51 protein-coding genes and 1 tRNA gene (2 of these 52 cut by a window edge) are annotated in these 57,671 nt (G+C 64.1%); 26 read left to right on the forward strand and 26 right to left on the reverse strand.

The window, feature by feature from the left end; genetic code table 11:
• From KZJ38_RS00240 to KZJ38_RS00280, 10 genes are all read right to left on the reverse strand, one after another.
• Positions 1 to 3,574, reverse strand: the 5' portion of a protein-coding gene (locus KZJ38_RS00240) for a response regulator (RefSeq protein ID WP_219798253.1). The gene continues 1,481 nt to the left of window position 1, outside the view; only the first 3,574 of its 5,055 coding nucleotides appear in the window; the start codon lies at positions 3,572 to 3,574; the stop codon falls past the left edge of the window.
• Between the two features lie 43 nt (positions 3,575 to 3,617).
• Positions 3,618 to 5,189: a response regulator gene (locus KZJ38_RS00245; protein ID WP_219798254.1), complete on the reverse strand. Its 1,572-nt coding sequence runs from the start codon at positions 5,187 to 5,189 to the stop codon at positions 3,618 to 3,620.
• Entirely contained in the window at positions 5,186 to 6,682 is a 1,497-nt protein-coding gene (locus tag KZJ38_RS00250; protein WP_219798255.1) for a sensor histidine kinase, read from the reverse strand. Before KZJ38_RS00250 ends, KZJ38_RS00245 begins: the two co-directional genes overlap by 4 nt.
• The gene (locus KZJ38_RS00255; RefSeq protein WP_219798256.1) at positions 6,648 to 7,889 is read right to left on the reverse strand and encodes an ATP-binding SpoIIE family protein phosphatase; all 1,242 of its coding nucleotides are present in this window, start codon (positions 7,887 to 7,889) and stop codon (positions 6,648 to 6,650) included. The genes KZJ38_RS00250 and KZJ38_RS00255 overlap by 35 nt, the downstream gene beginning before the upstream one ends.
• A complete protein-coding gene (locus KZJ38_RS00260; RefSeq protein ID WP_219798257.1) occupies positions 7,874 to 8,299 on the reverse strand; it encodes an anti-sigma regulatory factor in 426 nt (141 codons plus the stop codon). The genes KZJ38_RS00255 and KZJ38_RS00260 overlap by 16 nt, the downstream gene beginning before the upstream one ends.
• 19 nt (positions 8,300 to 8,318) lie before the next feature.
• A complete protein-coding gene (locus tag KZJ38_RS00265; RefSeq protein WP_219798258.1) occupies positions 8,319 to 8,675 on the reverse strand; it encodes an STAS domain-containing protein in 357 nt (118 codons plus the stop codon).
• 11 nt (positions 8,676 to 8,686) lie between these two features.
• Positions 8,687 to 9,550 carry an STAS domain-containing protein gene (locus tag KZJ38_RS00270; RefSeq protein ID WP_219798259.1) on the reverse strand — a complete coding sequence of 288 codons (864 nt, stop codon included), beginning with the start codon at positions 9,548 to 9,550 and terminating at the stop codon, positions 8,687 to 8,689.
• A gap of 299 nt (positions 9,551 to 9,849) precedes the next feature.
• Positions 9,850 to 11,493: a tannase/feruloyl esterase family alpha/beta hydrolase gene (locus KZJ38_RS00275; protein ID WP_219800042.1), complete on the reverse strand. Its 1,644-nt coding sequence runs from the start codon at positions 11,491 to 11,493 to the stop codon at positions 9,850 to 9,852.
• Between the two features lie 53 nt (positions 11,494 to 11,546).
• Complete coding sequence (locus KZJ38_RS36840; protein WP_281425800.1) at positions 11,547 to 11,678, reverse strand: hypothetical protein; 132 nt, start codon at positions 11,676 to 11,678, stop codon at positions 11,547 to 11,549.
• Between the two features lie 45 nt (positions 11,679 to 11,723).
• Positions 11,724 to 12,830 (reverse strand): OpgC domain-containing protein, encoded by a 1,107-nt coding sequence (locus KZJ38_RS00280; protein WP_219798260.1) that lies wholly within the window; start codon positions 12,828 to 12,830, stop codon positions 11,724 to 11,726.
• 409 nt (positions 12,831 to 13,239) lie between these two features.
• Between KZJ38_RS00280 and KZJ38_RS00285 the strand changes: the two genes are divergently transcribed.
• Positions 13,240 to 14,808 (forward strand): methyl-accepting chemotaxis protein, encoded by a 1,569-nt coding sequence (locus tag KZJ38_RS00285; protein ID WP_219798261.1) that lies wholly within the window; start codon positions 13,240 to 13,242, stop codon positions 14,806 to 14,808.
• Between the two features lie 53 nt (positions 14,809 to 14,861).
• Here KZJ38_RS00285 and KZJ38_RS00290 read toward each other — a convergent pair whose 3' ends face one another.
• Positions 14,862 to 16,799: a clostripain-related cysteine peptidase gene (locus KZJ38_RS00290; RefSeq protein ID WP_219798262.1), complete on the reverse strand. Its 1,938-nt coding sequence runs from the start codon at positions 16,797 to 16,799 to the stop codon at positions 14,862 to 14,864.
• A 251-nt stretch (positions 16,800 to 17,050) separates the two neighbouring features.
• On the opposite strand from KZJ38_RS00290, the gene KZJ38_RS00295 reads away from it, so the two are divergent.
• Complete coding sequence (locus KZJ38_RS00295; protein WP_219798263.1) at positions 17,051 to 18,253, forward strand: retropepsin-like aspartic protease; 1,203 nt, start codon at positions 17,051 to 17,053, stop codon at positions 18,251 to 18,253.
• Positions 18,254 to 18,439: 186 nt separating this feature from the next.
• On the opposite strand, the gene KZJ38_RS00300 is transcribed toward KZJ38_RS00295, so the two are convergent.
• The 5 genes from KZJ38_RS00300 to KZJ38_RS00320 form a co-directional block, all read right to left on the reverse strand.
• Positions 18,440 to 18,515: transfer RNA gene (locus KZJ38_RS00300), tRNA-Ala, on the reverse strand.
• A 54-nt stretch (positions 18,516 to 18,569) separates the two neighbouring features.
• Positions 18,570 to 18,956, reverse strand: a complete 387-nt coding sequence (locus KZJ38_RS00305; protein ID WP_425518274.1) for a c-type cytochrome — start codon at positions 18,954 to 18,956, stop codon at positions 18,570 to 18,572.
• Between the two features lie 23 nt (positions 18,957 to 18,979).
• Complete coding sequence (locus tag KZJ38_RS00310; protein WP_219798264.1) at positions 18,980 to 19,777, reverse strand: BON domain-containing protein; 798 nt, start codon at positions 19,775 to 19,777, stop codon at positions 18,980 to 18,982.
• Positions 19,778 to 19,805: 28 nt separating this feature from the next.
• Positions 19,806 to 20,399 (reverse strand): phosphoheptose isomerase, encoded by a 594-nt coding sequence (locus KZJ38_RS00315; protein WP_219798265.1) that lies wholly within the window; start codon positions 20,397 to 20,399, stop codon positions 19,806 to 19,808.
• 307 nt (positions 20,400 to 20,706) lie between these two features.
• Complete coding sequence (locus tag KZJ38_RS00320; protein WP_219798266.1) at positions 20,707 to 21,186, reverse strand: YraN family protein; 480 nt, start codon at positions 21,184 to 21,186, stop codon at positions 20,707 to 20,709.
• Between KZJ38_RS00320 and rsmI the strand changes: the two genes are divergently transcribed.
• A complete protein-coding gene (rsmI, locus tag KZJ38_RS00325) occupies positions 21,185 to 22,066 on the forward strand; it encodes a 16S rRNA (cytidine(1402)-2'-O)-methyltransferase (protein WP_219798267.1) in 882 nt (293 codons plus the stop codon). The genes KZJ38_RS00320 and rsmI overlap by 2 nt on opposite strands.
• Positions 22,067 to 22,138: 72 nt before the next feature.
• On the opposite strand, the gene KZJ38_RS00330 is transcribed toward rsmI, so the two are convergent.
• Entirely contained in the window at positions 22,139 to 22,756 is a 618-nt protein-coding gene (locus KZJ38_RS00330; RefSeq protein WP_219798268.1) for a septal ring lytic transglycosylase RlpA family protein, read from the reverse strand.
• 705 nt (positions 22,757 to 23,461) lie between these two features.
• On the opposite strand from KZJ38_RS00330, the gene KZJ38_RS00335 reads away from it, so the two are divergent.
• The 3 genes from KZJ38_RS00335 (at position 23,462) to KZJ38_RS00345 (ending at position 25,282) form a co-directional block, all read left to right on the forward strand.
• Positions 23,462 to 24,106, forward strand: coding sequence for an MBL fold metallo-hydrolase (locus tag KZJ38_RS00335; RefSeq protein ID WP_219798269.1), 645 nt, complete (start codon positions 23,462 to 23,464; stop codon positions 24,104 to 24,106).
• Entirely contained in the window at positions 24,103 to 24,720 is a 618-nt protein-coding gene (locus KZJ38_RS00340; RefSeq protein WP_219798270.1) for a 3'-5' exonuclease family protein, read from the forward strand. Before KZJ38_RS00335 ends, KZJ38_RS00340 begins: the two co-directional genes overlap by 4 nt.
• Before the next feature lie 103 nt (positions 24,721 to 24,823).
• The gene (locus tag KZJ38_RS00345) at positions 24,824 to 25,282 is read left to right on the forward strand and encodes an Lrp/AsnC family transcriptional regulator (RefSeq protein WP_012399541.1); all 459 of its coding nucleotides are present in this window, start codon (positions 24,824 to 24,826) and stop codon (positions 25,280 to 25,282) included.
• A 163-nt stretch (positions 25,283 to 25,445) separates the two neighbouring features.
• Here KZJ38_RS00345 and KZJ38_RS00350 read toward each other — a convergent pair whose 3' ends face one another.
• The 3 genes from KZJ38_RS00350 to KZJ38_RS00360 all read right to left on the reverse strand — a co-directional run bounded on the left by KZJ38_RS00350 (position 25,446) and on the right by KZJ38_RS00360 (position 28,370).
• Entirely contained in the window at positions 25,446 to 26,657 is a 1,212-nt protein-coding gene (locus KZJ38_RS00350; protein WP_219798271.1) for a cation diffusion facilitator family transporter, read from the reverse strand.
• A gap of 386 nt (positions 26,658 to 27,043) precedes the next feature.
• On the reverse strand, positions 27,044 to 27,346 hold the full coding sequence (locus KZJ38_RS00355) for an H-NS histone family protein (RefSeq protein WP_219798272.1): 303 nt from the start codon (positions 27,344 to 27,346) through the stop codon (positions 27,044 to 27,046).
• Between the two features lie 334 nt (positions 27,347 to 27,680).
• Positions 27,681 to 28,370 (reverse strand): HugZ family pyridoxamine 5'-phosphate oxidase, encoded by a 690-nt coding sequence (locus tag KZJ38_RS00360; RefSeq protein WP_219798273.1) that lies wholly within the window; start codon positions 28,368 to 28,370, stop codon positions 27,681 to 27,683.
• Positions 28,371 to 28,636: 266 nt separating this feature from the next.
• On the opposite strand from KZJ38_RS00360, the gene KZJ38_RS00365 reads away from it, so the two are divergent.
• Positions 28,637 to 29,848, forward strand: coding sequence for an MFS transporter (locus KZJ38_RS00365; RefSeq protein WP_219798274.1), 1,212 nt, complete (start codon positions 28,637 to 28,639; stop codon positions 29,846 to 29,848).
• 174 nt (positions 29,849 to 30,022) lie between these two features.
• On the opposite strand, the gene KZJ38_RS00370 is transcribed toward KZJ38_RS00365, so the two are convergent.
• On the reverse strand, positions 30,023 to 31,168 hold the full coding sequence (locus KZJ38_RS00370; RefSeq protein ID WP_219798275.1) for a branched-chain amino acid ABC transporter substrate-binding protein: 1,146 nt from the start codon (positions 31,166 to 31,168) through the stop codon (positions 30,023 to 30,025).
• Between the two features lie 605 nt (positions 31,169 to 31,773).
• Between KZJ38_RS00370 and KZJ38_RS00375 the strand changes: the two genes are divergently transcribed.
• On the forward strand, positions 31,774 to 32,472 hold the full coding sequence (locus tag KZJ38_RS00375) for a dienelactone hydrolase family protein (protein ID WP_219798276.1): 699 nt from the start codon (positions 31,774 to 31,776) through the stop codon (positions 32,470 to 32,472).
• A gap of 72 nt (positions 32,473 to 32,544) precedes the next feature.
• Positions 32,545 to 34,050, forward strand: a complete 1,506-nt coding sequence (locus KZJ38_RS00380; RefSeq protein WP_219798277.1) for an amidase — start codon at positions 32,545 to 32,547, stop codon at positions 34,048 to 34,050.
• A gap of 139 nt (positions 34,051 to 34,189) precedes the next feature.
• Here KZJ38_RS00380 and KZJ38_RS00385 read toward each other — a convergent pair whose 3' ends face one another.
• The 4 genes from KZJ38_RS00385 to KZJ38_RS00400 all read right to left on the reverse strand — a co-directional run bounded on the left by KZJ38_RS00385 (position 34,190) and on the right by KZJ38_RS00400 (position 38,931).
• A complete protein-coding gene (locus KZJ38_RS00385) occupies positions 34,190 to 35,482 on the reverse strand; it encodes an MFS transporter (protein WP_219798278.1) in 1,293 nt (430 codons plus the stop codon).
• Between the two features lie 200 nt (positions 35,483 to 35,682).
• Entirely contained in the window at positions 35,683 to 35,994 is a 312-nt protein-coding gene (locus tag KZJ38_RS00390) for a high-potential iron-sulfur protein (protein WP_219798279.1), read from the reverse strand.
• 272 nt (positions 35,995 to 36,266) lie between these two features.
• Positions 36,267 to 37,373: an NAD(P)/FAD-dependent oxidoreductase gene (locus tag KZJ38_RS00395; protein ID WP_219798280.1), complete on the reverse strand. Its 1,107-nt coding sequence runs from the start codon at positions 37,371 to 37,373 to the stop codon at positions 36,267 to 36,269.
• 568 nt (positions 37,374 to 37,941) lie between these two features.
• Positions 37,942 to 38,931 carry an AAA family ATPase gene (locus KZJ38_RS00400; protein WP_219798281.1) on the reverse strand — a complete coding sequence of 330 codons (990 nt, stop codon included), beginning with the start codon at positions 38,929 to 38,931 and terminating at the stop codon, positions 37,942 to 37,944.
• Between the two features lie 335 nt (positions 38,932 to 39,266).
• Between KZJ38_RS00400 and KZJ38_RS00405 the strand changes: the two genes are divergently transcribed.
• The 17 genes from KZJ38_RS00405 (at position 39,267) to KZJ38_RS00485 (ending at position 57,385) form a co-directional block, all read left to right on the forward strand.
• Positions 39,267 to 39,737: a hypothetical protein gene (locus tag KZJ38_RS00405; protein WP_425518277.1), complete on the forward strand. Its 471-nt coding sequence runs from the start codon at positions 39,267 to 39,269 to the stop codon at positions 39,735 to 39,737.
• Between the two features lie 19 nt (positions 39,738 to 39,756).
• Entirely contained in the window at positions 39,757 to 40,626 is an 870-nt protein-coding gene (locus KZJ38_RS00410) for an endonuclease/exonuclease/phosphatase family protein (protein WP_246641589.1), read from the forward strand.
• Positions 40,627 to 41,367, forward strand: coding sequence for a LysE family translocator (locus KZJ38_RS00415; protein WP_219798283.1), 741 nt, complete (start codon positions 40,627 to 40,629; stop codon positions 41,365 to 41,367). It abuts the gene before it with no gap.
• Positions 41,368 to 41,853: 486 nt separating this feature from the next.
• Entirely contained in the window at positions 41,854 to 42,624 is a 771-nt protein-coding gene (locus KZJ38_RS00420) for a ferredoxin--NADP reductase (protein ID WP_219798284.1), read from the forward strand.
• Positions 42,625 to 43,189: 565 nt separating this feature from the next.
• Positions 43,190 to 44,023 (forward strand): sensor histidine kinase, encoded by an 834-nt coding sequence (locus KZJ38_RS00425; RefSeq protein WP_219798285.1) that lies wholly within the window; start codon positions 43,190 to 43,192, stop codon positions 44,021 to 44,023.
• Positions 44,024 to 44,043: 20 nt separating this feature from the next.
• Positions 44,044 to 44,700, forward strand: a complete 657-nt coding sequence (rqpR, locus tag KZJ38_RS00430; protein ID WP_219798286.1) for a response regulator transcription factor RqpR — start codon at positions 44,044 to 44,046, stop codon at positions 44,698 to 44,700.
• Between the two features lie 186 nt (positions 44,701 to 44,886).
• Positions 44,887 to 46,290: a branched-chain amino acid transporter BcaP gene (gene bcaP, locus KZJ38_RS00435; protein ID WP_219798287.1), complete on the forward strand. Its 1,404-nt coding sequence runs from the start codon at positions 44,887 to 44,889 to the stop codon at positions 46,288 to 46,290.
• A 319-nt stretch (positions 46,291 to 46,609) separates the two neighbouring features.
• Positions 46,610 to 47,140, forward strand: coding sequence for a (2Fe-2S)-binding protein (locus KZJ38_RS00440; RefSeq protein WP_219798288.1), 531 nt, complete (start codon positions 46,610 to 46,612; stop codon positions 47,138 to 47,140).
• Positions 47,141 to 47,162: 22 nt separating this feature from the next.
• The gene (locus KZJ38_RS00445; RefSeq protein WP_219798289.1) at positions 47,163 to 49,568 is read left to right on the forward strand and encodes a xanthine dehydrogenase family protein molybdopterin-binding subunit; all 2,406 of its coding nucleotides are present in this window, start codon (positions 47,163 to 47,165) and stop codon (positions 49,566 to 49,568) included.
• A gap of 14 nt (positions 49,569 to 49,582) precedes the next feature.
• Positions 49,583 to 50,380, forward strand: coding sequence for an FAD binding domain-containing protein (locus tag KZJ38_RS00450; RefSeq protein WP_219798290.1), 798 nt, complete (start codon positions 49,583 to 49,585; stop codon positions 50,378 to 50,380).
• A 17-nt stretch (positions 50,381 to 50,397) separates the two neighbouring features.
• A complete protein-coding gene (locus tag KZJ38_RS00455; RefSeq protein ID WP_219798291.1) occupies positions 50,398 to 51,285 on the forward strand; it encodes an AAA family ATPase in 888 nt (295 codons plus the stop codon).
• 6 nt (positions 51,286 to 51,291) lie between these two features.
• Positions 51,292 to 52,650: a vWA domain-containing protein gene (locus tag KZJ38_RS00460; protein ID WP_219798292.1), complete on the forward strand. Its 1,359-nt coding sequence runs from the start codon at positions 51,292 to 51,294 to the stop codon at positions 52,648 to 52,650.
• A complete protein-coding gene (locus tag KZJ38_RS00465) occupies positions 52,641 to 53,225 on the forward strand; it encodes an SRPBCC family protein (protein WP_219798293.1) in 585 nt (194 codons plus the stop codon). Before KZJ38_RS00460 ends, KZJ38_RS00465 begins: the two co-directional genes overlap by 10 nt.
• Complete coding sequence (locus tag KZJ38_RS00470) at positions 53,198 to 54,247, forward strand: XdhC family protein (RefSeq protein ID WP_219798294.1); 1,050 nt, start codon at positions 53,198 to 53,200, stop codon at positions 54,245 to 54,247. The genes KZJ38_RS00465 and KZJ38_RS00470 overlap by 28 nt, the downstream gene beginning before the upstream one ends.
• Before the next feature lie 223 nt (positions 54,248 to 54,470).
• Positions 54,471 to 54,848: a type II toxin-antitoxin system RelE/ParE family toxin gene (locus KZJ38_RS00475; RefSeq protein WP_219798295.1), complete on the forward strand. Its 378-nt coding sequence runs from the start codon at positions 54,471 to 54,473 to the stop codon at positions 54,846 to 54,848.
• Positions 54,829 to 55,149, forward strand: a complete 321-nt coding sequence (locus KZJ38_RS00480; RefSeq protein WP_219798296.1) for a helix-turn-helix domain-containing protein — start codon at positions 54,829 to 54,831, stop codon at positions 55,147 to 55,149. Before KZJ38_RS00475 ends, KZJ38_RS00480 begins: the two co-directional genes overlap by 20 nt.
• 292 nt (positions 55,150 to 55,441) lie before the next feature.
• On the forward strand, positions 55,442 to 57,385 hold the full coding sequence (locus KZJ38_RS00485) for a DUF3857 domain-containing transglutaminase family protein (RefSeq protein ID WP_219800045.1): 1,944 nt from the start codon (positions 55,442 to 55,444) through the stop codon (positions 57,383 to 57,385).
• 87 nt (positions 57,386 to 57,472) lie between these two features.
• Here KZJ38_RS00485 and KZJ38_RS00490 read toward each other — a convergent pair whose 3' ends face one another.
• Positions 57,473 to 57,671 carry the 3' end of a serine/threonine protein kinase gene (locus tag KZJ38_RS00490; protein ID WP_219798297.1) on the reverse strand. 824 nt of this gene lie beyond the right edge of the window, so the window shows 199 of its 1,023 coding nt (coding positions 825-1,023); the start codon falls outside the window, past its right edge — the gene reads right to left on this strand; it ends in the stop codon at positions 57,473 to 57,475.

Raw genomic sequence — 57,671 nt, forward strand, 5'->3', positions numbered from 1 at the left:
CGCGCTGCGCGGGCCGCTCGGACCCGGCGACGTCTTCGGCCAGCAGTTGCAGATTGCCGCCGACCACCTGCAGCAGGTTATTGAAGTCGTGCGCGACGCCGCCCGTCAGTTTGCCGATCGCTTCCATCTTTTGCGCGAAGCGCAGCGCTTCTTCCGCGTGACGCAGCGCTTCCTGCGTTTCGCGATCGGCGGTCACGTCGCGGCCGACGCCGTGAATGCGCTCGGTATGCGGGTCGAGCGCAAGCGTCCATGCAATCCAGCACCAGCTGCCGTCGCTGCGCCGCAGCCGGTTTTCGTAGCGCATCGGCACGCCGGTCACGCGCAGGTCGTGGATGCGCGCGTTGACGAATTCCAGGTCGTCCGGATGGATCAGGTCGAAATACGACTGCGACGTCAGCGCCCATGCGGGATGGCCGAGCACGCGCGTCCACGATGGACTCACGCGTTGCAGCGAACCGTCGAGGCCGGCCACGACGAGCAGATCTTCGCTCAGCTCCCACAGGCGGTCGCGGTCCGCGACGGCTTCGGCGACGCGCGCTTCGAGCGTTTCGTTGAGATTGTGCAGCGCGGCCTGCGCTTTCGAGCGCGCGGCAATCTCGTCCTGCGCGGCGCGATAGAGCCGCGCGTTGTCGATCGCACTGGCGGCCTGCGCGGCGATGCCCGCGAGAAACCGCTCGGAGCGCGTCGTAAATACGCCGGGCTCGGGATGACCGAAGAAAAGGCCGCCGAGCACTTCGCCGGTCCGCGACACGACCGGCGCCGCGAGATAGCTCGTCACCTTCAGATGACCAGCCGGCATCCCGTGATACGGGTCGTTCCTGCCGTAACGCGGGTCCTTCGTGATGTCGTCGGAACGGACGATGCCTTCGCCGTTGAAGGTCGGGCCGAATACGGCCGTATTACGCGGCATCGGAAACTTCGAGAACGTGTCTTTCGGCACGCCCGACAGCGTGTAGAGCGTATAGCGGCCGCCGTGTTCGTCCTTCACGTTGTAGAAAAACGAGCCGAATGCGGCACCCGTCAGTTCGGTGGCCGCGTCGGTCACAACCTGCACGGCGCGGTTCAGGTCGAGTTCGGCCGCGACCGCGGTGCCGACGCGATTCAGTATTTCGAGCGTGCGCGTCTCATCGGCATAGCGCTGGCGCGTCTCGCGGCGCAACTGCGCGAGCTGCAGATTGCCGCTCACGCGCGCGAGCAGTTCGCGCGCGGAAAACGGCTTCGTCAGATAGTCGTCGGCGCCCGATTCGAGGCCGCCGACCTTCGCTTCCTCGCCCGCGCGCGCCGACAGCAGCAGCACCGGCGTTTCGCGCAGCTGAGGATCGGCGCGCAGCTGATGCAGCAGACCAAAGCCATCGAGGCGCGGCATCATCACGTCCGATACGACGAGGTCGGGCGGCGCCGCGCGGATCGCGTCGAGCGCGCTGATGCCGTCGTCGGCGACGCGCACGTCGTGCCCGGCCGCGCTCAGAATGCGGCGCATGTAGTCGCGCAGGTCCGCGTTGTCGTCGACGATCAGCACCCGCGCCGCGCGCCCGTCGGCCGGCGCCGTCGCGGTCCCGTCGAGCCCCTCGGCGGCTACGCGCCACGCGTCGTCGGCATCGATGTCGGGCTCGGCATCGGCGGGCCCCATGGCCGCGCCGTCGGGCAGCCAGCGCAGCGCGGCGTCGACGTACGATTGCGCCTGCTTGCTGGTCGAAGCTGGCTTCGGTTGCACGGCTTGCGCCGACACACCGCGCCCGGCTTGCGCCGGCTGCGCGGCGCCGGCAGCAGCAACACCGGACCCGGCACCAGCACCGGCACCGGCAGCAGCAGTACCGGCGCCGGCTCCAGCACTGCCGTCCGGCAACGCAACCGTAAAACACGATCCGACGCCGACCTTGCTGTCGACGCGAATCTCCCCGCCATGCAACCGCACGAGCTCCTGCACAAGCGCAAGACCAATCCCGCTGCCTTCGACCGAACGGCCCGCCGCGCCTTCGACACGGTGAAAGCGCTCGAACAGACGCGGCAGCTCGTGCCCCGGAATGCCGATACCGGTGTCCGACACGCACACCTCGACGCCGTCGCCGGGCGCCGGCTTCACGCTGACGGTGATCGTGCCCGACAGCGTGAACTTGAACGCATTCGACAGCAGGTTCAGCACAATCTTTTCCCACATGTCGCGGTCGATCTCGACGAGCCGCGGCGACGCCGCGCAATCGACCACCAGCGACATGCCGGCCGATTCGATAGCGGAGCGGAACAGCGACGCAAGCTCGGCCGTGAACGCGGCGACATCGGTCGGCTCGCGATGAATCTGGATGCGGCCCGCCTCGAGCCGCGAAAAATCGAGCAGCGCGTTGACGAGCTTCAGGAGCCGAAGGCTGTTGCGATGCGTGACTTCGACGAGCTCGCGCCGGTCGCCGCTGCCCGCTTCGGGATCCGCAAGCAGTTCCTCGAGCGGTCCCAGCATCAGCGTGAGCGGCGTGCGGAACTCGTGGCTGATGTTCGAGAAGAACGTGGTCTTCGCGCGATCGATTTCGGCGAGCGCTTCGGCACGCTGGCGCTCTTCTTCGTAGGCGTGCGCATAGCCGATCGCGCCGCCGATCTGGCGCGCGACGAGATTCAGGAACGCGCGGTAACCATCGTCGAACAGGCGGAACGGATTGAGCCCGACGATCAGCACGCCGCCGCGGCCGCGTTCGCCGCTCGGCTGCACCGGCAGCACGGCCGCCTGCGTCGGCGGCTGCGACCACGCGCCGCCAGGCAGCGATGGGCCGAAGCGTTCGGCAAGATCGGTCACGACCTTGACGGTCTGGCGGCGCTGCACTTCGGCGAACGGCCATAACGCGTTCTTGCCCGCATGCATCGACGCGGGCGCGGCCGGGTGGCCGGCCGCGATGCCGCACGCGCTGGTCAGCGTGACGCTGTCGCTGCCGGCTTCGCTCGAATAGAACATCGCGAACGGAATATCGCGCGGATCGTTGCCGAGCGCGCGCATGCCGAACTCGCATGCCTCGAGCCAGGTGCGCGCATCGGTGGTCGATGCGCCGATCTCGCGCAACAGCGTGAGCTGCCGCTCGCCGATCACGCGCGCGGTGTCGTCGCTGTTCGCGCAGATAATGCCGCCGGTGCCGCCCACGTCGTCCGGCACCGGACTGTACGAGAACGTGTAGTACGTTTCCTCCGGGTAACCGTTGCGCTCCATGATCAACAGCTTCTGCTCGACGTACGTGCCTTCGACGCCCGCGAGCGCCGTGTCGAGCAGCGGACCGATGTCCTGCCAGATCTCGCGCCAAACGGTCGACGTCGGTTGCCCGAGCGCGACCGGATGCTTGCCGCCAATGATCGATTTGTACGGGTCGTTGTAGAAGAACAGCAGGTCGGGGCCCCAGCCGATCCAGATCGGCTGGCGCGACGTCAGCATGATGCGGATCGCTGTCTTGAGACTTTGCGGCCAGCTATCGGGCGGACCGAGCGAGGTCGTCGACCAGTCGTAGGCGGCAATCAGCGCGCCCATCTCGCCGCCGCCGCGCAGAAATGCCGGAGCCGCGCCGGTCAGATTCACGCCCGCCATCGAGTTGTCCGCTTTCATCAACGCCTTCTCCTGACTTCCTGCGTACTCCCGGCGCAGCCGTTTATCCCGTGGCGTCCGTGCGCAATTCGACGCCCGGATTGCGCGGCTGTCCGTTCTCGCCGTCGGTCGCGATCACGCGCTCGACGTCTTCGAGCGAGGCCGGCTTGACAAGGTGATGATCGAAGCCCGCCGCGCGCGTGCGCTGCCGGTCGCTTTCCTGTCCATAACCGGTTAGCGCGATCAGCAGCGCGCCCGCGCTCTCCGGCTGCGAGCGCAATGCGCGCGCCACGTGATAGCCGTCGAGGTCCGGCAGGCCGATATCGAGAATCACCACTTCCGGCTTGAAATCAGGCGCGGCTGATATGGCCGACGCGCCGTCGTAGAGGACGCGCACTTCGTGGCCGAGCATTTCGAGCAGCACCGACATCGATTCCGCGCCGTCGACGCTATCGTCGACGATCATCACGCGCCGCTTCGACTGCGGCGCGGCGGTTGCCGATGCCTGTTTCGCGGCCGCCGCGGCCGCATATTCGGGCGTCATCGCGAGCGGCAGTTGCACGACGAATTCGCAGCCCTTGCCGATGCCTTCCGAGCGCGCTTCGATCGTGCCGCCGTGCAGCTCGGTCAGCGTGCGCGCGAGCGACAGCCCGATGCCCAGGCCGCCCTCCGAGCGCGCGAGCGAATCGGCCGACTGCATGAACAGATTGAACACGTCGGCGAGTTCTTCGGGCGGAATGCCGATGCCGTTGTCGGCCACGCTGATCGCGACCGCGCCTTCCGCCACCCGCACGCGGAGTTCGATCGAGCCGCCATCGGGCGTGTACTTCGCCGCGTTCGACAGCAGATTGCCGATCACCTGCGCCACGCGAATCGGATCGCCGCGAATCACGCACGGCAATTCGGGGATGTCCACGCTCAGCGTGTGATGCTTGCGCTCGATCGCGGGCTGATTCGTTTCGACTGCAGTGGCGACCGCCGACGCGATATCGACGGTTTCCATGCGCAGCGCGATCTTGCCATGCGTGATCCGCGACACATCGAGCAGATCGTCGACGAGCCGGCTCAGATGCTCGACCTGGCGGCGCGCGATCATCCGCGCGTCACGCACAACCGGTTCGGCCGCGTGATATTTCGGGTCCATCAGCTCGACCGCGTTGCGGATCGGCGCGAGCGGATTGCGCAGCTCGTGCGCGAGCGTCGCGAGGAACTGGTCCTTGCGGCGGTCCGCGTCGCGCAACGCTTCTTCGGCGCGGTGCAGCCGCAACAGCGCGCGCACGTTCGCGACCAGTTCGGCCGGCTCGATCGGCTCGGTCAGGTAACTATCGGCGCCGCCGTCGAGCGCGCGGACCTTGTCGAGCGACTGCACCGCAGCGGCCGAGGTCTGCAGCACGAGCGTCGAGCGCGTCTGCGGATCGCGCTTGATGCGCGAGCACACCTCGATGCCGTTGATATCGGGCAGCTTCACGTCAAGCAGCACGAGCGCGGGCCCGCGCGAACGCACCTGGTCGAGCGCGCCCTGACCGCTCGCCGCTTCGATGACCTCGAAGCCGGCATGCACGAGCACGCGCGTTTTCGCATAGCGAGCGCCGTCGTTGTCGTCGACGTTCAGAATCAGGGGGACCGGAGATGTCATGCGCGGTCTCCGCGTGCCGCGACTGCGGCATCGACGCCTGCCGCACCTGCAGCACCGGCGCCTGCACGATCGGCGCCGCTTCCCGCCGCGAGTTGCGCCGCCGCGTCGCTCGCGAGCACGAGCCGCACCGGCACCGTCGCGTAGAAAGTCGAGCCGACGCCGAACCTGCTCTCGACGCCCACATAGCCGCCAAGCAGCGCCGCGAGCTTGCGGCACAGCGGCAAGCCGAGGCCGGTGCCCTTCACGCGCTGCTGCAAATGGCTTTGCACTTGCCCGAATTCCTCGAATATCACTTGCTGGTGCTCCTCCGCTATGCCGATACCCGTATCGGCCACGGTAAACGTAATGTGCTCGCCGTCCGGTTCGATGCGCGCGCCCACACGTATCTCGCCGCGCTCGGTAAATTTGAGCGCGTTAGAGACGAAGTTACGCAGGATCTGCGTGAGCTTGGCTTCGTCGGTGAAGATCGCCGGCAGCCCTTCCGTGTTCTCGAAAATCAGCCGCACCGCAGGATCGGTCAGGAGCGGCGTCAGCATCGTGCGCAGCGCCGCAAAGAGTCCGGACGGCTTGAACGATGTCGGCAGCACATCGGTTCTGCCCGCCTCGATCTTCGCCAGATCGAGCAGATCGTTGACGATCTCGGTCAGATCTTCGGCCGATCTGCGGATCAGTAGCACTTGACGTTCCTGCTCCTCGGTCAACTCTCCGTCGAGCCGGTTCAGCAGCAGGTTCGACAGCGCGCGAATCGAGCTCAGCGGCGTGCGCAGCTCATGGCTCATGTTCGACAGGAAGCGCGTTTTCAAGGTGTCCGCGCGGCGCAGCTCGTCGGCACGCTCGTCGAGTTCCGCGTACAGCGCGACCACGCCGCGATTGGTCGCTTCGAGCTCCTGTGTAAGCCGGGTCAGTTCTTCCTGGCGGTCGCGCAGTTCGGTCAGCGTCGACAGCAGCTCGCGGTTCTGCTGCTGCACTTCGTCGAGCGATTCGTGCGAATCGTACGACCCGGCGTTCGCGCCGGTCCGCAGCGGCGCCTGCAACAAGGCCTTGACGATCGCGTCGAGCCTGGCCGGCGCGATTTCCGCGCGCTCCGGCGGCAGCATGCGCGCCATCGATACCGTCGTGCCCGTTTGCGGCGACGAATCGATCGTGCAGCGATCCATCAGCCGGCGGCTGCCCGCGATGCCGCGACCCATGCCGGTCGGCGAGCGGTAAGTGCCGTCGAGCACCGACTCGAGATCGCGAATGCCGGGCCCGCGATCGCGCACATCGATGACAAACGCCTGCGGCTTCGCATTCGTGTCGAACGCGAAAATCACTTCGCCCGCGCCGGCATACTCGAAGGCATTGCGCGCGATTTCGGATACCGCGCTTGCAATGCGCGTCTGATCGAGCGGCGAAAAACCCAAACCGTCCGCGATGGCGCGCGCCCGGCGGCGTGCGGCGACCACGTCCTCTTCGGCTTCAAGCCGGATTCGCAGTATCTGCTGGGTTGCCATGCGTGAAATGTACTCCCTGGTCCGCTTTGATCACTACGACGGTCGCATCGTCGCGCCCGCGCGCAAAGTCGCGATAGAGCACGGCTGCGATCATCACTGAAGGCTGCAGTTGCAGGCCGGGATAAGCGGACAGATCCCAGCGCGTGCCGATGCCGTCCGAGTGCAGGATCAGCATGGCATCGCGTGTCCACGGCACTTCGAATTCCTGTGCATCGCGCATCGTGTGACCGACGATGCCGTTGCGCGACGTGAGTTGCCAGCTATTGCGCCCGCTGTCGCGTTCGCTGGTTCGATCACCCTGAGCGGACGCGGCGCCGGACGGCCTATGCCCGAACTGTCCCGAGATGAGCGCCGGGCGGCTCGCACCCGACACCGCGGCGGAGATGTTGCCGGTTCCCGAAAACGACAGCACCGAGCGCGCGAGATCGATGCGCGCGATGGCGACCGCGGCGCCGCGCGTCGAGCGCAGCGCATCGTGCGCGTACTGCATCAGCGCAGCCGGCGGCCGGCCCGCGCGGCGGTGCACCGCCGCAATCGCGCCCGCCGAGGCCACGTGCGCATCGGGACCGTGCCCGAGGCCGTCGGCCACCGTCACGGTCAGGCCGTGCTGATCGGGTTCGATACCCCATGCGTCGCCGCAGACCTTTTCGCCCGGATACGGCACACACAGGCCGCCGATATCCATGCCAGAAACGGCGCGGCTCGCGCTGCCGGACGGCGTGCGCGCCTCGGCGAGGCCCGCGCCGGTTCGGGCGGCGCCCCCCGCGCGCACGATCGCGCGCACGATCGTGCCCAGACCCGGCTGCGAATAGATCGACATCTCGTCGGAGAGCCGCCGGATCGCGCCGAGACCCGTGCCGGGCGTGCCAGCCGTCGAGCGGCCGTCATCGAATGCGCGGCGTACGTCCGCGATACCCGGGCCGCGGTCGAGCGCAAGCACTTCGACGCCGCCCGAAGCAGTATGCGCGCCGCTCGCTGCACCCTGTGGCGGCAACTCGCGCACGAGCAGTTCGCCGTGCTGCGCGTGCTTCAGGATATTGGTGGTCGCTTCGGTGACGATCAGCGCAAGCCGCCCTGAATCGGTCTCGTTGAGCGCGCATTTCTGCGCGGCATCGATCGCGCCGCGGCGCGCGAACGCGACGCTGCTTGCGTCGGCGATCTCGAACGACGCATGCATCCCTCGCAAACCGCTTAACGATGTTTCCATTTCGTGATCGTGACCGTCGTGCCCTTGCCCGGTTCGGAGAGGATCTCGAACTCGTCGGACAGGCGCCGCGCGCCGCCGAGCCCGAGGCCGAGACCCGAACCGCTTGTAAAACCATCCTGCAGCGCCCGCTCGATGTCAGGGATACCGGCTCCCTTGTCGATAAAGCTGATGCGCAGTCCTTTGCGCGTGCCGTTCATGAGCACGCTCATATGCGCGTCGCCGCCGCCGCCATAGATCAGCGTATTGCGTGCCAGCTCGCTGGCGGCCGTGACGAATTTGGTCTGGTCGACGAGCGAGAAGCCTTGCGAGATCGCCTGGTCGCGCACGAGCTGCCGCAGCCGGACGATTTCCTGGTCCGAGCGCAGGCCGACCTCCATTGCCGATAACACCGTGACGCCGGTTGGATCCATAAGTGCGGTCCTTCCGTCGTCAACGTTGGCGCTGCTGCAGCAGCGCCATGCCGCGCTCGACATTGAGCGCGGTGCGCACGCCGGTCAGCGTGAGCCCAAGTTCGACGAGCGTGATCGCCACCGACGGCTGCATGCCGACGACCACCGTCTGCGCATCGAGCACGGTCGCCATCGCCGCGGTGTTGCTGATCATCCTGCCAATAAACGAATCGACGATATCGAGTGCGGAAATGTCGATCAGCACGCCCTTCGCGCGATCCTTCACGATGCGCGCAGTGAGATCGTCCTGCAGCGCGAGCGCGAGGCGGTCGTGCATGTCCACCTGAATCGCGACGATCAGGCAGTCCCCCATCCGCAGAATTGGAATACGGTCCATGGCGGGGCGCCTTAGTTCGCGCCGCGCGCCGCAATGCTCGAGCCGCTGCGCTGCAGCGCAACGACGAACGCATCGGCGAGCGTGGATTTCGTGGTGACGTTGGTCAGATCGACGCCGAGATGCACGATGGTCTGCGCGATCTGCGGGCGAATGCCGCTGATGATGCAGTCGGCGCCCATCAGCCGCGCAGCCGCGACCGTCTTCAACAGATGCTGCGCGACGAGCGTATCGACGGTCGGCACACCGGTAATGTCGATGATCGCGATCGACGCGCCGGTCTCGACGATTTTCTGCAGCATGCTTTCCATCACGACCTGCGTGCGTGCCGAATCGAGCGTGCCGATCAGCGGGAGCGCGAGGATGCCTTCCCACAGCTGCACGACCGGCGTCGACAGTTCGAGCAGCTCTTCCTGCTGACGAAGAATGATCGCTTCGCGACTGCGCTGGAATACCTCGGTGGTGTAGAGGCCAAGCGAGTCGAGTAGCAGGTTCACGGTCCAGCTCGTATCGGCGAGCTCCACCGCGTTATCGCTCAACTCGCTGCGCAGGCGCGTATAGAGCGGCTGCTTCAGCGAAAACACAAAGGTCGCGGTTTCAGCAGGCGTGAAGCCCTGCCGCGCGCGATGCGCGGAGATCTCCGCGAGAAATGCACGCACGGGCTCCCACTCGGGGCGACTCGCATCGAACGTGTCCGCGCTCGAAAGCGTATCGATGAACACGTTCAGGAAATTGCGGAACTGATCCGCCATGTCCGCTTCGGTCGTCAGGCCGCGACGCAGCGCGATGGACAGATGCTGGTTCAACCAGTCGGTCAGCAGCGAATCGCGGTGCCGCGTCAGCACTTCGATCAGTGCGGCGCCTTTCGGTTTATTCATGGACTCTCCGGTGACAACAAGTAAGTATTGCTTGATTTGCTTTCGCGCAAATCGTTTGCGCGCACTCTGCGGCGCAAACATTACCGAATCGCACACCCGCCGCAGCCTTATGCAGCAAGCGATTGCGCGAGCAACCAATATTACACAGCGAAGCGCCGCTTGAGCATGACACGGTTACGCAGTTGCGCGTGCGCGAGCACGTACAACTGCAATTGCAGGCGATGGACGATGCGTGTTTTTGCGCTGCTGCTGCTTGTGCGTGCTGGTGCGTGCTTGTACGTTTGCGGGCGAAGACGTGTTCAGGTCGACGAACAGATGAAGCTGCTCGCGCGATTCATATCGCCCTTGCCGGTGTAACGCGGAAAGAGCGGATAGCGGCATAACGGCCGCGTGCGACCGTTAGTGGCCGCGGAGATATCGGTGGCTGTCAGCGTTTCAGGTGCGACGCCATGCGTGACCCAGTCGTCGAGCGCGGTGAGCAGATCGACGGACGGCACGAACACGCCGCTGCCATGCTGATAGCCGGGCACCATATAGAGCCGCATGAACGAATCGACGCTGGCCTGCCCGAAGCGCGCGACGAGCGCATCGCGATATGCGATGGTCTGGTTCGGGCTGATCACTTCGTCGGCGAGACCTTGCAGCGTGATCACCTTGCCGCCGCGCGCGATGTAGCGCGACAGGTCGGTATTCATCGCACCGATCGTCTCCGACAGCTCGACGAGTTGCGACTGATAGCGGCCCGGATGCAGCACGTCGAAGGTCAGCGAATCGTATGCCGCGTCCTGCGTAACGAAGTAGCGCAGATAGCCGTCGCCTTGCGTGAACAGATAGCCGTTCGCCGCGAAGGTCGGCGACTGCTCGCGCGAAGCGTCGCGCCCAAGCCCGAGTCCGCCGGTCAGGCGCGTGCCCTGAAAGACGTTATAGCCATGGTAGCCAGTGACGTCCCATGCGAGGTGGTACGGCAGCGTCAAGCCGTCGCGTAGTGCGAAGAGCGTCGCGAGCTGCGTGTTGGTCAGACATTTGTCCTCCTGCTCAGTTTGGGGGGCGATTGCAGGGGAGCCGTTGGACCGGGCGGACCTGCTCGTCTTGCCGGCCCCCGCAGAAGCCGCGGACCTGCAGCGCAGCGCGTCGATGATTTCGGCTTCGCGTTTGCGGCACGCGGGCACGTCGCTGACGATGCCGTCGGCTGCGCCATCGAGCCTGTCGCAGATCGCCATCGAGCGCTCGTAGACGCGCTCAAGTAGAGTCGGCGGCACGTAGCCGCCCGGCGTCGCGTACTCGGCTTCGCCGATCTTGATGCCGACGAGCCGCACGCCGGTGAAGTTCAGCGCGGGCGAATCGGCAATCACGCCGTCGTAGTCGTCGGGATAGCGCTGCATCACCGTGTAGCCTTCGCGGCCGCCTGTCGAGCCGCCGGCGAAGTACATCTTGTCGGGCCCGCGTCCGTACGCGAGCCGGATCAGCACAAGCGCCGCATCGTGCGTCTTTTTCAGGTGCGCGTAGCCGAAGTTGATCACCGCCTCGTCGATCAGGCCGAACACCGCGAGCGACGAGTTGCCCACATGTCCCGAATCGTCGCCGAAGGTCGCATAGCCTTGCGCGAGCGGCGCGTGCTCGGGTGAAAATGGCATCGTGCCGAGGCCGCTCACCACCACGCCGTTGTATCCACCGCCGCCCAGTTGCAGCGCGCGGCCATTCCAGTTGCGCGGCAGGTTCAGATCGAAGCGGATATCGGGCGTCGCGGATTTGAGCGCCTTGATGCTGCCGGTGATGCGGCAATAGTCGCCCGCTTCGTTGCCCGCGGCGCTTGCCGGAATCAGCGTCGCGGAATCGACATGCACGCCGTTGGTCGGCAAGCCGATCGCTTTCGGTGGCAGCGTGATATTGGTCAGCGTCGAGCAGTGCAGCTTCGATGCGGGAGGAACCGAAGCCGCGGGCATCGGCGGGGCGAGCGGCTGTTGCGCCGCGCATCCTTGCACGCCGGAGATGAATATCACCAGCCATGCGAGGGCGCGAACGCAGCGATGAGCCGCGGAAATACTACCGGCGACATGAGAAACGGCAGCACGAGCGGCACGAGCTTCGGCACAAACTCCTGCACGAACTCCGGCACGAACTTCGGCACAAGCAGGCGCGCGCGCCGCCCGAAGGCTTGCCGGATGCATCCGCGTCACACGTCGGCTCCGCGCACCGCCGGGCGCCGCGAAAGACGCCCCGACCAGTCGCGCCAGATGCGCGCGAGCATCAGCACCGCAACGATCGCGACGAGATCGCCGGCGAGCGCCGCAAGGCCATGCGCGACGCCATGCAACGCGCGCGGTGTCGCCGTATCGACGACCAGCGAAATCACCGTGCCGCCAACGAAGCAGACGAGCCCCAGCTGCCCGACATTGACGATACCGGGCAAGCGCTGCGCGAGCTGCGCGATGAAACCGTTTCGGACGAGCCAGACTGCAAGCCAGGCAATCGCAATGAAATTGATCACGCGTTCAACCGATAGATTCTGTTTCAGGTGACCGGGCAGCGGCTGCGTCAGGATAAACAGCTTGACGATCGCGAAGCCGACAGCGGTTGCGAGCGCGACGCGCGTGAGCCACCGTCCCGCCCCCGATCCGACAAAGCCGTCGCTAGCGGGCCGCACACGACACAGGATACCGAGCACGAACATCAATTGCCATGCAAACGGATTGAAAGCCCAATCGCCGACATCGTCGATGCGCAGCAATGCCGCAAGTGGCCGCGCGGCAAGCCAGACGACCAGGCTCACAGCAAGTGCCGCGCCTGCCGAGCGCCGCGCGAGCGGCACCATGAACGGCACGGTCAACGGAAACAGCACATACATCGGCAGCACGCTCGACAGATACGGCTGCTGGCGCAGCACCGCGATGTCGAATGTCTCACGCAGCGGCGCCGCCGAAAACGACGGCCAGCCGGTCAACTCGACCATCGGCCGGTTCAGATGAAAGAGCGCGAGTACAGCGCCCGACAGCAAGGTGAGCAGCGCCGTCAGCAGATATGCGCGGTAAATCTCGTAGCCACGCCTGAAAAATCGCTTGCGCGCGGCGCTCCGGCCGCGTTTGTCGAGCACCGCATCGTAGGCGGCCGCGGACGCATAGCCGCCGAGGCAGACGAACACTTCGGCGGAATCGCATAACGCATAAGAGTGCAGCATTAAATGCGACAGCACGCTGCCGGGTATGTGATCCAGCACGATGACAATCAGCACGACGCCGCGAAAGAAATCCACTTCGATCGAGCGTCCTCGACGGGCAGGCATGGGAAGTCTCGGGGGGAGGGCCGCTGGTTACAGGGAAGTGCCGAGCGTACAAGTCAGGCTAAACCGATTCGCAACTGGTTGCTGGAGAGAACAATTCCGGCTGACAGAATGAAATATCCGCATGGATCCGTGCACGCGAGATGACGGGCAACGACAGGCGTTTTGAAAGCTTATGCTGCGGCGTGCGTGGAAAGACGCGGCAGAAATGGCGTACGAAGTGGTGGCCAGCCTCGCGAAGTTCGGGTTGCTTAATGACGGTATTTCGCGCGAAAGCGCTCAAGTTGGCTGCGGCGTATCCGTCAATACGGTCGTCAGGGCGGGTATCGGGTGCGGCGTCCTGAGTGATTGACGAGTGACCATTGAGTGACCGATGCGTGATACGTGCCCGCGACTGGATCGAATGCCTCCTATGACCATCGTTCGACGGCTCGTGATTACCTTGGGCGTGGCGCTCTTCGCGCTCGTGTTCGTCGGCGGCTACGGCCTCGCCCAGCTCTATGCATCGAATCAGCGCCTCGACGGCCTCGAGACGCACACGATTCCCGGGCTCAAATCGATCTCGATGGCGCTCGGCGACGTCGCCGATATGCGCCTCAATGCGTACCGGTATGTCGTGGACGGCATCGACGACGCGAGCCGCGCCGCGATCGTTGCGTTGATCGCCGATGCCGACAAGCGCTTCGATGGCGATATCGCCGCGTATGCTGCCGCCTTAGGTTCCACTTACGTTGCTGGCGACGCGCAAGCGGCAAAAATGCTCGACGCGGATCGCGCACATATCGCTGCGTACCGCAGCGCGCGTGACCAGTTCTTCGACAAGCTGCGCGCGGGCGACCGCGACGGAGCGCTCGCGATGCTGCACGACGGCGGCGCCGTGCATACGGCCGCGCTGACACTCGACAAAGGCCTGCACGATCACCTCGATTACGACATCGAGCGCAGCCAGGCGATTCGCGATGAAAACGCTGCGCAGTTCAAAACGGTGTTCGGCTGGATGATCGCCATCGTCGCGGCCGCGCTCATCGCGACCGGCGCGTTCGGCACGCATTTGTACCGGCTGATCGGCAACGGGCTCGGCCAGCTGCGCGATACGCTGCAGAAGATCAGCGAGTCGCTCGACCTGTCGCAAGAGGCGCGCGTCGAGCGCATGGATGAAATCGGGCATACGGCCACGGCACTAAACCGGTTGCTCAAGCATATGGCCGACGTGATCGCCGAAGTGCGGCGCTCGAGCGACGCGGTCGGCATTGCGTCGAAGCAGATTGCCGCGGGCAATCTCGATCTGTCGACGCGCACCGAGGAACAAGCCGTCTCGCTGCAGCAGACGGCGGCAAGCCTCGCACAACTGACGGCGACCGTGCAGCAGAACGCGGACAACGCGAAAGAGGCGAGTTCGCTTGCGCTTGGCACGTCGCGCATCTCGGATGAAGGCAGCCAGTCGGTCGAGCGCATGGTCGGCACGATGAGTGAAATCTCGTCGAGCTCCACGAAAATCGGCGAGATCACGTCGCTGATCGAAGGCATCGCGTTTCAGACCAACATCCTCGCGCTCAATGCGGCTGTCGAAGCGGCGCGCGCCGGCGAGCAGGGCCGCGGCTTCGCGGTTGTCGCATCGGAGGTGCGCAGCCTTGCGCAACGTTCGTCGGCGGCAGCGAAAGAGATCAAGGAGCTGATCGGACGCTCGGTCGCGACGATCCGCTCGGGCTCGAGCCAGGCCGAAGAAGTGGGCCGCACGACGGCGCAGGTGCAGCAGGCCATCCGGCAGGTCGCGGCGATCATCGGTGAGATTGCGAATGCGTCGGACGAGCAGGGGCGCGGCATCGAGCAGGTGAATCAGGCGGTCAGTCAGATCGATGAAGTGACGCAGCAGAACGCGTCGCTTGTTGAGCAGGCTGCGGCGGCGTCGGGGTCGCTTGATGAGCAGGCGACGCGGTTGAGCGGGTCGGTTGCGGTGTTTACGGTGGGGGCTGGCGTTTAGCTTACGCAATCCCGCGCGCCCGACACGATTCATCGGGCGGCATTGCGTGCGATCTAGAAGTCGACGCGGAGGGGGGCGGAGAGCTCGAACGAACCGACGTAGTTACCCGTGATCAGGCGCAACTCGTTCCCATTGGTGCCGATTGAAGCCGTGGTGAGCTGCAGCTCGCCGGCGGGGAATTTTTCTTCAGATACCAGCATGCCGATGAAGTCGTTTGCGTTGACGTCGTAGACATAGCTCTCAAGCGTAATGATGTCTTTCGGGTGAACGACGTTTCGTATGCGCTCCGCAAGCGGACCGTCCTTATCGTCCACCGCCGCGACAAACGAGTAGCGATCGTCGCCAACCGTCTTCTCGAAGAGAAGGCTGACACGCTTGTCGTTGATTTGCGCCGGCACGATGTAAGTCGCGACCTTCACATCCTCGCCGGACTCATTGCGGCGCGACTCCATCGAAATTTGCCGCATGTTGACGGCGTGCCCGTTAAGCACAGGCCAACCGGTGTCCAGACTCGCCGACAGACCGTAGTTGCGCTCATTGGCGTCTACGTCGAGCGGCTCGAGCATCGCAGCGCGCAACTGATGGGGCACGTCGGTGGGCATCAGGACGGCCAGCATCGCTTCCTTGACGCCGAAGTTGCTCCGGACTGCGGCATTGAGATGGGTGGCGGTGGACCGGCTCACGTCGACCACAAACACCTGAGGCACCTCCTTTGCGTATTTGACGTACGTTTTCAGCATCGACTTGTATTCGCTCGGGAAGTCGATATTCGCGTAGGTTGTGTCGAAGTTCGTCATATCGAACTGTCGCGACGGGAAATAGATGCTGAGCCCGGAGGCCGACGCGGCCAGCGGACCATTGCCTCGATAAACGACCGCCTGACGCACAGCGGCCGACACGAGCCGGCTCGCTTCCGGAAGAATGTCGTTTTCGGCGAGACCGTCGGCGAACGCGCCCAGGTCGGTAATGTCGAGGCTTGCGTTATCGGACGTCGTCTCGGCGCCGAAGCTGGCCGTCATTGCGCGTTGAACGGCCACTCGCATCCAGTTATCGGTGGACTGTCTTACGTACTGCGATAGCGCATTCGCGAACGTCCGCACTGCATCGGCCACCTCGTCCATACGCTTCAGATCCACTATGGAGAACGTGACGAACAGGTCCTCGTGCGAGTTTCCGCCCGCGGCCCGGTATGCTTCGTTATTCTCTTTCTGGAACGCGAGGTAGCTGTCCGTGATGACTCGTCCGAGTTGCATGGCGCTCATCGTCGGGTTTCTGGACAGTTCGGACAGCACGGTCTGATAGTTCCATCCGGCGCCGGGCTCGAGTTCCTCGGATCCCGCCAGATAGTCGGCGTACGGCATCAGCGCATACGCGACTTCCGCGTGCGCCATCAGGCAGGCATCGAAGCCGATCAGATCGAAGTGGACACCGGTCTTGTCACGCGCGCTTTTGAGTGCCGCCTGAATTTCCGGCAAGGTCATCGTTTGGTACCGGTCGAACAGTTCGTCCGCCCCGAAGCCGTTATAGCCGCCACCGTGGTTCCAGAAGACGAGGCGGTATTTTGCTGCAGGAAACGCCCCCTTCGCCCAAACGATAAAGTTCGCGAGCGTGCGCGAATCCACCATGTTCTGCTTGCCGATATCGGCAAGCAACTGCAGCTTCCCGTCGCGCAGCGCATACCGCCGCACGGTACGCCAGTCGGTTACAGGATCGTTTGCATCGGCTTTGTTGGAACCGCCCGTGGTAATCACCACGTTCACGTCATTCGAATGGGTCGCAGCCAGCATCTGCTTAAGGCTTGCCGTGGCCGCTCCCGAGGTCGATTCAAGATCCGATCCCAGCATGTAGATCATAAGCGTGGTGGCGGCTTGCTTCGACGGCTTCGCGTCAGTGTCCTGCGCGGTACTCCAGCTATGCCAGACCCCGTATACGGCGGGCAGGCATGCGAGCAATAGAGCGAAAAACCAGCCCGGCCATTTTTTTCGTTTCAAAGGTGCCCCCGATGAAATACGGAACCCTAATTGTTCCGAGGGGAAATTCTTATCAGCCAGTGGTGTATGTCGGGTTGGGAGTATTCCTAAATCCGAGAGCGCTCCACACATTATTTCCATTTGACCGGTTGTTTAGCACCGGCTCGGGACGTGCATCAACGCAACGTGGCTGATGAGGTTCGGACTCGTCCGATAGCCGTGGCGTGCGGGGCACATCGAAAATCGCGCCTCTTTGTTCATTAACGAAACTAATGATTCAGGTATTGAGAAAAACAACGCTGTTGATCGCCGTCACGCTGACGATTGCAGCCTGCACAGATAAATCAGATACATCGTCTTCGCCATCCACCGCGTCTTCATCGCCTCAACCGGTGCTGACTACGTCGATCTCCAAATATTCGGTGACCGTTCCGGTGACGATCGCGGGCAAAACGTATCAATTCCTGCTCGACACGGGTTCCGCCTATACGATCGTTGACAATCAGGTTGCCGCGGCAATGACCCAACGCGCCCCGGACCACGAAATTCCCGCCCGCCTTCATCAGAGTCTTGCCGAAGGCGCAAGCACGCCTGGCGGCACGCTTCACAAGGATGATGTGAAATTCTGGCGCCCTCTGCGGATCGACATCGGCGACCATGCGCTCCGAAGCGCCACGCCGTGGTTGGGGCTGGACCTGTCGCTGTTGACCAGGGCGACCGGTAGACGCATCGACGGCATACTCGGGACGGACGTCTTCCGTCAGCTGAGCTGGCAAGTGGACAACGTCAAACGGACGCTTACGGTGCTGGCGGATGTACCTTCCACTGCGGGTTACCAGCAATGCGTTCCCTATCGGGACGAGTATGGTCAGCCGCCGGAAATTCAGATCGGTCTCAAGAATGCCAATTGGGCTCCGTTCCGGATCGACACGGGGCTAACCGATTCTCTGGCGCCGCTCGACCTGCTTGACGCGCTTCACAAGAACGGCAGCAACATCGAGCAAATTGGTGAAGCCAGCATGGCGACTGCTAACGGTACGCATCATGCAAGTGAATATCTCGTCGACGGTCTCAGTATCAGCGGCATGCCCGTGGGACGCCTCCGCGTGCTCGAAAGCGCGGGTGGACTGAACAACCTGGGCATGGGTTTTTTGTCACGTTTCGACAGTTATGCACTGGTCCCCGCCGAGATGGTCTTCTGCTACAACGCGAAGAACTTTACGCGCGACGACCATCAGCCATTGCGCTATATCCCGCTGATTTACGTCGATGGACGCATCGAAATTGGTGACAGCAGCATGGGCGATGTGTCCGGGTATGGGCTGAAACCCGGTGACGTCTTGCTCGAGGTCAACGGACGAAAGGTGCTCCCCGCGGACATTGAAGAACTGCGCGAGGACGTCGGTATTGCGCCCAAAGGCAAACTGACGATCCTGATCGATCGAAGCGGCGAGAAAAAGACAATCGAGCTTTGACGGGCCGAAATCCGATGCGGAGATTCGGGCCCGCGCGTTTGGCGTTCGGTTGACCGGCGCGGGGCGGCGAGGTGCGTCCTGCAACGAAGGCTTCGCCTGTGATACCGATATCGCTATCGCAACGGCAACCCGTCGCACAAACAAAAAGGCCTCGCCGCTAGAGCGGCGAGGCCTTTCACATTCTGTTGGTGGAGCGGATGAGGATCGAACTCACGACCTTCGCATTGCGAACGCGACGCTCTCCCAGCTGAGCTACCGCCCCAACGAATCGAGCAATTCTAGCACAGGCATTTTTGGAATTGCCAAAGGCGCGGGTTCATTTCGAAGGCGCACCGGCCAGCACCCAATCGACGACCGTGCGGATATCGGCATCGCTCATCGCCGGATGCGCGGGCATCGGAATCGCGCCCCACACGCCGGAGCCGCCATCCTTCACCTTGTGTTCGAGCAGCGTTTGCGCCTGCGTGTTGCCCTTGTAGCGGCTTGCGACCTGCTGGAACGACGGCCCGACGAGCTTGCGGTCGATCGCGTGGCAGCCCAGACATGCGTTGCGCTGCGCGATCTGCAGACCGGGCGGCGTTTCGACGGCGTGCGCCCCGCTCGCCGCCATCAGCGCAGACACGGCGAGCGCCGCGAGCGCACCTGCACCTGTGCTTAAGCCTGCGGCCATCACACGATACGGCGCCTCTACGGCGCGCCGCATCTTCCCCGCACTGCTTCGACGCTTCACTTCACCGCCTGCGGGCTGCCCGGCTGCACATTCGAATTCGACACCGGCGCCGGCGGCTGCTGATCGAGCGGCTTCGACGACACCGACGCATCAGGCACCGCGCCTGTCGTCACATCGTCGGGCGCCGCTGCCGCCGCGGGCGACGACGCGCTCGGCGCCGATGCCGCCGCGGCGGCCGCAGCCACCGCTTCCGACGGCTCGATGTACTGGTACACCTTGACCACCCTGTACACGCCCGGCACGCGGCTCGCGACATTCGCGCCCTGCGCGCCTTCGTCAGGCGTCACGAGACCCATCAGATAAATCGAGCCGCCCTCGGCGACCACCTTGAAGTTGTTCGCGGACAGATCCTTCTCGGCGATCAGCGCGGTTTTCACGCGCCCTTCGAGATACGTGTCGTTCGTGCGCGAAGAGAAATCGATGGGTTGGCCAATGGTCACCTCGTTGACGATCGCGTGCACGTTGTTGATGCCGCGCACGATCGTATCCGCTTTCTGCTTCGCGGCGTCGTCGGGCACCTCGCCGGTCAGCAGCACGCGCCGGTTGAAAACCGTCACGTTGACGTGCGAGCCGGCAGGGAGGCCGTCATTGATCTGCGAAATCGCCTTCACCTGGATTTCGCGATCCTCGGTCTGCGCGCCGAGCGTGCGCCGGTCGGTCGCGACAAGCGCGCCGCCGCCTGCCGCCGCCCCGACCGCCAGCACGCAGCCCTGCAGCGTGGCGGCGAGGCCCGCCACCAGCCCCACCACGAGCGTGGTTCTCACAAGCGTACTTTTCACGCGATATGCGCTCATCAACTAGCTCTCCTTCGAAGTCACTCTTTCACTCGTCGCCCAGCAACATGGCATCGATGCCGTCGCACAGACAGTGGATGGTCAGCAGATGCACTTCCTGAATGCGCGCGGCGTCTTCGGACGGCACGCAGATTGAGATATCGATATCGGTCAGCGCGCCGTCCGCGCCGCTGTTGTCGCCGCCGTTGCCCGTCAGCGCGATCACGACCATTTCGCGCTCGTGCGCGGCATCGATCGCGGCGAGCACGTTGGCCGAATGGCCGGACGTCGAAATCGCGAGCAGCACGTCGCCGGGTTGGCCGAGTGCGCGGATCTGGCGCGCGAAAATCTCGTCGTACGCGTAATGATTGGCGAGCGCTGTCAGCACCGATGTGTCGGTTGTTAGCGCAACGGCCGGGAGGCCCGGCCGTTCGCGTTCGAAGCGGCCGATCAGTCCGGCCGCGAAATGCTGCGCGGCGGCAGCCGACCCGCCGTTGCCGCACGCGAGAATGCGATTGCCGTTCGCCAGCGCGCCGAACATCGTGTCGACCGCGGCGGCGATCGGCAGCGCGAGGGTTTCCACCGCGGCGAGTTTCACTGCCGCGCTATCGCGGAAGTGCTGTTGAATACGTTCGACTGACATCGACTCTCTATCTTGTACTACGCGTTTTGTCCTGCGTGTCTGCCGGCATCGTGCATGGCACGGTGTATCGCGCGTCCCGCGCGCGCCTGGAGCGACGCATTGCGATGGCGAATGCGGCTCGCGCGGATTGTCGTGTGCACCATGCGCTTGCGAGCATCAGACCGCTTTCGCGGCGCGGCGTTCGATGCCCGATGCGCGTGGCGCAAGTTTAACGTACTCGCGTGGCTTATCGCGCACCTAAAACGGCTTGTTACGCAGCAGATACCGTCGCCCGCGGCGCAGGTCGCTCGCGGCGCAGGGTTGCGCTTCAGCTATCGTCGGCGCGAAACGCATCGCGCAACCAGACCAGACGCCCCGCTTCGAAAGCGACCACGTCGAAACGGCACGCGGCCACTTCGTGCGGATGCGTCGCGAGGTAATACTGCGCGGCGCGCACGAGCCGCTCGCGCTTATGGCGACCGACACTCGCCGAGGCCCCGCCGTAGCGCGTCTGCGCGCGCGCCCTGACTTCGACGAAGACGAGCGTGCCGTCGGCCTCGCGCATCACGAGATCGATCTCACCGCCGCGGCACGCCACGTTACGCGCGACGAAGCGCAAGCGCTGCCGCTGCAGATAAGCGAGCGCGTGCGCTTCGAACTTCGCGCCGACGCTAGCCGTCGACGTTTTCGATCGCGCGATGTTTCCGGCGCCCGCGTGCGCGTGCCCGTGCGCGTTTGCCGCCTTCCGGCCGTCGGCGTGGTGGCACAATGTCGTGCTTCTTCCGTCAGTCTGCGTCTTCAGTCTCATGACCCCTCTCTCCGAACTCGCGCAGCAGCAGCACTATCCGCAAGGCGCGCTATACGTGGTCGCCACACCCATCGGCAACAGCGCCGACATCACGCTGCGCGCGCTCCACGTGCTCGGGCTCGCCGATCGCATCGCCGCGGAAGACACGCGCAACACCGGTCAACTGCTCGCGCGCTACGGCATTTCGAAGCCTTTGATTGCCGTGCATCAGCACAACGAACGCACGGCGGGCCTGCGCATCGTCGAGCATCTGCAAGCGGGCGAGCGCATCGCGTACGTGTCGGACGCGGGCACGCCCGGCATTTCGGACCCGGGCGCGAAGCTCGTCGACGCCGTGCGGGAAGCGAATTTGCCGGTCGTGCCGCTGCCCGGCGCAAGCGCGCTCGCAACCGCACTGAGCGCGGCCGGCGACTGGATCGCGACGTTCTCGTTTCTCGGCTTTCTGCCGTCGAAAACGAAGCAGCGCGCCACGCAGCTTCAGCAACTGGCTGCGCACCCGCATGCGATGGTGTTTTATGAAGCGCCGCATCGAATCGTCGAAACGGTCGAGGCACTTGCGCATGCATTCGGCGGCGCGCGGCGTCTGCTGATTGCACGCGAGCTGACGAAGTTACACGAGACGCTGCACGGTTGCACCCTGGCCGAAGGGCCAGCATGGCTCGCCGAAGACGCGAACCATCAACGCGGCGAATTCGTGCTGGTGGTGGAGGGCGCGGCGCCGCAGGCCGCGGCTGAAGACGAACACGACGCGCTGCTCGGCATCCTGCTCGAAGAGGTATCGGTGAGCAGCGCGGCGAAGATGGCGGCCGCCATCACGGGCGCGCCGCGCAATGCGCTCTACGCACGTGCGCTGGAGCTCAGTAAGCCCGGTAAGGACTGAAGGGCCGCAAAGCGCGGCCCTTCGTGGAACGGTGCGCTCAGCCGAGGCCTGAGCGCAAGGAAATCCGTCGCCTTACTTTTCGACGCTCGGATTGCCGTTCGCGGCGAGCATTTCCGCCTGCTCGATCTTCGCTTCATGCTGCGTCAGGCCCGCGATCTGCACACGCGCCGTACCGACGTGCTGCAAATGCAGAACCCGCGCGGCCTCATACGAGAGATCGATCACGCGGCCACGCACGTACGGTCCGCGGTCGTTGATCCGCACGACGACCGAGTCGTTCGTGGCCGGGTTCGTCACGCGCACGTACGAGCCGAGCGGCAGTGTGCGGTGCGCGGCGGTCAGCGCATTCATATTGAAGCGTTCGCCGTTCGCGGTGCGGCGGCCGTGAAACAGCTTGCCGTACCACGAGGCGCGGCCCGTCTGGCGGAAGTTCTGCACATCGGGGCCATCTTCCGTCAGCGCAGGCGCATCGGCGAGCTTGCCCTTCGGCGTGGATGCAGCGTCCGAAGCAGGCGCCGGCACATTGCTGGCGGAACCATAAGCTTGCGGGGCCGTTGCGGCGGCATTCTGCGTCGCTTTAGTGCTGAGCGGCGCACTGCCGACCTCTCCCGAGCCCGGCGGCATTGCACAGCCTGCCAGGATCGAAAAGGCAAAAAGACCCCCAATACGTCGGGTTAGCCGAGTTTTCATAAGACGAACGATGTTACAAAGGCGAGCCGCATCACGCGAATAACTGCGTGTTGTGTAGCGGCCCGGGCGGCAAGACGAACTCGCGCGCCGCGCCCGAAGGCACGGAACGGTGAAGCCCGCACACGGCCCATTCAGGCCGCTACCGCACGGTTAGCTTTCACGTCTGACACATCCTGTCCCCGCAGGCTTTGATCAGACCCCACACGCCGCCATCGAACATGGCTACACGTTCTTGCACCCGGACAGCGGTACGTAGGAACGGCGGCGTAGGCCCCATCCAGCGTCACGGCAGCAAGGCCGTAGCAGGCGCATCGCGCCTGGCTGGACAAGACGTGTGCATCGAAGGTTTCGATGCTCGGATTTGCCGTCAAACAGCGACGGCACTTACTTGAAGGCAACGTTCGTTCCGCATTCTGACGACCAAACGACGGACGTCGAACCCGGAACGGGTCAACCGGTGAAGGTGCGGTCTTCCGCACGCAATGGGCGCATTATACCCAAATCGAAATCATGGGTAGCTAAACCGCACTAATCTTTACACAATCTTTACCGTACTCGTAAGAATGCCCGACCGCGCGGGTGTGTCGCACCCATGAGAGGTCGGTCGAAGACGGCTGCCGATTCATACGAGTCGCCTCTGCACGGCGCAAAGCCCGCGCCGGTACAATCGATTTTTTGTTCCCGTACACGGCTCGCATCGCCTTCATGAAAGTCACCCTGATCCCTGTTACGCCGTTCCAGCAGAACAGTTCGCTGCTCGTTTGCGAGACGACGGGGCGCGCCGCCGTCGTCGATCCGGGCGGCGATCTCGACATCATTCAGCGTGAAGTCGCGCGCCAGAACGTGAGCGTCGAAAAGGTGTTGCTCACGCACGGCCACGTCGACCATTGCGCTGGCGCGAAAGCGCTCGCGTTGCACTACGGCGTGCCGATCGAAGGCCCGCATCCGGACGAACGCTTCTGGCTCGACCAGTTGCCCGAGCAGAGCGTGCGCTTCGGCTTCCCGGCCGCCGATGCGTTCGAGCCGGAGCGCTGGCTGCACGACGGCGACACCGCGCAGTTCGGCGCGGAAACGCTCGAGGTCTACCACTGCCCCGGGCATACGCCCGGCCACGTCGTGTTCTTTAGCCGCGCGCATCGTCTTGCGCTGGTCGGCGACGTGCTGTTCGCGGGATCGATCGGCCGTACCGATTTCCCGCGCGGCAATCACGGCGACCTCGTGAGCTCGATCCGCAGCAAGCTCTGGCCGCTCGGCGACGACGTCACGTTCGTGCCCGGCCACGGCCCGACTTCGACGTTCGGCGACGAGCGCCGCACGAATCCTTATGTGGCCGACGGAGTCGCTGTATGAATGGTGAGATCTATGTGAGCACGGACGTCGAAGCGGACGGACCGATTCCGGGACCGCATTCGATGCTGAGCTTTGCGTCGGCCGCGTACACGGCCGACAAGCAGCTGATCGCCACGTTTTCGGCGAACCTCGAATTGCTCGAAGGCTCGGCGCCGCACCCGGTTCAGGAAGCATGGTGGAAAACCCAGCCCGACGCGTGGGCGGCCTGCCGCAAGGACTTGCGCCAGCCCGCCGAGGCGCTGATCGCCTATGTCGAATGGGTCGAGGCGTTGCCCGGCAAGCCAGTGTTCGTCGCAATGCCGGCGGGCTTCGACTTCACCTTCATGTTCTGGTACATGATGCGCTTCGCGGGACGCTGCCCGTTCTCATGGTCCGCGCTCGATATCAAGACGCTCGCGTTCGCGATGACCGGCCTGCCGTATCGAAAGTGCATCAAGCCGCGGCTGCCGAAGCACTGGTTCGACGATCTGCCGCACACGCATGTCGCACTCGACGACGCGATCGAGCAGGGCGCGCTCTTCTGCAACATGCTGGCGGAGCTTCGCGCAGCGCGCCCTGTGGCGGCGCTGGACGCGAATGATGGGGACGGCTCAGGACGAAACGCCGCCGACTAACCCGCAAATTAGGCGATACGTCTCACAAACCGCCGTTTCGATTGCGTTTCGTTTTCGTGGCCTCTACCATTACGGAATACGGCGACGCCAACGGAGGCCGCAGTTGACACTCGATACGTTCTCTCAAAAGATCCTGCGCCTCTTGCAACTGGACGCCCGCCGTTCCGTGCAGGAAATCTCCGATCAGGTCGGTTTGTCCAGCACACCGTGCTGGCGCCGTATCAAGGATATGGAGCAGTCGGGCATCATCCAGCGCTATACGGCTTTGCTCGACCGGGAGAAACTCGGGCTGCACGTCTGCGCGCTCGCGCATATTCACCTGACGCGGCATACCGAAGGCGGCGTCGAACAGTTCGAACGGGAAATCGCGACGTGCCCGGAAGTCACCGAGTGCTACAGCACGACCGGCGAGTCGGACTACATCCTCAAGATCGTCGCGCCGGACATCAAGGCTTACGACACGTTTTTGCACGATCGCATTTTCAAGATTCCGGCGGTCGCGCAGGTTCGCACGAGCGTCGTGCTGCGCGAAATCAAGTTCGATACGCAATTGCCGCTTTGATTCGCGACTGAGCGCGGTGTCGCGTGGCTCGGTGGCGGCGGTGGCCGTGGCGCTTGCGATGACCGTGGCGCTTGCGATGACCGTGGCACTTGCGATGACCGTGGCACTTGCGTTGGCGCCGGCCCCGTCGGCGCCTGATCGGATCGCGTCGCGCTATCGCCTGTTATCGTCCACTTTCGCGCCGCGCATCTTCAACGGCGGCCGTGTCCGTTGCGCGCACATCGATGGCTCGGCGCGCGTCGAGCGTGCGCGCGCCGAGCCTGCGCTGCAGATCCGCGAGGTCGATGCGCGCAAGACGTTGCGCCTCGTCTTCGAATGCTTCGTCGGCTGAAGTCGCCAGTAATGTCACCTCGACGTCGAGCCCCGTACTCAGATAGTGAAGGTTCACGGCGACCGGTTTTAAACCGTGTTCGGCAAATGCCCTTTCGACTTCCGCGACCACGCGCTCGCGCGACGGCAGGCCCACGGGCGGCTGCGCGAGCGCATCGTTTTCCGGGTCGACGTGAATCAGCGCATCGAGCACACGGTTGTCGGTCAGCACACGCGTGCGCGCCGACTCCGCGATGTAGTGCCCCTCGGACACGGAAATAAACGGGTCGACGAGGATATGCGCATCGACGAGCGCGAGGTCGCCCATCTTGCGCGTACGCAGCTGATGCACGTCGCGCACGCCGGGCGTCGATAGCAGCAGCGCGCGGACGTCGGCGGTAGCCGGCTCGTCGAGCGCGCGGTCGGATAGGTCCTGCAGCGCATCCCAGCCGAACGACCAGCCCATGCGCGCAACCATAAAGCCGACGATCGCCGCCGCAATCGGATCGAGCAGACGCATGCCGAACAGGCTCCCGACAATGCCGATCGCCACCACGAGCGACGACGCCGCGTCCGAGCGCGCATGCCACGCGTTCGCGATCAACATGGCGGAGCGCACGCGTTGCGCTTCGCGCAGCATGTAGCGGAACAGCCCCTCCTTCGAAACCAGCACGACGACCGCGACCACGAGCGCGCTCACGTGCACGGGCGGAATGTCCTGGAGATTGGTGAGCCGGACACCGGCGCGCCACAGCATGCCCACACCCACCGCGATCAGCAGGCCTCCAAGAAACAGCGAGGCGACCGTTTCGTAACGGCTGTGGCCGTAATTGTGATCGGCATCCGGCTCCGCGGCGCTATGGCGGTTCGCGATCAGCACGACAAAGTCGGAAATCAGATCGGCCAGCGAATGCACACCGTCCGCGATCAACGCCTGAGAATGGGCGAACACACCAATCGCGATTTGCGCAGTCATCAATACGGTATTGAGCACGATGCTGACGAACGTGCTTTTGCGTGCTACGCGCTGTTTTTCTGCAGGATGGATGGTAGTGCTCGACGACATACGAATAAGGGCAGGATTCCACCCGTTCATTCTACGCGCCGACTCGTTTCCCGTCAGTTAAGGCGACAAGAAATATCTTTTGAATCAGGTGGTTACCAAACGCGACGCATTCGTATCGCGCGACATGCCGATCGTGACGCGCATCGCCGTTGCCGGACGCGTTGAGAATTACCCGATTTGTTTCGCTTTATAAGTGTGCGCAAACTGTCCCGTACAAACCGGACAAGCAAAGAGAGCGGACCCGGAGCGCCTGGCGAACATAAGCAACAAAGAGCCAGCAAGAAGAACCAGCGAAGAGAACAACAAAACAGAAAACCGCGCCCAGTTCCTGCAGCGCGGTTTTGCCGGCGGTACAACCAACGATTCGGTTACGCGAAGATTTGCGTTTATTTCTGGATCAGAAATTTTTCGCGATCCTGACCGGCGATCCAACGCGGCGGCTTGCCACGGCCCGACCAGGTATTGCCGCTATCCGGATCACGATACTTCGGCGCGACGCCCGTCCGCACACGTCCGACCTTCGCGTGCTTCGCGCCGCGGCCGCCGCCGAGCTCCGCGAGGGTAATGCCGTAGTCGGCCATCTTTTGCTTGATTTCGTTCAGCACTTCGGCATATTCACGCGCCTTCGCCTCTTCGATCTGCTTTTCAAGCTTCTCGCGCTGCGCGAGGAGTTCCTTGTAGGAAGACATAGGTTCCCTTGTCATTTGAAAAATGGACTGCCGGTCTTCTGCCGATTTAGTCCTTTGAAGGTGATCATGCCTCGGAATTTGCAGGCGAGATTAACACAGAAGATAAAGCCACGAATAGATGCCAGCTCAAATTAATTAATTGCCATTTCCTAAATTTTCACCGAAGTGTCGAAAGGGGGTCGGGCAACACCGCACATTCATTGTTATTTTGTCAGAAAAGTAGCATCAGCAATGAATGGATTCTCAATCGACTCTCGAATGATGAAACGTATTCGACCATGTAGTACGAAATCATTTCATTTTGTGAAAACTTGATCGGTAAAAATCGGAGCGCTTAAGTATTGCGCCGTAAATCGTCTTGCCCGCCGAACGCTGCAACAGTAGAAGTCTCAAATGCCGCATCGAGCGTTGCGGTGTCTGTCGCCGGCGACTCAAAAGCGCGGCGCCTGCGCGCCCCATTGATTCGAAAGTCCGCGCCGTAGCGGTCGATGCCGAGCAGTTCCACTTCGTTCGTGCGGCGCGGATCCGCGTCGAAGCGTTCGAGCAACGCCGTTTCTTCGTCGAATGCGAGCGGTTCGAGCGGATCGAGTTCATCGCCGTCGAGCCAGCCCATCATGCCGAAGCCGCCTATAAACCGGAGCCGCTCGAGCGACAACGTCCAGAACGCGAAGTCGCCGAGCGCGAGATAGCGCGCGGCGTCCGGCTGATAGCGCAGAAAGCGGCGCACGAAGGGCGGCGGCGCGTCGAACGGCTCGAACGTTCCAAGCAAGGTCACGCGTGGCGCATCGAGCACATTGCCGTCCGGCGCGTCGGCAACGAGGAAGCCAGCACGCGGGTCGCCTTCAAGGTTGCGCGTATGTTCGGCAAGGCGGCTCACAAGAATGGCCGGCCGATGCCGCGCGTCCGGCGCGAACGGGAGGACGGTCGGATATGGAAAACCTTGCGGCTGACGCGAATGCGTCGCAAGCGTGCCGACCGCGACACGATGCAAAAGATCGAGCGGAGCGTGAGCGGGAATCTTCAAGGCGGCCTCGGATTTTCCTCAAGCATTCGGACGCAACATTCATACGCAATTAAGGCGGACAAATAGACAGCTGATGCGCCGTCCTCGCGCGCATTCGCGGGGGCGGCGCCGCCACGGCGCGAGCGAGTCGCGCCGCGAGCGCGAAGTGATGTAGACAACCGAATGACATATTAGTGCAGCGATGTGTCAACGCGGTGCCGCCTGCTTCGCTAGAATCTGGACTTTGCTTTCACCGCGCTTTCCCTCCCGCTAAGACGAGACCGCCTGTGTCCGACCGACCGCCCGACGTTGCGATGCTTCCCGCCGCCCATCGCGATCTGCCCGTGGCCGCGCGCAACCGCGCGCGCTACGCGACGATGGCCCTGTTCTTTATCGCCGGCATGATGTACGGCACGTGGGGGATTCATGTGCCCACCGTGCGTGATCGCTTCGAGTTAAATCCGGCGCTGCTGTCGCTCGCGCTCTTCGCGGTGGCGGGCGGCTCGATTGCCGCGATGACCGCGAACGGTCCGTGGATCGCCCGCGTCGGCACGCGCCGCGCGTGCCTCGCCGGCGGCCTGACCATGTCGATTTGCGCGGCGCTGATGCTGCTCGTCCCTGCGTACTGGATGCTGCTCGTGGTGCTCGCTTTCTTCGGCGCCGGCATGGCAACGCTCGATGTCGCGATGAACGCCGAAGCGAGCGCGGTCGAACAGGCGATCGGGCGGCCGATCATGTCGGCGCTGCACGGCATGTTCAGCGTCGGCGGCATGGCGGGCGCCGCGGCCGGCGGCGCGCTGCTCGCGCACGGCATGACGTCGGTCGTTCATATGCTGCTCGCCGCCGCCGTGAGCGCCGTCGTGCTGTTCATCGCGTGCCCGTCGGTGCTGCCGCACGTGCCGCATGCGGAACATCCGGACGCGCATACGCCGCGCGCGAACCGCTGGCGCTCGCCGGCGCTGTGGGCGCTCGGCATCGTCGCGCTGATCGCCTTGATCGCCGAAGGCGCGATGTACGACTGGGCCACGATTTATATGCGCGACGTCGTGATCGCCACGCCGGCTGTCGCGAGCGCGGCCTATGCGGCGTTTTCCGGCGGCATGGCCGTGGCGCGTTTTGCCGGCGACGCGGTGCGCGCGCGGTTCGGCGCGCCGCAACTCGTGATGGCGAGCGCGTCGATTGCGTGCGTCGGTATGATCGGCGCGCTGCTGCTGCCACATCCGGTTACCGCGATGACGGGCTTTACGCTGATGGGGCTCGGCCTTGCGAACATGATGCCGGTGCTGTTCGCAGCGGCGGCTCGCGTCAAAGGCATTCACGCGGCCGAGGGACTCGCGCACGTCGCGGGGCTCGCCTACTTCGGCTTGCTGCTTGGGCCGGTGATTATCGGCGGTGTCGCGCAGGTCACCAATCTGCCGATCGGTCTTTCGGTCGTTGCGGTATGCGCGGCGCTGATCGCGTTTGCCGGACCGAAGGTTCTGCGGCGCCTCGGTATCTAAATGACGTCGTGACATCGCGCGAAACGTCGCGGCATCGCGCAGCACGCTCAATAAAAAAGGCACGCGAGCCATAAGCTGCGTGCCTTGCATACGCCGTTCGCGCAAACGAACTGACGATTCGACGGATTGACGAAACTGCCGCAGGCAAGCCCGCCATCCGTCTTCTCTCTGCTCTTACATCTTGACGACGTCGAGCAGCGTCTTCTTACCGGACTTGTAGTTGTACAGCGAGATCACGCCGTGCTTGAGGTCGCCCTTCGAGTCGAACGTGGTTTCACCGATCACACCCTTGTAGTCGGTGTTCGGCATCGCGGCGAGGATCTTCGCCGGATCGGTCGAGTTCGCGCGCTTCATGGCGTCGACGATGATGTACACAGCGTCATACGTGAACGGTGCGTAGATCTGGATCGGCTGGCCGAAACGCTTCTCGTACTTCGCTTCGAATGCCTTGCCGCCTTCCATCTTCTCGAGCGCCATACCCGCTTCCGAGCACACGATGTTGTCGGTTGCATCGCCGGCGAGATCCGACAGCTTGTCGGTACACACGCCGTCGCCTGCCAGCACCTTCGCGCGCAGGCCGAGCTGCTTCGCCTGCTTGGCGAACGGGCCGCCGGTGGCGTCCATGCCGCCGTACATGATCGCGTCCGGGTTCTCACCCTTGATCTTCGTCAGAATTGCGCGGAAGTCGACAGCCTTGTCGTTCGTCGCGTCGTGCGACATCACGTTCATGCCCAGCGATTTCGCGGTCTTCTCGAACTCGTTCGCGAGACCCTGGCCATAAGCGGTCGAGTCGTCGACGATCGCGACGCTCTTCACCTTGAGGCCCTTGGCCGCGTAGTTCGCGAGTGCCGGACCTTGCTGCGCGTCGGTCGCAACCACGCGGTACGTGGTCTTGAAGCCTTGCTGCGTGTAGGCCGGGTTGGTAGCCGACGGCGAGATCTGCACGATGCCCGCATCGCTGTAGATCTTCGAAGCCGGGATCGACGTACCGGAGTTCAGGTGACCGACCACGGCGACGACCTTGTCGTCGACGAGCTTCTGCGCAACCTGCGTAGCCGTACGCGGGTCAGCCGCGTCGTCTTGCGGATCGAGCACCAGCGTGATCTTCTGGCCACCGATCGTGAGACCCTTCGCGTTGATTTCCTCGACTGCGAGGCGCGCGCCGTTTTCGTTGTCCTTGCCCAGGTGAGCAATGCCGCCCGTCAGCGGAGCGACGTGGCCGATCTTGACGGTCTGGTCCGCGACCGCGCTCGTCGCCAACGTCGCAAACAGCATCGCCGCAGCGCTAATCGGCAACAGCTTTTGAATCTTGATGTTCATGTAAGTCTCCAGTTTCGGTCCCAAATCAACGTAATCGCCCTTGTGCCCCGCGTCCTTCACGTGTCGCTCAAATCCCGTGGACGACTGCGCCGGATGCATCGTTATGCACTTGGCAAGTACGTCAACCAGCCTGTTTGTGGCAGGCGGTCTTCGTACCAGCGCGCAAGTGTAGGCCATCAAATTAATTTGTGGGGTTTTTTTGAGTAAGTGGGATCACTACCAATAGCGTTTATCCCACATCATCGACGATGCACCGCTTTAGACTGCTCTGAAGCGTCTGCTGGAGCACGGTTTCCGCTGGGTTTCTAAAGATGCGCTTCAAAACGCCGTTAATAGACAATCGCCTCGACGATGCCCGCTTGTTGCGTCCGCAAGCTAAGACGCAATCCGAAACATTTTGGCGATTCGTGACTAAAACAGTGATGCCGCCATCGGATAATCGACACGCCGCGCCGTTTCAATCCGCTTACGGAAAAACCCTCATGCGCCGCGCCCAGCTTGCCAGTGCCGTTTAACTGTCACTGCAGCGTGCCTTTTTTGGTGGCAAACTGGGCGCCGTTTTTCGGCCAAGCCTTTGGCCCACCGCTTCATTGAGGAGAATGCACGTGAGCGTCACTTCCCGTTGGATCGATATTCCCGCCGGCGCCGATAGTTTCGGCGCCTATCTGGCGTTGCCCAAGAGTGGTAAAGGGCCTGCCGTCATCATCATTCAGGAAATCTTCGGCGTGAACGGCCATATCCGCGCCGTCGCCGAGCAATATGCGCAGGACGGTTACGTCGCCATCGCGCCGGACATTTTCTGGCGCACGCAGCCGCGCGTCGAACTGACCTACGCCGGTGCCGATCGCGACAAGGGCATCGAACTGCTGCAAAAGACCAACGTCGATCTCGCCGTTGCCGACGTCGGCGCGACCGCCGCCGCGCTGCGCGCCATGCCTGAAGTAACCGGCAAGGTCGCGGCAATCGGCTACTGCTTCGGCGGCCGGCTCGCGTATCTGGCCGCTGCGCAAGGCACGGTAGACGTCGCAGTCGCGTACTACGGCGGCGGTATCCAGAACCAGCTCGATCTCGCACCGAAGATCAAGGCGCCGATGCAATTCCACTACGGCGAACTCGACTCGGGCATTCCGATGTCGGCAGTCGGTCAGGTCAAGGAACGCTTTGCCGGCCGCGACGACGTCGAATTCCATATCTATCCGAACGCCGATCACGGTTTCAACTGCACCGATCGCGCAAGCTATCACCAGCATTCGGCCGCGCTCGCGCATGGCCGCACACTTACGTTCCTCGGCGAACGCCTGTAAACATCTTCCTTCCGATAAGCTTGTCGTTGCGGCGCGCACCACGCGCGCCGCTTATCGGGGGACGCTCAAGCCGTGCAATCCGACTACCTTTCCCACGACGCCATCGGCCTTGCCGAGCTCGTCAAAAAACGCGAAGTCAGCGCGCGTGAACTGATCGACGCCGCGATTGCACGCGCCGAAGCCGCGAACCCCGCGATCAATGCGATCGTGCTGAAGGACTACGACGCGGCACGCCGCCGCGCGTCGCGCGAACGCGCCGATGGCGGCAGTCCCGATCATCTCGGCGCGGGACCGCTCGCAGGCGTTCCTTATCTGATCAAAGACCTGTTTACCCCGGTCGCGGGGCTGCGGATGTCGCTCGGCAGCCGCCATTACCGGCATTTCGTGCCCGCCGAAGACGCACCGCTGATTGCGCGTACGCGTGCGGCCGGCCTCAATATCTTCGGCAAGACAAATACGCCTGAGATCGGCCTGATGCCTTATACGGAGCCCGAACTGTTCGGCCCGTGCCGCAACCCGTGGAGTCTCGATCACACGCCGGGTGGTTCGAGCGGCGGCGCGGCCGCGGCGGTCGCGGCCGGCATCGTGCCGCTTGCGCATGCAAGCGACGGCGGCGGCTCGATCCGCATTCCGGCGTCGTGCTGCGGCCTGTTCGGGCTCAAGCCATCGCGCGGGCGCCAGCCGCTCGCGGGCGAGCCGGCGCCTGGCGATATGGGCGTTGAGCATGCCGTGTCGCGCAGCGTGCGCGACAGTGCGTTGCTGCTCGATCTGACATCCGGCCATGCCGACCAGCCGCCCGGCTCGCCGGGCACGTTCCTCGGCGCGCTTGCCGAATCGCACGGTAAACCGCTGCATATCGCCTACGTGACGGACCCGATGTTCGCGCACACGCTCTCGGCCGATGCGCGCGCCGCACTCGACGATGCCGCGCAACTCGCGCAATCGCTCGGTCACCGGATCGAACCGGTCTCGCTCGGCATCGACTTCGGCACGGTGCGCAGCGCATTCCTCGCGATGTATTCAGTCAGCGCCGAAGCAGTCGTGTTCGACGCCGATCGCATTACCGGGCGCAAACCCGCGCGCGACGAATTCGAAGTGTCGACGTGGACGATGGCGCACATCGGCCGCAAGTTTGGCGAACGCCTGCTGCCGGCCGCGCTCGAAGAACAGCGCAAGCTGACGGCGAAACTCACCGATCTGCTGAATCGCTTCGACGTGCTGCTGTGCGCGACGCTCGCGGCGGCGCCGATCAAGATCGGCGAGATGAAACCGACTGCGTTCGAGACAATGCAGATGCGCGTGGTGACGACGCTGCGCATCGAAGCGCTGATGAAACGGCTGTTGGCCGAAGCGTCGGATAAAGCATTCGCGTGGGCCGGCTGCACGGAAGTCTTCAATATGACAGGGCAGCCCGCGATGTCGGTGCCGCTTTACTGGAATGGGCGCGGCCTGCCGATCGGCGTGCAGTTCGCGACTCGCAACGGCGGCGAAGCGACCTTGTTCCGGCTCGCCGCGCAACTCGAAGCGGCGCGCCCGTGGTTCAACCGACGCCCGCCGCTGATGCCGGCAAGCGAGTAGCTCGGGGCACGGCCACCAACGTTTTGACACCACCGCGCGCAATTGCGTGAACTTACGCCCGTTCGCGCGCGGTTCGCGTATCCCACCGTTGCGCGCACGCGCTCCCACGCGTCAATAACGCGCTCCAATAGCACGCCTATCACGCGGGCTTGCGCATCGCGTCGAGGTCCGCATGACGTCCCGCCGGGATGCAGGCCACCGACACGATCGACAGCGCGAGACCGGCCATCACGTAATACGTCGGCGCGAGCGGCGAACCTGTTTCCTTGATGAGCCACGTCACGACGAACTGCCCGAAACCGCCGAACAGCATGACCGCGACGTTATAGGCAAGCGAAAGACCGATCGAGCGCACATTCGCCGGAAAGAGCTCGGCCATCATCGCGCCGAACGGCCCGTAGTAGCCCGACAGCGTAACGGACAGAACGGCTTGCACAAGAATCAGCTTCGATACGCTCGGCGCGCCTTCGAGCCATACGAAAAGCGGATAGATAAGCACCAGCGTGAGAACGAGCGACCACAGCGACAAACCCTTGCGCCCGATCCGGTCGGACCATGCGCCGGCCACCGGCGAAAGAATCATGAGCAGCAGATTGCCGACGATCACCGCCGTGAACGATTCGCCATAAGGCAATTTCAGTTGCTTGACCGCGAAGGTCGGCAGATAGCTGATCAACACATAGATCGTGACCGTCAACGCGATCACCGAGCCGAGTCCGCAGATCAGGTCGCGGCTGTGGTGCGTGAACAGTTCGCCGAGCGTCGCGCGCCGCGCGTTCTGCTTCGCGTGCAGAAACGCTTCCGAATCGGCGAGATTGCGGCGGATATAAAAGCCGATCGGCCCGATCACGAGACCGAGTATGAACGGCACGCGCCAGCCCCACGAAATCAGCGCATCGTGCGGCAGCCCGCGCGTCACCGCCGCGCCGACCACCGCGCCGAGCAGCAGCGCCGCCGCCTGGCTCGACATCTGCCAGCTGCCGTAAAAGCCGCGCTTCGAAAACGGCGCGGCCTCGATCAGCAACGCCGTCGAACTGCCGAACTCACCGCCCGCCGAGAAGCCCTGCAGCAAGCGCCCGACCACGATCAGGATCGGCCCGCCGATGCCGATCGCCGAATAGGGCGGCGCGATGGCGAGCAGCAGAATGCCGAGCGTCATCAATGCGATCACGGCGGAAAGCGCGGCTTTCCGGCCTGCGCGGTCGGCATAGAGCCCGAGCACGATGCCGCCGACCGGCCGCATGCAGAACGCGACGCCGAAGCTTGCGGTGGTGAGCAGGAGCGACGAATAGTCGTTGCTGGTGGGGAAGAAAAGCTCCGCGATGACCACCGTCAGAAGACCGAACACGGTGAAGTCGTACCACTCGAGCGCGTTGCCGATGACGGCAGCCGTGACCGCCCGGGCGTTGAGCTTTCTGGATGCTGATGCCATCGAGTCTCTCCGGCCTGCACGTTTGAAGTTTGGACGCGAGTGTAAAGAGCGCTTCATGCGTTTTCAAGAAAAAAAACGTCCGTCGCGTAGTACGCAACGGACGTTTTTCGGACTTCGGACTTCGGCCGGTCAGCCGGTAACCGGCCCGCAAGCACCGGAGTTAACGCTAACTGCCTGAACCTCGCTGCTGCTGACGGCGCTCAGGCCTTCTTGTTGTATGCGCTGCACCAGCCCTTCGCGGCGACCTGCTTACCCGCGAACATCGGGCAGGGTGCGAATGCGTCGGTCGGTTTGCCCTGGTAGAAGCTGCAGTTGCCGCAGTCTTCGCCGGCGGCGTATTTCGCGTACTTGGCCTTGTCGACTTGCGATGCGTCCATCTTGTAGCCAAGCGCCTGGGCGGTCGGCTCGCTTTCGGCGACCTTCGGTGCATCGGCCAGCGCCTCGCGCGACAGCGCGAGCGCCGACACGGCGCCGATACTCGTGATCAGAAACGTACGACGGGATGATTTCATGGGGACTCGCTCCGTTATGTCTTGATCCGTGATCCTGGATTGATCCGCCGTTCTGTCGACAGCGGTCCCCAAGCATAGCAATGAAGCCGGCGCGCGGGAGGCTTCAATGCCGGACATAAGCAAATGCGCAGCGGAGATTTCACGGCCCCGAGCAGGCCGCGGCGAACACGATGAGCACCGCACGCGGCGTCGCGAGAGGAAGATGCGGGAAGATAGACACGGGTGTCGCGCTTGCCTGCGACAGATGGACGCAGGCAAGCGCGCAAGCCTTGTTACGCGCGCCCCACCAGCTCGCAGACGCGCTGCGCGATCGCAAGCGATGCCGTGAGCCCCGGCGACTCTATGCCGAACAGATTCACGAGCCCGCGTACGCCGTGCGCCGCCGCGCCTTGAATCAGGAAATCGGCGGCGGGTTCGCCTGGGCCGGACAACTTCGGCCGTATACCCGCGTACGCGGGTTGCAAGGCCTGATCGGGCAGGTCCGGCCAATACGCGCGAATGGCCGCGTAAAACGAATCGGCACGGCGCGGGTCGACGTCGTAATTGATCGAATCGACCCATTCGACGTCCGGGCCGAAACGCGCCTGGCCGCCGAGATCGATCGTCAGATGCACGCCAAGACCCGCGTCGTTCGGCATCGGATAGATAAGCCGGCTAAACGGCGCGCGCCCCGACATGCTGAAGTAGTTGCCGCGCGCGAAATAAAGCGGCGGTACATAACGCGGATTCAAGCCGCGAATCTTGCGCGCCAGCGCGTTCGCGTACAGGCCCGCGCTGTTGATCACGCAGGCTGCGCCGATCGTCGTCGGCGCGGCGCCGCCGACCGTGACGGTAAAGCGCCCGCTCGATGCTTCGATTGATTCGACCGGCGCATGAAATGCGAGCACCGCGCCGTCGCGTTCGGCATCGCCCTGGTACGCGAGCATCAACTGATGACTATCGACGATGCCCGTTTGCGGTGAAAACACGGCATCGACGCATTCGAGCGCGGGCTCGAGTTCCTGCGCTTCCGCGCCGCTGATACGCATGAGATCGAGCACGCCGTTTTCACGGCCGCGCGCGAGGATGGTTTCAAGCTGCGGAATCTGGTTGCGCGCGGTCGCAACGAGCAGCTTGCCGCAGCGCTGATGCGGCACACCGCGCGCCGCACAGTATTCATAGAGAAGCTCGCGGCCACGCACGCACAGCGCGGCCTTTTGCGAGCCGCGCGGATAGTAGATGCCCGCGTGGATGACCTCGCTATTACGCGAGCTCGTTCCCACGCCGATCGCCTCGGCCGCTTCGAGCACGATCACCTCGCGCCCGCGCGCCGCCAGCGCGCGAGCCACTGCGAGACCGATCACGCCGGCACCGATCACCACACATTCGATTTGATCCATATTCGTTGACGCGGCCATTCATGCACCGCGTTTTGCCTCGTCCACCCGGTGAAGATGAAGATCGCGTACGGTCACGGCAAAATTGTACGACGGCTCCAGAGACGCAAAAGCCCGAAGCCGGAGACGGCTGCGGGCATGGCGATCTTCAACGCTCTATCACACTACACCAGCGTTGACGGAGTGTACGCCGTCATCGCCGCTCATGTGTGGTTTAGCCGACCAACCCGATGATCCGCGCTTCTTCGTGCTTCGCGCTTTTGCATGCGTTCGACGCGCGTTTGACGCGTGCCGGACGCATAAGCATCAACGGCAATCGTTTGCGCGAACACGGACTGAACCTTTTGCGTCGATCGCGAATATGCAGAGGCATTGCACATCGCCACGCTATCGCGATTCTTGCGTCCATAAAAGGAATTAAACGCAGGAATTAAATGCCGAAATTAAACGCAGGAATCTGCGCGGAAACTAACCGGCCTCGCGCGGAGCCCACTTCGGACACGCACTCAGCGCCCCTTTACCGACGCCGCCGCGTTCGCTTTTCTACTCAACGCTTCGCCACGCGTTCGTCTCACCCGCGGGCGCGAAAACCGATCGGCTTGCGTCGCGTCCGATGATCGAGCCGGATATCGCCCGCTTCGATCTGGTCGCGGCCGTCGATGCGCGCGGCGCCGAAGCCGTTCAGAATCGCGCGGCGCATCTCGCGCGGCGAAGCGCGCTGCAATTGCTCGAGCGCCGCGTCGCACAGGCTCGCCGGAAAGCGCTGACCCCAGCCGTGAGCGCCGCGAATCTCGTCATAGATAGATTGCGCGATACGCCGCGCGCCGTCGCAATCGGGCGCCGGGATTTCGTAGACGTTCATCCGGTTCAGGATCGGCTCGGGAATCGCGCGCGCATCGTTGGCGGTGGCAATCCAGATCACGTGCTGCGCGTTGATCGGAATCTCCGCGAATTCGTCGATAAAGGTCTGCGCGGTATCGTGCTCGAGCAGCGCATAGAGCGCGCCGAGCGGATCGTATTGCGAATCGCCGCTCGCCTTGTCGATTTCATCGACGGCGATCACCGGGTTCGCGTAGCTACCGTGCACGAGCGCATCGAATACCTTGCCCGGCTTCGCGTTTTTCCATTGCGACGACGCGCCGGACAGAATCCACCCCGCCGTGAGCGCGCCCATCGCGACATAGTGATAAGACGTGCCGAGCATGCGCGCGAGTTGCCTGGCGAAATGCGTCTTGCCGATGCCCGGATCGCCGAGCAGCAGAATCGGCATCAGCTCGAGCCGGTCGTCGGTTTCGATGCATAGCGCGACCTGCCTGCGTACATCGTCGAGCGGTTCGGCGAAGTTCGGCAAGGTGCCGATCAGATCGTCGATCGACGGCATCCGGTTCGGCTTGACGCAAAAACGCAGGTTGCCGATCTTCAGCATCTTTTCGTAGGTCGCGCGCAGGGCTTCGTTCGCGCTGTCGTTCAGATCGTTGAGCGCCGCTTCGACCTGATCGAGGTCGTACAGCTTGCTGAAGGACGCTACCGCGATCTCCTGTTTGACCATCGCCGTCGTCATGGCTCAACCCGTCGTGCAAATGTGTCGTGGATCTTGCTCGTTGTGCGGACGGCGCCAGCCGGCACCGTCCCGATTTCAGTGTAACGATGTGCGACGGGCTTGCAAGCCAGCAGCGGCGCGGGGTTGCTGCTAATACCGCTTGAACGCGCGGGACTGCGTCACAATTTGCAGGATATTGTTGCTGAACCCTGGCCGCGGATCGGGGGTCAGAGAGGTTCTCGCCACCAGGCGTAAGATGATCGGCTGTCGGACAAAGCGCGGCCGCAACGATTCCGGAGACCCCATTCATGTGGAAAACCCGCATCGCCGCCGTATTGGTCTGTATGCCGATTTGTATGTCATCGATTGCATTCGCGCAGCAGTCCGCGACGAGCGCGCCGGTCGTGCAATGGCAGTTGCAGGTGATGCAGAACGGGCAGCAGATCGATTCGTTCGAAGGCACGACAACCGTCGGCCAGGCGCGTACGGACACGCACCATCATGTGGTGCAGCACAGCGTCGGCTGCAAGGACCAGCCGGCCGGCGATATCGACCTGCAGCGCACGCTGACCGTTTCGCCGATCGCGGCGGACGCGACGGGCGTGACGCTTGCGATCGAGGCTCAGGAAACGCTCGAAGACACGAGTACGCAGCGCACCTCGGCATCGGGATGCAAGATTCCGCCGCAGCCGCGACAGGTGAGCGCAAGCCATCCGGGCCTCAAGGCGAGCGGCAGCGACTGGACCAGCTGGACGCTCGTCGATAAAGACCCGCAGCTCGTTTATCGCGTACGCGCGAGCGTCGCCAGCAGCCCGGCACAGCAATGAACAACGTGGACAACGCGGAATGCGAAACCCCGAAGAACTGATACGCGACCCCGCGCGGCAAAACGGTTCCGGCCTCGACAACCTGGAGCGCAATGCGCCCGGCCCGGACATCGCGCTGCGCGACGAACCGAACCGCGACTTCATCGCGGTCAGCTGGAACCTGCACAAGGGCCGCTCGCCGCTCGGCTTCCAGGCATGGCAGGCGATGCAGCGCTGGGTGCAGTCGACGCACGCCGACGCCTACTTTTTGCAGGAGGCGATGGCGCGCCGCATGCCGGCGCCGGTGCTCGCGAGCAACTTCGGCGCGCCAATCGGCGAACCCACCGACGATATCTGGCATTGCCAGGCGACTGAAATCGCGCGCGCGCTCGAATTGCAGATCGCGCTGGGAACCAATGTGTTCAAGCCGTCGTGGCGTCACGGCAATGCAATCCTGTCGCCGCATCCGCTCGATCTCGGCGGGCGCTGGGACATTTCCGCGCACCGTTTCGAACGGCGCGGCCTGCTCGTCGCACGCGCCACCTTCGGGGGCCACTCGGTCACGCTGTTGTGCGCGCATCTCGCGCTCACGCGCCAGGCGCGCCTGCGCCAGATGAACTGGATCGCCCACTGGATCGACAAGGAAGCGGCCGATGGCCCGCTCGTGCTCGCCGGCGACTTCAACGACTGGCGCAACGATTCGGTGCCGCTCTTCGCCGAACTGGGAATGAACGAGGTCGCCACGTTGCTCGGCGAATCGGGACGAACGTTTCCGGCGTTTTCGCCGGCGCTCGCGCTCGACAAGATGTTCGTGCGCGGCATGATGCCGGTCGAATGGATCCAGCCGGCGCAGGAGACCGCGTGGCTGTCCGATCATTTGCCTTATATGGCGCGCCTGCGAGTCGAATAGATGGCAAGCCATCCCTATCTTCCGATCCTGCTGCAAATCGCAGCCGTCTACCTCGTCGCGCTGGTGAGTCCGGGCCCCAATTTCTTTATGATCACGCAGCTGTCGCTCGCGGGCAAACGCCGTTTGGGCGCCGCCTCGGCGCTTGGCGTCGGCATGGGTTCGACAGTCTGGGCGACGCTGGCGATGCTCGGCTTCGCCGCGGTGCTGCAAAAAATCGATTGGGTGTACAACGGAATTCGCATCGCCGGCGCGCTGTATCTGATCTATTTCGGGTTCAAGCTGCTGCGCTCGGGCATGCGGCGCACGATAGGCACGATGGGCGCGATTGGTGCGAAGCACGGGAACGGCACGGAGGGTGCGACCGGCCACGCCGCGGTTGCCCCATCCGCGCTATCGGACATCTCACCGGACATACCCCCGGACATATCGCCCGCGGACGATGCCGGCGCTCACTTGCGCGCCTGGCGGCGCGGGCTCGTCACAAGCCTGACGAATCCGAAGTCGTGCGCGTTCTGGACCAGCGTGTTCGCGACGATGATGCCGACGCACGCGCCGCTCTGGTTCTGCGGCACCGTGCTCGCGACGATCTCGCTGATGTCGGCCGGCTGGTACGGCAGCGTCGCGTTGATGTTCGCGACCGAGCGCACGCAGCGCGGCTACCGCAAGCTGCGCCGGCCGATCGACGCACTATGCGGTGCGGCGCTGATCGGCCTTGGCGCAAAGCTCGCGGCGGAGCGCTAGAAGACAGGCGCTGCGCCGTGCGGTAAAAGCCGCGCCGATCCAGGTTCCAGCTTCGCGAACAGGGTCAATCCTGCTATGCGTTCCGCGTTTCGGTATCATCGCCGGTCTCTGGTTTGCCATCCCGCGCATCGATCACTGCGCCTGGTGCGCCATCGCGTCGCCGTCGTCGCGACACCGCGCCCACGCGATTGCAGCATCGAAGCTGTAGCCGTGCTGCAGCCATGGTGTGGCCGATGCCGCGGCCGAACGCTGTAGCCAAACGCCGTGGCCAGATCCGGCGGCTGCGGCAAGCCGGTTTGCCGCCCGCGGCCTGCGAACCGGTAACGCGGTAAAATAGCGGATTCCGCAGCATTTTTTCCGCGCGGTATGCCTCGTTAGGGTCGTGTCAGGAATGGCGTATCGCCGTGCCGGCCGCCGAAAAGCCACTGCAAGGCCGCTAAGGCCGTCACCAGGGCCGCCCTTGTTTTCGCCTCATCCATAGAAGCCATGAGCAACCTGAATTCACAAACCGTCCTGAGCGTCCACCACTGGACCGATACGCTTTTCAGCTTTACCTGCACGCGCGACGCGTCGTTCCGTTTCGAGAATGGCCAGTTCACGATGGTCGGCCTCGAGGTCGACGGCAAGCCGCTGATCCGCGCCTACAGCATGGCGAGCGCGAACTACGAAGAGAACCTCGAATTCCTCAGCATCAAGGTGCAGGACGGCCCGCTCACGTCGCGGCTGCAGCACTTGAAGGTGGGCGACCAGGTCCTGATCGGCAAGAAGCCGACCGGCACCCTCGTGGCCGACAACCTGCTGCCCGGCAAGACACTGTGGCTGCTGTCCACGGGCACGGGCCTCGCGCCCTTCATGTCCATCATCAAGGACCCGGACGTCTACGACCGCTACGAGCGCGTCGTACTCACGCATACGTGCCGTTTCGTCGACGAGCTCGCGTACAAGGAATACATCACGGACCACCTGCCGGCGCACGAGCATATCGGCGAGCTGATCCGCGACAAGCTCGTGTATTACCCGACGGTCACGCGCGAAGCGTTCCAGAACCGCGGCCGCATCACCGAACTGATCGAAACGCAGAAGCTGTTCGCGGACCTCGACCTGCCGCATTTCTCGAAAGAGAACGATCGCGTCATGCTGTGCGGCAGCCCGCACATGCTGCGCGACACGCGCGAACTGCTCGACAGCATGGGCTTCGAGGAAGGCAGCAACAACTCGCCGGGCCACTACGTGATCGAAAAGGCCTTCGTGGGCTAAGCCCGATGCCGATTGGCTGATATCTGGCCTCGCCCTCCATGGCCGCAGCCTTGCGGCGTGCAGTCGGCGTAAAAACAACAAGACCGGGACATATCCCGGTCTTTTTTTGCGCCTACGATTTTGCTTTCATTTAGCCTTCCATACCCTTGACGCCGGCACAGCGCGAATTCGCGCGTCGCCCCGTGCACGTCAGCTTGTCAGGCTTGGCGTTACAAATAGACACACAGAAACGTCTGCCGGCTGTAAGCGTTTTTCCTACAAACCGTGTCGGAGAAAAAAGTGCGCGACAGGTGAAATTTACGCGCGGAGCCTTGCCCTGCCTGCATTATTTTCTTTTTTTAGGATATCATCGCGGCGCAGTACCCCTACGCGACGCCTAAGTTCGAGGTGTCACCGGGTTGTTACCGAATGTAAATTTCGTTACGCCATCGCGTAGCGATTGTCCGTCACGGCATCGACCGGACGGAGACGTCTGGGAGGCCAAGGGTTCGCATGCGTTTTTCCATGATTGCGCTGTCGACGCACAGCCGGTTTGCCGGCCACGCAACTTTCTGACAGGGGCGCAATGGATACGTCGACCGTGGTACCGATCGGCGCACACGCCGAACACGCCGAGCTCGCGCGCCTGCGCGAGCGCGTCCGCGAACTCGCCGCCGAGGTCGTGCACGCGCAGGAAGCCGTGCGCCGCCATCTCGCGCAGGAGTTGCACGACAGCGCCGGCGCGGAGCTGACCGCCGCGCGTTTCGCGCTCGCTAACGTTCAAACATGGTTACCAGCCGATGCGCCGCCGCAATGCGCGGCGTCGCTCGCCGTCGCGAACCGCTCGCTCGACGCGGTCTCGGACGCGACGCGCCACGCGATCGACGAGCTCCATGCGCCATCGTTCGAAAGCGGCATCGTGCACGCGCTATCGCAATGGACCGGCAGCTTCGCGGCCCGCACCGGCCTGCGCACGAGCTTCGTCTGCGCGGCCGACGCACGTTTGACGCGCCTGCCAGGCGACGCCGCGCTCGCGGTGTTCCGCGTCGCGCAGGAGGCCTTGAACAACGTTGCGAAGCATGCCCGTGCGTCGGGCGCCGATGTGCGCATCGAGACCGACGCCGAGCATCTGATTCTCGTCGTCGCCGACGACGGCATCGGCCTGCCGCTTACCGCCGGCAAGCTCACATCGAACCTTGCAGCAAACATGCGTGAGCGCCGCTTCGGTCTGTCCGGCATGCGCGCGCGCTGCGAAGCATTCGACGGCGAATTCGCCATCGAGAACACGTTGCGCTCAAAGAAGCACAAGAAACATGCGCGCGGTGCGCTGCCCGGCACCGCGCTGCACGCGCGATTTGCGTGGCGCGCGTTGCTGGCTACCACTCAACCCGACGCGCGGCGCCACGCCGCGCGCTCATGACCCGATAGCCGACAAGCACGATGAACCTGCGCATCCTCCTTGCCGAAGATCACGCCGTGGTTCGCCAGGGCGTGCGCCAGTTGCTGCTCGACCGCGGCGTCGCCGCCGAAGTGGCCGAAGCCCAGACCGGCGCCGAAGCGCTGATGGAAGCGGGCCGGCACTCGTACGACGTGATCCTGCTCGACATCTCGTTGCCGGACCTGAACGGTGTCGAAGTGCTCAAGCGCCTGAAGCGCAAGGTGCCGCGCGTGCCGGTGTTGATGTTCTCGATGTATCGCGAAGACCAGTACGCGGTGCGCGCACTCAAGGCCGGCGCGGCCGGCTATCTGTCGAAGACGGTCGACGCCGCGCAGATGATCGCCGCGATCCAGCAGGTCGCCGCCGGCCGTAAATACGTGAGCCCGGCGATGGCCGAGGCGCTCGCGAACTACGTATCGTTCGACGGCGAGCAGATGCCACATGAAAAGCTATCGGACCGCGAATACCAGACGCTTTGTATGCTCGCGTCAGGTAAGCGCCTCACCGATATCGCGCACGCGCTGTCGCTATCGGTGAAGACGGTCAGCGTGTACCGCACACGCCTGCTCGAAAAGATGAAGCTGCGCAACAACGCGGAGCTCACGTTCTACGTGATGACGAACCGGCTCGTCGACCTGAATCCGGCCATGACGGCCTGACCCGCAAGCAGTCCCCTCCGACTCCCCGCCAAAGGCCGCCCATCAGGGATCGGCTAAAATTGAAGGTTTCCCGCACCCGGCACGCGACGCACGCGTGCCGCTCGCAACCATGTTGCAACCCCGTTGCATGGGACCGGCGTCGACACTAAGGCGCTGACTCCGGTCGACACTTGAGATCTTCTGGCAATGTCCGTATTCCGAAAGAAAAACGTCGAACACATGATTGCCGGCGCGCAAGCGGCCGGCCTCAAGAAAGCGCTCGGCGCGCTCGATCTGACGTTTCTCGGCGTCGGCGCCATCATCGGCACCGGCATTTTCGTTCTCACCGGCACGGGCGCGGTCCAGGCCGGCCCCGCGCTCACCGTTTCGTTTGTTATCGCCGCCATCGCCTGCGGCTTCGCCGCGCTTGCCTACGCGGAGTTCGCCTCGACCATTCCTGTCGCCGGCTCGATCTACACCTACTCGTACGCAACGCTCGGCGAGCTCGCCGCGTGGATCATCGGCTGGGACCTGATGCTCGAATACGGGCTCGCCACCTCGGCGGTATCGGTCGGCTGGTCCGGCTATCTGCAATCGCTGCTGTCGGGCTTCGGCATTTCGCTGCCCGTCGCGCTGACCGCGGCACCCGGTGCTTTGCCGGGCCACACCACGCTTTTCAACCTGCCCGCCTTCCTCGTGATGATGGCCATTACGACGCTGCTGTCGGTCGGCGTGCGCGAGTCGACGCGCGTCAATAATCTGATGGTTGCGATCAAGGTGACCGTTGTGCTGCTCGTGATTGCCGTCGGCGTGTTCCACGTGACGCCGGCGAACTGGCATCCGTTCATGCCGAACGGGTGGTCGGGCGTGTTCGGCGCGGCCGCGGTGATGTTCTTTGCGTTTATCGGCTTCGATTCGGTGTCCTCCGCGGCTGAGGAAGTCAAGAATCCGAAACGCGATCTGCCGATCGGCATCATCGCATCGCTGGGAGTATGCGCGGTGCTCTATATCGCGGTCGCCGCGATCGTGACCGGCATCGTGCCGTCCGCGCAGTTCGCGCATATCTCGCATCCGGTTTCGTATGCGTTGCAGGTGGCGGGCCAGCCCTGGGTGGCCGGCCTCATCGATCTCGGCGCCGTGCTCGGCATGCTGACGGTGATTCTCGTGATGGCGTACGGCCAGACGCGCGTGATCTTTGCGATGTCGCGCGACGGCCTGCTGCCCGCCGCGCTGTCGCGCGTGCATCCGCGCTTCGCGACGCCGTTTCTCACGACCTGGCTGTGCGGCATCTTCTTCGGCCTGATCGGCGCACTCGTGCCGCTCGACGTGCTCGCCGAGCTCATCAACATCGGTACGCTCGCCGCGTTTTCGATGGTGTCGATCGCGGTGCTGATCCTGCGCCGCACGCATCCCGAACTGCCGCGCGCATTCCGCTGCCCCGGCGTGCCCGTCGTACCGGTGCTCGCGGTCGCATCGTGCGTATTCCTGATGGTGAATCTCGCGGGCATCACGTGGACCGCGTTCCTCGTCTGGCTCGCGCTCGGCATGATGATCTATTTCGGTTATTCGCGCCGGCGCTCGAAGCTCGCGCATGGTGTGCATCCGCACTAAACATTCAACGCCGCGCGTCAAGCGCGGCTCCTTGTCGTCCGAACTGCGCGTTCGAACGGCGCGTCCGCCTCAAGCGGCGCGCCGTTCGGCGCTTCTGATTCCGCTTCTGAAGGCGCTTCCGAGCCTTAGCGATTCGCGCCCACACGCCGCGCCGCGACCATTTCCCCCGATAGCCGCCCCCGTCAATTTGTGCTTTACTGTGCGGCACAAAATCACAAACAGCACCAACCGAGCCGGACCCTCACAGCAGGCAGGCGGTAGGTAGTGAATGTGGGCCCGAGCCGGTCTCTATCCCCATGTGGAGCCTAGGAGACAGTTCATGACGATCAGCATCAGTCTGACGGTGAACGGCGCGCCCGTTACCGCGAACGTCGAGCCCAATACCTTACTTGTTCAGTTTTTGCGCGATCAGCTACGGCTGACCGGCACGCATATCGGCTGCGATACCGCGCAATGCGGCGCGTGCACGATCCATCTGAACGGGCGCGCGATCAAGTCGTGCAACATGCTCGCGGTGCAGGCCGATAGCGCGGAAATCACCACGATCGAAGGACTGTCCACGAACGGCGAGCTGCATCCGATGCAAGCCGCGTTCAAGGAGTGCCACGGGCTCCAGTGCGGCTTCTGCACGCCCGGCATGGTGATGAGCGCGACCTCGCTCGTGGCGACCCATCCGCAGCCGTCCGAAGCCGACGTACGCGCGCAGCTCGACGGCAACCTGTGCCGCTGTACGGGCTATCACAACATCGTCAAGGCGATCGTCGAGGGCGCGGCTGCGATGCGCTCAGGCGCGGGTTCAGCGCAAGCACAAGCAGCGCAAACCCAGACCGCCGCGAAGGTCACCGCCTGATCGATGCCTGAGGAGCCCGAACATGAACGCACCCGAAACCCATCGCATCATTGGCGCTTCCGTCAAACGTAAGGAAGACGCCCGTTTCCTCACCGGCACCGGCCAGTACACCGACGACGTGGTCCTGTCGCATCAGTCGTACGCGGTGTTTCTGCGCTCGCCGCATGCGCATGCGCGCATCAAAAGCATCGACACGACCGCGGCGAAGCAGTCACCGGGCGTCGTCGCGATCTTCACCGGCGCGGACTTCGCCGCGGACAACGTCGGCGGGCTGCCGTGCGGCTGGCTGATCCACAACATCGACGGCACGCCGATGCATGAGCCGCCGCATCCGGTGATCGCGCATACGAAGGTCAGGCACGTCGGCGACCAGGTCGCGCTCGTGATCGCCGATTCGGTCAACGCCGCGAAAAACGCGCTCGAACTGATCGAAGTCGACTACGAGGAGCTGCCGGCGATCGTCGATACCGCGCATGCAGCCGACGCAGGCCAGCCTGCCGTGCACGACGAAGTGCCGAACAACACATGCTTCACGTGGGGCCACGGCGACAAGGCCGCGACCGACGCCGCCTTCGCCAATGCCGCGCACGTCACCACGCTCGATATCGTCAACAACCGGCTCATACCGAACGCGATCGAGCCGCGCGCGGCGAACGCCGCGTGGTCGCCGTACGACGACACCTATACCGTCTACGTCGCGAACCAGAACCCGCATGTCGAACGGCTGCTGATGGCCGCCTTCGTGCTCGCGTTGCCGGAGTCGAAAGTGCGCGTGATCGCACCGGATGTAGGCGGCGGTTTCGGCTCGAAGATCTTTCTGTACGCGGAAGACGTCGCGGTGACATGGGCGTCGAAGAAGGTGCGGCGCCCGGTCAAATGGACTGCCGAGCGCTCCGAATCCTTCCTCTGCGATGCGCACGGCCGCGACCACGTGACAAAGGCCGAACTCGCCATCGACAAGGACGGCAAGTTCCTCGCGATGCGCGTGCATACGATCGCGAATATGGGCGCGTATCTGTCGACCTTCGCGTCGAGCGTGCCGACCGTGCTATACGCGACGCTGCTCGCCGGCCAGTACGCGACGCCCGCGATTTACGCGGAAGTCAAAGCCGTCTTCACGAACACGGTGCCCGTCGATGCGTATCGCGGCGCCGGACGCCCCGAAGCAACCTATGTGGTCGAGCGTCTCGTCGAAACCGCGGCGCGCGAGCTGAACATTCACCCGGCCGAACTGCGCCGCCGCAACTTCATCCGTTCGTTCCCGTATGCGACGCCGGTCGGCCTCACCTACGACACCGGCGACTACGACACCATTCTGGCGCGCGCCATGCAGCTCGCCGACGTCGAAGGCTTCGCCGCGCGCAGGCAGGCGTCGGAACAGAAAGGCAAGCGCCGCGGCCTTGGCTTCTCGTGCTACATCGAAGCGTGCGGACTCGCGCCGTCAAACGTCGCGGGTGCGCTCGGCGCGCGTGCGGGCCTCTTCGAAGCAGGCGAGATCCGCGTGCATCCGACCGGCTCCGTCACGGTGTTCACGGGCTCGCATAGCCACGGCCAGGGCCACGAGACGACCTTTGCGCAAGTGGTGGCCGACCGGCTCGGCGTGCCGATCGAAAACGTCGAGATCGTGCACGGCGACACCGGACGCATTCCGTTCGGCATGGGCACGTACGGCTCGCGCTCGATCGCGGTCGGCGGCTCGGCGATCGTGAAAGCGCTCGACAAGATCGAGGCGAAAGCGAAGAAGATTGCCGCGCACCTGCTCGAAGCGTCGCCCGACGATATCGAGTTCAAGGACGGCACGTTCCGCGTCGCCGGCACCGATCGCACGAAGACCTTCACCGACGTGTCGCTGGCCGCTTACGTGCCGCACAACTATCCGCTCGACAAGCTCGAGCCGGGCCTCGACGAAAGCGCGTTCTACGACCCGACCAACTTCACATATCCGGCCGGCGCGTATATTTGCGAAGTCGAAGTCGACGTCGATACAGGCGAAACGCGCATCGAACGCTTTACCGCCGTCGACGACTTCGGCAACGTGATCAACCCGATGATCGTCGAAGGGCAGGTGCACGGCGGGCTCGGCCAGGGAATCGGCCAGGCGATGCTCGAGCGCTGCGTGTACGACACCGAAAGCGGCCAGTTGCTGTCGGGCTCGTACATGGATTACGCGATGCCGCATGCGTCCGATCTGCCACAGTTCACCGTGGAAACCGCAAAGGGCACACCGTGCACGCACAATCCGCTCGGCGTGAAAGGCTGCGGTGAAGCGGGCGCGATCGGCTCGCCGCCGGCGGTGATCAACGCGATCATCGATGCGCTCGCGCCGCTTGGCGTCACCGACCTCGCCATGCCGGCGACGCCACATCGGATCTGGTCCGCGATGCGGACCGCGGGTGCATCGCAAGCTACGTCATCCAAACAGGCCTGAGCCGAGGAGCCCACATGTACACGTTCGACTATCAACGTGCGGCCGATCCGAAGGCCGCAGTATCGGCGCTCGCCGCGGACGGCGAAGCGAAATTCCTGGCCGGCGGCCAGAGCCTGCTGCCGACCATGCGCTTGCGTCTCGCGCAGCCGTCGAAGCTGATCGACGTCACGCGCATTCCCGCGCTCAAGCAGATTCGCGCGGACGGCAATTCGCTGTCGATCGGCGCCGCCGTCTGTCACGCCGATGTCGCGGCGAACGCGGATGTGCGCCGCGTGCTGCCCGCGCTCGCCGATCTCGCCGCGCATATCGGCGATCGTCAGGTGCGCGCGCTCGGCACGATCGGCGGCTCGCTCGCGAACGACGATCCGGCCGCATGCTATCCCGCCGGCGTGCTCGGCCTTGGGGCCACGGTCGTGACCGACCGCCGCCGGATTGCGGCCGAAGACTTTTTCGTCGGCATGTATGAGACCGCGCTGGCACCGGACGAGCTGATCGTGTCGGTCGAGTTTCCGCTCGCCGAGCGCGCCGCATACGAGAAGTTCAGAAATCCGGCATCGCATTTCGCGCTCGTCGGCGTGTTCGTCGCGAAGCAGGCGGGCGGCGTGCGCGTTGCGGTGACGGGCGCGGCGCCGTCGGTATTTCGTGTGCCCGAGCTCGAAAAGGCGCTATCGGCCGATTTCTCGCCCGCGGCAGCGCGCGCCGTGACGGTGTCGGCCGACGGTCTCAACACCGATCTGCACGCGAGCGCGGACTATCGTGCTCATCTGATTCCAATCCTCGCGGCGCGCGCGGTCGAGCGCGCGAAGGCATAGCAGCGGGTCGACGCGGCATGCAACCCGCCTCCATCGACGACACGCTCGCGCAACTGACGGCACAGGACTACTTCGCCAGCCGCGAGCTTGCGACCGCGCTCTTTCTCGCGCTGCGGATGGAGCGGCCGCTCTTCGTGGAAGGCGAGCCCGGCGTCGGCAAAACCGAGCTCGCGAAGGCGGCGGCCGGCATGCTCGGCACGTCGCTACTGCGGCTGCAGTGCTACGAAGGGCTCGACACGGCCAGCGCGCTGTACGAGTGGGACTACCCGCGGCAGATCATGGCGCTGCGCGTCGCGGAAGCGGCCGGCGAGAAACCCACCAACGACACGCTCTATCGCAGCGAGTTTCTGCTCAAGCGCCCGCTGCTGCAGGCGCTGATGCCCGACGAGCGGAACCCGGGCGCGCGCCGGGTGCTGCTGATCGATGAAATCGACCGTGCCGACGAGCCGTTCGAAGCGTTTCTGCTCGAACTGCTGTCGGACTTCCAGGTGTCGATTCCCGAGTACGGCACCGTGTGCGCGCAGCAGCGGCCGCTCGTCGTGATGACGTCGAACCGTACACGCGAAGTGCACGATGCGTTGAAGCGGCGCTGTCTCTATCAATGGATCGGTTACCCGGAACGCGAGCGCGAACTCGCGATCGTCGCCGCGCGCGCGCCCGAGACGAGCGAGGCGTTGCAACGGCACGCGGTCGGCTTCGTGCATCAGTTGCGCGGGATGGACCTGTTCAAGGCGCCGGGCATCGCTGAAACAATCGACTGGTGCCGCGCGCTGAACGCGCTGAGCGTGACCGAGCTCGATCCGCAATCGGTGCAGGATACGTTGGGCGTACTGCTTAAGTATCAGGACGATCTTGCGCGCATGGACGCGCAGCAGATTGCCGAGTGCATTGCCGCGGCGGAGTGACCTGAGATGGACTCGACGCCGGATACAGACGAAGCACCGAACCCCAACGCAGACGCTTACGCAAACGCGGACGCAAACGCGAATGCCTTCCCGACACTCGCGCGCAACGTCGTGCACTTCGTGCGGCTGTTGCGCGCGGCCGGTCTGCCGATGTCGCCGGCGCAAGCGGTCGACGCACTCGAGGCCTTGCACTGCGTCGGCCTCGCGCGCCGCGACGACGTCCAGGCCGCGTTGGCCGCGCTGCTCGTGCGCGCGCCCGACGAGCGCGAACTCTTCGACGCCGCCTTCGATCTCTTCTGGCGCGACCCCGACTGGGCCGGCAAAATGCGCGCGCTGCTGCTGCCGAAAGTGGGCAACTCGATCCCGCCGCCCAAACGCAACAACCGTCTCGCCGACGCGCTCGCGGCGCGTCCGCCGGCCACGCGCAACGCGCCGCGCGCGCCGCGGATGGAACAGCACGAACTGCATGCGCACGTCACCTTCAGCGCCGAGGAACGGCTGCGTCACCGCGACTTCGATACGCTCACGGCCGACGAATGGCGCGCGCTGCGCCATGTGATCCGCAGCCACCGTCTGCCGCTCGCGATGGAATCGACGCGCCGCCTGAAGGCCGCCTCGCGCGGCACGCATGCGGACCTGCGCGCGAGCGCGCGCCATGCAGTGCGAGCGGGCGGCGACTGGACCGTCTGGAAATATCGCGCGGCCGTCGAACGTAAGCCGCCGCTCGTGCTGCTACTCGATATCTCGGGCTCGATGAGCAGCTACTCGCGCGCGGTGCTGTACTTCTGCCATGCGCTGCTGCAGTCGCGCGAGCGGCTGCAGGTGTTCCTGTTCGGCACGCGTCTGACGAATGCGACGCGCGCGCTGCGCGAGCGCGACCCCGACGTGGCAATCGCGGCGATCGCGGATCAGGTGGTCGACTGGTCCGGCGGCACGCGCATCGGCGCGGCGCTCGCCGAATTCAACCGGCGCTGGGCACGGCGCGTGCTGACCGGCAGGGCAACGGTGCTGCTCGTCACCGATGGCCTCGATCACGAAGCGATCGATCTGCTCGGCGCCGAAATGAGCCGTCTGCGGCGTTTCGCGCACCGCATCGTCTGGCTCAATCCATTGCTGCGCTACAGCGAATTCTCGCCGAAGGCGCGCGGCGTGCAGGCGATCCTGCCGCATGTGGACGCGCACCGTCCGGTCCATAATCTCGACAGCCTCAGTGCGTTCGCCCGCGATCTCGCGCAACTCGCGCACATGACGCAGCCGTCTCGCTCCACTCACTCAACGCAGCCGGCTCATTTGACGCGGCCGGCGGCAGCGTCCGAGGCCGCCGTCCGCCCCCCGATGCCCGCAGGAGACACACGATGGAACTGACCGAAAGCTATAAGCTTCCCGTTTCGCAACAGCGCGCGTGGGAAGCGTTGAACGACACCGAAATCCTGCGCGCCTCGATACCGGGCTGCGAAAGTATCGACGCGGACGGCGAGAATGCGTACGCGCTGTCGATGAGCGCATCGGTCGGTCCCGTTAAGGCGCGCTTCAAAGGGCGTATGCTGCTGACCGACATCGACGCGCCCCATACGTATACGATTGTGTTTGAAGGCCAGGGCGGCGCGGCGGGCTTCGGCAAGGGTAACGCGCAGGTGACGCTCGAGCCGGACGGCGACGACGCCACCACGCTCTCGTACACGGCGAGCGCGCAGGTCGGCGGCAAGCTCGCGCAGATCGGCTCGCGGCTCGTCGATGGCGCCGCACGCAAGATCGCCGGCGAATTTTTCAAGCGCTTCAGCGCGCAGTTGACGGGCGGCGGCGAAGGTACGGCCACCGATGAAACCGCAGCACCTGCCGCTGACAGCGAGGCAGAACAAACCGGCGCAACGGAATCCACCACCGAGGGCGCCGAACCGAAGAGGAAGAAATCATGGACAGCGTGGATCTCGAAGTCCTGAAATCCAGTGCACGCTGGCTCGACGAAGGTCACCGCGCGCTACTGGTCACAGTCGTCAGGACGTGGGGCTCGTCGCCCCGGCCCGAAGGCGCGATGCTCGCGGTGCGCGACGATGGGCTCGTAGTCGGCTCGGTCTCGGGCGGCTGCATCGAAGACGATCTGATCGATCGCGTACGCAACCGCGGCATCGAACAGACGCACCCGGAAGCAGTGAAGTACGGCATCAGCGCCGAAGAGGCGCATCGCTTCGGCCTGCCATGCGGCGGCACGATCCAGCTCGTGCTCGAACCGCTCTCCAGGGCAAGCGGCATTGCTGAACTGTGCCACTCAGTGGAAGACGGCAAGCTCGTCGCGCGCACGCTCGATATGGCGAGCGGCGCGGTTCACTATGGCGCGGCGCTAGCCACCGATGGCGTCGACTTCAACGAGCAGCGCCTGCTCACCATCCACGGCCCGCGCTACCGCATGCTTGTGATCGGCGCCGGGCAACTGTCGCGGTATCTCTGCAATATCGCGGTCGGTCTCGACTATCAGGTCACCGTTTGCGACCCGCGCGAAGAGTACACGGACGAGTGGAATGTACCCGGCACGAGAATCGTGCGCACCATGCCCGACGACACGGTGCTCGAGATGAAGCTCGACGAGCGCTGCGCGGTGATCGCACTCACGCACGACCCGAAGCTCGACGACCTCGCACTGATGGAAGCGCTGAAGACGCCGGCGTTCTACGTCGGCGCACTGGGCTCGCGCCGCAACAACGCAGCGCGCCGCGAGCGCCTGAAGGAGTTCGATCTGACCGACACCGAGCTTGCGCGCCTGCACGGCCCGGTCGGCATTTATATCGGCAGCCGCACGCCGCCCGAGATCGCGGTGTCGATTCTTGCCGAAGTGACGGCGGCGAAAAACGGCGTATCGCTGCCCACACTGCTTCAAGTCGAAGGCGCGAAGGCCGCGCGTGAGATCGCCGCAAATGCAGGTACCGTCTGCGGCATTCCTGACGAAATCAGCGAGCGGCACGCGTAGCGAAACACGCGCGTGGCTTCCGGCGAGCGGCTGGTCAACGCCGCTCGCCGTCTCTTCACATCCCTTCCCATTCCCTCAGCGTTCCTCAGCGTTAGCCATTTGGCTGACTGCCGCTTTTGACCCGATCTCCCTAGCATGAGCCTCTGTGTCGCGGTGCTCCCACGCGCAGACACTCCGACAATCCATTCCATTGACGGAATATTCTTTGGAGGTTATATTGCTTATGAACTGGGAAGTCGAATACACCCACACTTTCGGTGACTGGTGGGAAGTTTTGAACGAAGCGGAACAGGAGTCGGTCGCGGCATCGGTGCGGCTGCTCGAAGAATACGGTCCGTACTTGCGTTACCCGCATTCGAGCCAGATCCATGGCTCGCGTTGCGGCCATATGCGCGAGTTGCGCATCCAGCACGAAGGGCGGCCGTACCGCGTGCTGTACGCGTTCGACCCGTCGCGCACTGCCATCTTGCTGCTCGGTGGCAACAAGGGCGGCGACGGCCGCTGGTATCAGCGGAACGTCCCGCGCGCAGACAGGCTTTACGGCAAGCACATCGAGCAATTGAAACAGGAGGAAACCGAATATGGTCAAGAAGTTTGCTGAACTGCGGGCGAAAATGTCGCCCGACTCCCGGGCTCGCTCCGAACAGAAGGCGCGCCGTCTGATGACGGAAATGGCGTTGCATGAGCTGCGCCGGGCTCGCGGCATGTCTCAGGAAGACCTCGCTCTTGTGCTGCATGTGAAGCAGCCGAGCGTCGCGAAGTTCGAGCAGCGCGCGGACACCTATATCTCCACGCTGCGCGACCATATTCGGGGCCTCGGCGGCGAGCTGGAGATCATCGCGGTCTTTCCCGAAGGCGACGTGAGAATCACCAACTTCGAGGTGCTGGAAAGCGAGGCATAGCCAATAGCGCGATGCATGCCGGTTACACGGCGTCCCGGCATGCATCGCGCTCATGCAACTACAGCGGCAACTGCGTAGCTCGCTACGTGCGGTCGCCGCTTGACAACAATTCCGTGCGCCTTTTAAGTGTGAAGTCCGGCGCAAGGTTCTGCGCCCTCCACTTCGACGCCCAACCGACATCGTGCACGTGCCCGACCTCCTGCGTTCTCTCGTGCCCGTCTTTATCGCGGCTGCGCTCTGGTCCAGCCACGCCAGCGCGGCGGGCACCGCGGCGAACAACGACGTTCCGGCCATCGCAAACGACCCGGCCCCGAGTTCTACCGTCAGCCCCGCCCGTTCTGTCGAACCGTACGTCAACGAGCAGGAAACGCAAACGTTCACCGTCAACGCGGACGGCTCGTTCACGAAGCTCGACGAGATGACGCTGCGCGTCAATACCGAGGCCGGTGTCGCGCGCGTGGCGCAGCACTACATCTGGTTCAATCGCAATATGGCGAAGGTCGACGTGATCGAGGCGTACACGACCGGCGCCGACGGTGTACGACACGACGTGCAGCCCGGTGAGATTCGCGACGTGCAGGAAGCGCGCTCGTTCGATGCGCCGATGTTCCAGGACATCCTCGAGAAGGTTATCGTTTTCCCCGCGATGGAGCCCGGTGTACGCATTCATTTGAAGTACCGGAAAACGCAGCAAGTCCCGATCGTGCCAGGCTATTTCAGCGATTTCACACCGCCCGATCTCGCGCCCACGCACAACTTCCGTCTCATCTACGACCTGCCCGCGAATATGCCGCTCTACGCCGACGCGCGCGGCTTCACCGCGGCGCCGCCCGTCACGGAGAACGGCCGCACGCGCTACGAGTTTCGCTACGACAGGGCGCGCTTCGGGCGCCTCGAATATGGCTCGATCTCGTACGTGAGTTATGGCGACCGGTTGATGGTGTCGACGTATCGCGACTACGCGGCCTTTGCGGCGACGTACAAGGCATCGGCAGTCGACCCGAGCGCGTCGGACCCTGCGATCGTCCGTCTCGCGCGCACGCTGACCGAAGGTGACAGCACGCCGCGAGAGAAAGCGAAGACGCTTTACGACTGGGTGCGCAAAAATATCCGCTATGTCGCGGTGAACGTCGGGCGCGGCGCGGTCGTGCCGCATCGCGCGGCCGAAATCCTCGCGCTGCGCTATGGCGACTGTAAAGACCACGTCGCACTTTACGGCGCGCTGCTCGACGCTGTCGGCATACGCAACGAACCCGCGTTGATCAACAGCGGCACGGTCTATTCATTGCCGTCGGTGCCGGGTTTTGGCGTGCTGAATCACGTCATCACGTATCTGCCCGATTTACAGCTATATGCCGATTCGACCGCGCCGAACGTTGAATTTGGCTATCTGCCGTCAACCGACATGGACCGGCCGACCGTCCTCGTCAACCAGGGCGTGCTCGGCCATACGCCGGCCACCGCGACGATGGCGCGCCACAGCGATCTCACGATCACGGTCGCGCCCGACGGCTCCGCCAACTTCGTCTACCGTCTGCAGGCAACCGGCTGGGCCGCCGAGCAGGGCCGCGCGATGCTGCGGCTGCAAACGCCCGCGCAGCGCGAAGAAGCGATTCAGGGCGAGTTGCGCGCGGCCAATCTGACCGGTAACGCGACGCTCTCGACGAACGCGCTCGATGCTTCCGCCGGCCCGCTGATCGTCACCATGAAAGGCACGCTCGAAGATTTCGTGCTGCCGGGCGCGGCGGCGTCGATCCCCGCCCTGACGAGCTTTGTCGGCGGCTTCCAGTCGGATGCGCGCTACTGGCTCGGCGAACGGCAGCGCACGCAGCCGTTCGTCTGCCGCAACATCGAATTGCACGAGCGCACACGCATCGTGCTGCCCGCGAATTTCCGCGTGCTCGATATGCCCGAAGCCGCGCATGCCGACGACCGCTTTATCGATTTCCGCTCGACGTATCAGTACGATCCGAAAACCAATGTCGTGACGATGGCGCGCGACGGCAGCACGCGATTCAGCAGCGAAGTGTGCTCACCGGATGAGTTCGCGCAGATGCGCGCGGGCATCGAGACGATCGGGCGCGACGTGCGCGCGCAGGTGATCGTCAGATCGACGCTGCCCGGTGTGGAGCGCGCGGGAGCGGGAAAAAGCGAAAGTGGAAATCCGGCGGGTACGGCAAGCAGCGCGAACAATGCATCGCGACGCGCGCAAAAGGTCATTGCTGAAACGCCGTGAGCGGGTTTGTCGCGCGATAAAAGCCGCACGCAAAACCCGCTCAAACCCGCGCAAACTCATCACTCAGGCGAACCATTTAAACCACCATCAAACCGGCCACAGCGGCCCTTCCTGCATCGCGCCGATCTGTTCGCGCAGTTCGAGAATGCGGTCCTCCCAATAGCGCTGCGTGTTGAACCATGGAAAGGCCACCGGAAACGCGGGGTCGTCCCAGCGCCGCGCGAGCCACGCCGAATAGTGAATGAGCCGCAGTGTGCGCAGCGCCTCGATCAGATGCAGTTCGCGT

Origin of the sequence: Paraburkholderia edwinii, from assembly GCF_019428685.1 — a bacterium.
Lineage (GTDB): Bacteria > Pseudomonadota > Gammaproteobacteria > Burkholderiales > Burkholderiaceae > Paraburkholderia > Paraburkholderia edwinii.

What these genes read in the sequence shown, in the direction of transcription:
- KZJ38_RS00395 (WP_219798280.1), bottom strand. Translation starts at nt 37,373, where the DNA reads ATGGATCAAATCGAATGTGTGGTGATCGGTGCCGGCGTGATCGGTCTC.
- KZJ38_RS00305 (WP_425518274.1), bottom strand. Translation starts at nt 18,956, where the DNA reads ATGCGGCGCGCCGTAGAGGCGCCGTATCGTGTGATGGCCGCAGGCTTA.
- KZJ38_RS00410 (WP_246641589.1), top strand. Translation starts at nt 39,757, where the DNA reads ATGCGAAACCCCGAAGAACTGATACGCGACCCCGCGCGGCAAAACGGT.
- KZJ38_RS00330 (WP_219798268.1), bottom strand. Translation starts at nt 22,756, where the DNA reads ATGAAAACTCGGCTAACCCGACGTATTGGGGGTCTTTTTGCCTTTTCG.
- KZJ38_RS00245 (WP_219798254.1), bottom strand. Translation starts at nt 5,189, where the DNA reads ATGACATCTCCGGTCCCCCTGATTCTGAACGTCGACGACAACGACGGC.
- KZJ38_RS00270 (WP_219798259.1), bottom strand. Translation starts at nt 9,550, where the DNA reads ATGAATAAACCGAAAGGCGCCGCACTGATCGAAGTGCTGACGCGGCAC.
- KZJ38_RS00425 (WP_219798285.1), top strand. Translation starts at nt 43,190, where the DNA reads ATGGATACGTCGACCGTGGTACCGATCGGCGCACACGCCGAACACGCC.
- KZJ38_RS00385 (WP_219798278.1), bottom strand. Translation starts at nt 35,482, where the DNA reads ATGGCATCAGCATCCAGAAAGCTCAACGCCCGGGCGGTCACGGCTGCC.
- KZJ38_RS00440 (WP_219798288.1), top strand. Translation starts at nt 46,610, where the DNA reads ATGACGATCAGCATCAGTCTGACGGTGAACGGCGCGCCCGTTACCGCG.
- KZJ38_RS00475 (WP_219798295.1), top strand. Translation starts at nt 54,471, where the DNA reads ATGAACTGGGAAGTCGAATACACCCACACTTTCGGTGACTGGTGGGAA.
- KZJ38_RS00255 (WP_219798256.1), bottom strand. Translation starts at nt 7,889, where the DNA reads ATGGAAACATCGTTAAGCGGTTTGCGAGGGATGCATGCGTCGTTCGAG.
- KZJ38_RS00320 (WP_219798266.1), bottom strand. Translation starts at nt 21,186, where the DNA reads ATGAGACTGAAGACGCAGACTGACGGAAGAAGCACGACATTGTGCCAC.
- KZJ38_RS00280 (WP_219798260.1), bottom strand. Translation starts at nt 12,830, where the DNA reads ATGCCTGCCCGTCGAGGACGCTCGATCGAAGTGGATTTCTTTCGCGGC.
- KZJ38_RS00460 (WP_219798292.1), top strand. Translation starts at nt 51,292, where the DNA reads ATGGACTCGACGCCGGATACAGACGAAGCACCGAACCCCAACGCAGAC.
- KZJ38_RS00405 (WP_425518277.1), top strand. Translation starts at nt 39,267, where the DNA reads ATGTCATCGATTGCATTCGCGCAGCAGTCCGCGACGAGCGCGCCGGTC.
- KZJ38_RS00390 (WP_219798279.1), bottom strand. Translation starts at nt 35,994, where the DNA reads ATGAAATCATCCCGTCGTACGTTTCTGATCACGAGTATCGGCGCCGTG.
- KZJ38_RS00315 (WP_219798265.1), bottom strand. Translation starts at nt 20,399, where the DNA reads ATGTCAGTCGAACGTATTCAACAGCACTTCCGCGATAGCGCGGCAGTG.
- KZJ38_RS00420 (WP_219798284.1), top strand. Translation starts at nt 41,854, where the DNA reads ATGAGCAACCTGAATTCACAAACCGTCCTGAGCGTCCACCACTGGACC.
- KZJ38_RS00455 (WP_219798291.1), top strand. Translation starts at nt 50,398, where the DNA reads ATGCAACCCGCCTCCATCGACGACACGCTCGCGCAACTGACGGCACAG.
- KZJ38_RS00470 (WP_219798294.1), top strand. Translation starts at nt 53,198, where the DNA reads ATGGACAGCGTGGATCTCGAAGTCCTGAAATCCAGTGCACGCTGGCTC.
- KZJ38_RS00450 (WP_219798290.1), top strand. Translation starts at nt 49,583, where the DNA reads ATGTACACGTTCGACTATCAACGTGCGGCCGATCCGAAGGCCGCAGTA.
- KZJ38_RS00295 (WP_219798263.1), top strand. Translation starts at nt 17,051, where the DNA reads ATGATTCAGGTATTGAGAAAAACAACGCTGTTGATCGCCGTCACGCTG.
- KZJ38_RS00250 (WP_219798255.1), bottom strand. Translation starts at nt 6,682, where the DNA reads ATGGCAACCCAGCAGATACTGCGAATCCGGCTTGAAGCCGAAGAGGAC.
- rsmI (WP_219798267.1), top strand. Translation starts at nt 21,185, where the DNA reads ATGACCCCTCTCTCCGAACTCGCGCAGCAGCAGCACTATCCGCAAGGC.
- KZJ38_RS00445 (WP_219798289.1), top strand. Translation starts at nt 47,163, where the DNA reads ATGAACGCACCCGAAACCCATCGCATCATTGGCGCTTCCGTCAAACGT.
- KZJ38_RS00350 (WP_219798271.1), bottom strand. Translation starts at nt 26,657, where the DNA reads ATGTCGTCGAGCACTACCATCCATCCTGCAGAAAAACAGCGCGTAGCA.
- KZJ38_RS00285 (WP_219798261.1), top strand. Translation starts at nt 13,240, where the DNA reads ATGACCATCGTTCGACGGCTCGTGATTACCTTGGGCGTGGCGCTCTTC.
- KZJ38_RS00415 (WP_219798283.1), top strand. Translation starts at nt 40,627, where the DNA reads ATGGCAAGCCATCCCTATCTTCCGATCCTGCTGCAAATCGCAGCCGTC.
- rqpR (WP_219798286.1), top strand. Translation starts at nt 44,044, where the DNA reads ATGAACCTGCGCATCCTCCTTGCCGAAGATCACGCCGTGGTTCGCCAG.
- bcaP (WP_219798287.1), top strand. Translation starts at nt 44,887, where the DNA reads ATGTCCGTATTCCGAAAGAAAAACGTCGAACACATGATTGCCGGCGCG.
- KZJ38_RS00260 (WP_219798257.1), bottom strand. Translation starts at nt 8,299, where the DNA reads ATGGATCCAACCGGCGTCACGGTGTTATCGGCAATGGAGGTCGGCCTG.
- KZJ38_RS00370 (WP_219798275.1), bottom strand. Translation starts at nt 31,168, where the DNA reads ATGAACATCAAGATTCAAAAGCTGTTGCCGATTAGCGCTGCGGCGATG.
- KZJ38_RS00275 (WP_219800042.1), bottom strand. Translation starts at nt 11,493, where the DNA reads ATGCCCGCGGCTTCGGTTCCTCCCGCATCGAAGCTGCACTGCTCGACG.
- KZJ38_RS00340 (WP_219798270.1), top strand. Translation starts at nt 24,103, where the DNA reads ATGAATGGTGAGATCTATGTGAGCACGGACGTCGAAGCGGACGGACCG.
- KZJ38_RS00465 (WP_219798293.1), top strand. Translation starts at nt 52,641, where the DNA reads ATGGAACTGACCGAAAGCTATAAGCTTCCCGTTTCGCAACAGCGCGCG.
- KZJ38_RS00480 (WP_219798296.1), top strand. Translation starts at nt 54,829, where the DNA reads ATGGTCAAGAAGTTTGCTGAACTGCGGGCGAAAATGTCGCCCGACTCC.
- KZJ38_RS00335 (WP_219798269.1), top strand. Translation starts at nt 23,462, where the DNA reads ATGAAAGTCACCCTGATCCCTGTTACGCCGTTCCAGCAGAACAGTTCG.
- KZJ38_RS00355 (WP_219798272.1), bottom strand. Translation starts at nt 27,346, where the DNA reads ATGTCTTCCTACAAGGAACTCCTCGCGCAGCGCGAGAAGCTTGAAAAG.
- KZJ38_RS00265 (WP_219798258.1), bottom strand. Translation starts at nt 8,675, where the DNA reads ATGGACCGTATTCCAATTCTGCGGATGGGGGACTGCCTGATCGTCGCG.
- KZJ38_RS00400 (WP_219798281.1), bottom strand. Translation starts at nt 38,931, where the DNA reads ATGACGACGGCGATGGTCAAACAGGAGATCGCGGTAGCGTCCTTCAGC.
- KZJ38_RS00310 (WP_219798264.1), bottom strand. Translation starts at nt 19,777, where the DNA reads ATGAGCGCATATCGCGTGAAAAGTACGCTTGTGAGAACCACGCTCGTG.